Below are 55519 nucleotides of genomic sequence, written 5' to 3' on the forward strand. Positions count from 1 at the left end.
GTCCCTCGCCGACTACCTCACCAAGATCAACCCACCAGACACGGCCCCAGAATAGGCACTTAATTACCCTCGCAATTTGCGGCGCATCACACTAGGGGCTGCTCGGTGGCCGGGGCTTCTCGATTCCTGACCGGTCTTGTCACCTGCTTCGCCACACACGCCGACCCTCCACCGTGATCGCAGAGCCCGCAAGGTGGGTTGCACCATGCGGTGATCAGCGGTGAGTGCGTGCGACCGGCGACCTGAATATCCCGTATACCGTAGATATGCCGTATGTGGCAATATGTCATGTGTGGCTTTTGACGCTGAAGACGGGCGAGAGGAGTGCATCGTGATCGCCAAGCTGCTCAGCAAGCTGTCCTTCACGCGCAACTACGGTGCGTACGGGGCCCACGAATGGAGTGCGTACGCCGGCGACGAATAGGACTGACCGAACTGCTGGCGGGCACCCCCTGGGGGCCCGCCAGTTACCAGCAACGCTGCCGACGACATCGGCCTGGACAGGTACGAGAGCCAGGGACGATCTCATGGGCCGAAGGAATGAGCCGCCGCGGTTGCCCGAAGGCAGCTTCGCGGCCTGGAGCCGTGACCGGCTGGCAATGGCGCGCCGTGGCGCCGAAGAGTGTGGGGACGTCTGGCAGCTGGAGCCGGGCGTCTACGTAGCCGCTGCGGCCGGGCCGTGTGAAGCAGTCCTGCGCCGCGCGCAGGACTTCCCCAAGGCGTCCTCGCCTCTCTTCCCGCCGCTGAAGCGGTCGAGCGGAGCACCGACACCCGAGGAGCGTGCACACGCTCACGCCGCCCGCATGCGCGGACTACGTGCGCAGGCGGTCGCAGCCCGGATCGGTGAGATCGCGTCCCAGACCGCTCGATTCGCCGGCCAGTGGCCCACGGGCCAGGACGTCGAGATTCTGCCCCCGGTCCGGCACGCCCTGGCAGAGGTCGGTGTGAGCTACCTCTTCTCCGAAGACGCTCCCACCCTGCTGCCCTATGCCGCACAGCTCTTCCTGGCCCGGGAGGTGCTCGTACGCCCCTCGCGTTGGGAATGGCCGCGCTGGATCCCCACACCGGCACGGCGGTTCCGCACACGGCAGCAAGTCGCCTTCACCGACGCTTTGCGGCCCATCATCCGCCGGCGTCGTTCATCGGGCCGGCTCGGTGACGACACGCTGGGACAGATGCTCCAGCCCTCCCCCCACTACGGCCTACTGCCGGAAGAGGCCATCCTCGACACGCTCCCCGGAATCACCGTCGCCACCTTCGAGACCCCCACCCGGGCAGCCGGATGGATCCTGCTCCACCTCGCCCGGCATCCCCAGGCAGCGGGCCGCGTCGCGGCCGAAGCCGCCTCGCTGCCGGCGGACCCGGCCGCGACGACCAGCACCCACCTCGGCAGCCTGCAATACACCCAGGCACTGGTAAGTGAGGTGCTCCGGCTGTACCCCCCGAGCTGGCTACTGACCCGGCGCGCCCCGCGACAGACTCAGCTCGCCGACTACACCATCGACGCCGGGTCCACCGTTCTGGTCTGCCCTTACACCGCCCACCGTGACGCACGGGAATATTCCGAGCCGGACCAGTTCCAGCCCGAGCGCTGGCTCGATGATTCGGGCTCGCCGGCGAAACCCGGGGCCTTCCTCTCTTTCGGTACCGGGCCGCACGGCTGCGAGGGAGCCGCTCTGGCCATGGCGATGCTGACGCTCCTGACTGCGCAGATCGCGCGCTGCTACCACTTGAGCGAGCCGCCCGGACCGGAACCCAGCTACCAGGTCACCACCCTCGAAGGTCTCACAACTGTCGGCCTTCGCCTGCGCGCCACCTTGCGCGGCTGAGGGCAGTCCCGGACGGCCACCTCATGGTTCGCTCATCGTGTGCCGCTGGTCGAACTCGTTGGCCAGCATGCCCATCATGACGAGGTCGTGGTGCCGGCCGGCGAAGAAAACGTGTTCCCGCAAGCGCCCCTCCTCGGTGAAGCCGAGCCGACGAAAAAGTGCCAGCGACGCCTCGTTGTGGGCGAAGATCGCTGCTAGGCATTTGTGATAGCGCCGCTCGGCAAACATGAAGCGCAGCAGCAGCACTACGGCCTCTGCCGCGTAGCCCTTGCGCCGGTGGTCAGCGCCGATCGCGACATCCAACTCGAACCAGCCTGAACGGGGGCCGGTGCGATGCGAGCCGACTGTGCCAACCAGCTCTGCCGTGGCCGTCGCTTCGACTGCCAACCGGAAGCGGTCGTCATCGCACTTGGCAACGGCCTGCTCCTTCGCCCAGGCACGGTAGCTCTCGGCGGACCGCGGCAGATCCAGCCGGCTCCCTCGCCGCCCGTCATCGTCGGCGAAGCGCATGAACGCTGTCCAGTCGTCGGGCTCGATAGCGCGTAGGCGTACCCGATTACCAGTCCAGGACGATGCCATACCTTATTTGATCACGCTGCTGTGCGCGCGAGACGGAGAGGCACACCGAGACGAGTGCCCCCGGCAGCCGAAGAAGTGAAGGGCTGGGGGCCTCTGGCCTGCGGCCATCTAGTCGATCAACGCTGCACTCGCCGGTACGGTGCCGCTGTTACGCTGATTCTCTGACGGTATTGCGGCGCACCGTGCCATACGGTTTTCCGTCGAAGCGGAAAACCAAAAGAGCGCCACTTACGTGACCAAAATGCAGCCGCAACCAGGGATACGTCCTATTCGCAGGGGTGGGCAGCGGCCGGGTCCTCCCTCGTTGCGCGCCGGAGTGGCGCCGGCTTGAAGGTCAGCAGCTCCCACTCCCTGTGGAGGTCGGGGTGAAAGTTGTCGTTGATCTCTCCCGATGTGTGGGGTATGCGCAGTGCGCGTTCCTGGCTCCGGAGGCGTTCCGGATGCACGGTGAGGAAGCGCTCATGTACGACCCGAACCCCGACGACACCCAGCGCGACCAGGTGCTACGCGCCGCGGCGGCCTGCCCGGTCCAGGCGATCGTGGTCGACCGGCTGGAGGCGCGTCACGCACCGGCGGAGGCGTCGCCCTCATGACCGGTGCCGACAACGACAACCTGCGTGCGTTCAAGCGTGATGGCCGCATCGTGGTCGTCGGGGCTTCGCTGGCGGGGCTGCGGGCCGCGGAGGCTCTGCGAGACGAGGGTTTCACCGGATCGTTGACCATGATCGGTGACGAGTTGGGTGACCCCTACGACCGGCCTCCCCTGTCCAAGCAAGTACTGACCGGGTGGGTGCCGACCGCGGACACCACTTTGCCCCGCCGTCGTGACATCGACGCGAAGTGGCTGCTGGGCGTGCCCGCCAGCGGGCTGGACCTCGCGACGAACCATGTGTGTCTCGCCGACGGCCGCGAGGTTCCCTTCGACCGGGTGCTGATCTCCACCGGGGTGCGGGCCCGGCCGTGGTTCATCGAGTCCGAGGCGGCCCTGGACGGAGTGTTCGTCGTACGTACGCGCGAGCACGCCGAGAGCCTGCAGCGTGCCCTCGCCGCCGGGCCCTCCCGAGTGCTGGTCATCGGTGCAGGATTCACGGGATCCGAGATCGCCTCCGTCTGCCGTGAGCGGGACATCCCGGTGACCGTCGCCGAACTCGCGCCGGCCCCGCTGGTCGGGGCGCTCGGCGCCATGATCGGCGAGGTGGCGGCCGACATGCAGCGCGCTCATGGTGTCGAGCTGCGGTGCGGTGTCAAGGTCGCCCGGCTGGAGGGCGACGCGCAGGGACGGTTTCGCCGTGCCCACTTCGACGACGGCAGTACGGTCGACGCCGAAGTGGCGGTGGTGGCACTCGGGAGCATCCGCAACACCGAGTGGCTGCGGGAGTCGGGACTGGCGGCGGGTGTGTGGGGAATCACCTGTGACACGGGTTGCCGCGCCCTCGATATCAAGGGCCGCGTCACCGACGACGTCTTCGCCGCGGGAGACGTGGCACGTTGCCCGAACCCCCTCTACGACTACCGGCTCATCGCACTGGAGCACTGGGCCAACGCCGTGGAGCAGGCCGAGGTCGCGGCCCACAACATGGTCAGCGCCGAGGCGGACCGCCGGCCCCACCTGTCCATCCCGCTGTTCTGGTCGATCCAGTTCGGCGTCAACATCAAGTCCGTCGGCGTGCCGACCTTCGCCGACGAGGTGGTCCTCACCCAGGGATCGCTGGACGACCACCGTTTTGTCACCGCATATGGCTATCGGGGCCGCGTCACGGCTGCCGTGAGCTTCAACAACGGCAAGTGGCTGGACCACTACCGACGGTTGATCGAGAGGGCCGCACCTTTCCCGCCCCCCTGCCCCACGCCGGACCAGCCGGCCGACATGAAACCGGTGCCCGTCGACTTCCCCGGCCCCGCCCTGCTCGCGCAGGGCGCCACGGTGGTCGTCACAGGCCATGGCAGGGGTGAGCGCCGCGTCACGGCCGTGCACCAGCCTCGGCAGGAGGAAGGCCGGACGACCACGACCGGGACGCCCGGCACGCTGCAAAGGATCTTCGACTACTCCGCCCGGGCCGACCCCTACCCGCTGTATGCCGAGTTGCGCGAGACGCCGGTGGCTCGGCAGGACGACGGCAGCTACGTCATCAGTACCTATCGCGAGATCACGGACATACTCAATGACCCGCATCTGAGTTCCGACGTGCGCAATCTGTCGGGTCCGATGCCCTCGGCCGAGGGAGGGGCTCCGTCGTCGTTCATCCACATGGACTCGCCCGAGCACGATCGCCTACGGCGTATGGCGACGCGTCACTTCGGACCCCCGCACACCCCTGGGCTGGTGACCGGACTTGAAGGCTTCCTGACCGCCGCCGTCGGCAGCCTGGTCGACGATGTGGCGGGCAGGGAGCAGATCGACGTCGTCGACGATTTCGCCTTGCCGTTCCCGGTAACCGTGATCTGTCACTTGCTCGGCGTGCCACGCGAGGACGAGCCGAGGTTCCACCTCTGGGTGCACGACATCATGAACTCGGTCGACTGCAACCCCGAGACCGACCCGAAGGAGAGACTGGACAAGGGCGTACAGGCCCGCAAGGACTTGCTCCAGTGCCTCGTCGAGCTGGTGGAACAGCGCCACGGCCGGCCGGGAGACGGCCTCCTGGCACGGCTGGCCAACGACGACGGGCCCGACGGTCGGATGGCCGACGCCGAAATCGTCGCCACCGCCAAACTGCTCCTAATCGCCGGCAATGAGACCATCGTCAACCTCATCACCAACGGCATGCTGACGCTCCTGCGCCACCCGCAGGTGCTGCAGCGACTGCGCGACGAACCGGACCTCGTCGTACCGCTGGTCGAGGAACTGCTGCGCTACGAGCCCCCCGTGCAGATCATTCCCTGGCGGGTGGCGTACAGCGACATCACCGTCGCCGACACCGTCATCCCCCGGGGCTCGCAGATCATGCTCATGCTGGCCTCAGGCAGCCGCGATCCGAAGCGCTTCCACGAACCGGACCGCTTCGACCCCGACCGGCGCGACAACCAACACCTCGGCTTCGGCAGCGGCATACACCTGTGCTTCGGCGGCCCGCTGGCCCGGCGGGAAACCCAGATCGCGCTGACCGGGCTGGTACGCCGGCTCGACCGCCCCAGACTGGTCGCCGACCCGCCGCCGTACCGGCCCAGTCCCGTTCTTCGGGGTCCGATCCATCTGGACATCAAGCAGGGTGACGGTTGACGCGGCAGCCGAGGGCAGTTGCAAGGCCGCGCCGCGGACGGCCCGGCGGGCTCTGCGTTCGACAGCAACCCGCTACCCTCCGGCCGTCACGCTGCTGACCACTGTCGGGGACAACCCAGCCGCTGTGCACCTGCGGCTGATGCCGATGGGGGCTCTGCGTGTGGTGGGTGGCGACGGTGTGTCCGTGATCGGCGGGCGTGGTGGCCTCGGCCTTCCGTCGCGCTGCACTGTTTCGACGAGGCGAGAATGCTCGGCTGCTCATGACCCCCGACGTCATGCGGTTGGGCAGCCACCCATTTGGATCAGAGGCAGGCGAAGTGAGACCCGCCTTACCCAGCAGGTACGGCGATCTGGTCCAAGCTGCGCGAGCGGCTGCCCCCGCGTCCGACCAGGCTGTACCCCTGAAAGCCGCTGATCGACGAGATGATCGAACCAAGGCCGCGTTAGGCAACGGCATCCAGGGGTACCGATGACGCGCGGCGCGTCAGACGTCGTGGCGACCTCGATATTGGTCAGGCCATGCGGCTCCGGCTCAGGCGCCCGCGGCTGTGACGACGCCGTCGGTGGCGAAGCCGAGTAGGAGGCCGAGGAGGATGCACCAGGTGGTGAGTATCTTGAGGCCGGTCTTGCGGGCGACGGCCAGCAGTTCGATGACGACGTAGAGGATCGAGCCGGCGGCGAGGCCCAGGAAGGCGATGGACAGGGTGTCGTCGACCAGGTGCTGGCCGACGAGGGTGCCGAGGAAGGTGGGGCCGCCGCCGATCAGGCCGAGCCAGAGCAGGGTGAGCCAGGAGGGACGTTCGCCCTCGGCGGCCAGCGGGGCGACGATGCCGAAGCCCTCGGTGGCGTTGTGCAGGCCGAAGCCGATGATCAGCAGGAGGGCGAGGGAGATCTCGCCCTGGGCGGCGGAGTTGCCGATGGCGAGGCCCTCGGCGAAGTTGTGCAGGCCGATGCCGGTGGCGATCATCAGGGCGAGCGAGCCCGCCTGGGTGTGAGTGCGCGGCGCCGGCTCGGCGGAGACAGCGGCGCCGGGGCCGGCGGGCCGGACAGCGGCAGCCTCGCGACGGCGGGCGGTCCAGCCGTCGTAGTGCACGAGCCCGGCGAGGCCGATGGTCAGGCCCGTGACCAGGGTGGCGCCCCCGGAGGCGACCGTGCCCCACTCGTGCTTGCCCAGCGCCTCGTCGACCGGCTCCCAGGCATGGGCCAGCACATCCCAGACGAGGAAGATCAGGATGCCGATGGCCACAGCGTTCAGGGCCGCCCTGAGCCGGGGCGTGGGCGTGCGGAGGCGGCCGAGGGGGAGGCCGAGGTAGATGGTGAAGCCTGCGATGGCTCCGAGCAGGGCGATGTTGCCGCTGGACATGGGACTCCGGTCTGACGTGCATAGGAAGCGCACAGAACGTAAGGCAGGAAAGCCTTACCTAACAAGTGAAGGTGTCAGGCTCAAGCGAAACTTGGAGAAGTCATTACGCGTGACGCGCCGTCGGATGCAATCCCGGCAAGAGGCATCTGCGTATGAAGTCATAGGAGGCAACACCTCCTGCACACCGCGTATGGCGGACGCGCGCGGAGCAACGCGCAGGCTCCGAGCGCAGGCGGACGGCCCTGTCGAGGCCGGCCGGAAATTTTAATCGCACCCTCGGAGAGGGGCTCATCATGCGCGCGCACACCACCCGTATCAGGAGAGTGGCTATTGCTGTCTGCTCGGCGCCCATCCTCGCCCTCGCGGCCGGAGCGGGTGTCGCCAGCGCTGCCACCAACGCCGCTCCCGCCGAGGTCACCGCCACGCACCAGGACAACGGCGGCTGGGGCTGGGGCGACAACCAAGGCGGCTGGGGCTGGGGTGACAGCCACGGTGGCTGGGGCTGGGGTGACAGCCACGGTGGCTGGGGCGACAACCACGGTGGCTGGGGCTGGGGAGATTGACGGCGGCCGCTGACCACCACCGGTGACGTGAACCCCTGACAACGAAGGATGGGTCCGGGTGCCCGACCAGCGGGCGCCCGGATCCATGTCACGTCGGCTGCGGCTCGACACCCACAACGCCAAGCAGAAGATGACTCTCACCGACGGCACCGAGCTGTCCCCGGCGCTGGGCATCGGCGCCTTCGCCGAGAAGACCCTGGCGGCCGCCGGCCAGTGCACGAAGGTCGACCCTGCCGCGTCCCCGCCTGGGTGAGCGGTTCCCGGGAGCGGTGCGGGAACGCCTGCCCGAGCAGCCGACCCGCCGCAGGAAGGCACTCTCGGGTGCGAAATACTCTCCCGATGAGTTCACGCACTTCTCCGATCAGCCAGCCGATCACGATACGGAGGGCCGTCGCGGGGGATGCCAAACGGCTCACGCGGCTCGTGCGTGGCTCAGGCGCCTACGAGGGTAAGTACGCAGCCGCAGTCGCGGGCTACCGGGTCGGTCCTGATTACATCGAGGTCCACCGCGTCTTCGTAGCCGTCGGCGCCGACGAGCATGGAGGCCGGGTCCTCGGGTTCTACTCACTCGTCCTCGCGCCGCCGGAGCTCGACCTGCTGTTCGTCGCTGACGAAGCGCAAGGGCGTGGTATTGGACGGCTGCTCGTCGCGCACATGCAGTCCGAGGCGCGTGCCGCCGGGCTCGACCGTGTCAAGGTCGTGTCGCATGTTCCCGCCGAGGACTTCTACCACCGCGTCGGTGCGGTGCGGACCGGGACCGCGCTCGCGAACCCGCCCGCCGTGCCGTGGGACCGTCCCGAATTGGAGTTTCGCATTCCTTCGGAATGACGCGGTGTGCCGGTTCGTAGGGCATCGGCTTCGCCTGCATGGTGGCCGGCGTGCAGGAGCCGCTGGAGGCCGCGCGCTCCCTGTGTGCCGTCGTCCACTGCCCTGGCGGGGGATCGCCTGCGCCGGCGGACTCTCCCGGCGACTCCCTCGTCTCCGGCACTCCCGTCAGCGCTGAAGGGGGTGGTGCCTTGCCAGTGCAGCCATCAGCGCAAGTGGAAGTAGTCACAGCCCCTGCCCCGTGGAGGTTGGTCGACCGGCGTCGGTGCGGCCCGCGGCGGGAGGCTCCGGACAGGGGCATCAGAGTCTGACTGCCGTGGGCGTTGGCCAGGTCCGACTCGGCGTTCGGGTCGTCGTAGGCGTCGACGATGGCGAGGGTCCTGCCGGAGTCGCCGGCGGAGGCGGCGGAGTCCAGGCCGTAGGCCGACTGCGGGTCGCTGGGGCCGTAGCCGGTGGGGGAGTCCGCGGCGGCGTTCGGCCGGATGGTCAGGGGTGCGATGCCCTCCTTGGGGCGGCGGCGCACTGCGGCGTCTCCAGGCGGAACCGCCGGCCCGCCCAGCCCTACGGCGTGGGGGGCCGCTGCGGGGAGCGGAGTACGAGCAGGGTGATCTCGCTGGGGGCGAAGACGCGGAAGGGCGGGCCCCAGAAGCCGGTGCCACGGCTGGTGTAGAGGAGGGTGCGGGTGCCGTGGCGGCTGAGGCCGGCGAGGGCGGGCTGGTCGATGCGGACCAAGTGGTGGAAGGGCCAGATCTGGCCGCCGTGGGTGTGGCCGGAGAGCTGGAGGTCGACGCCGCCGGCTGCCGCCCGATCGACGAACTTGGGCTGGTGGGCCAGGAGCAGGACGGGGTGGTCGGGGTCGGCGCCGTGCAGGGCTCCGGCGAGGTGGGCGCCGTGGCCGGCGAGGCCGGAGGACTCGGCCGTGACGTCGTCCACGCCGGCGACCACGAGGGTGTCGCCACCGCGTTCGAGCAGCAGATGGCGGTTGCGCAGCGGCTCCCAGCCCAGCTCGTCCATCAGGTCGACCCAGCCCTGAGCCTCGCTGTAGTACTCGTGGTTGCCGGTGACGTAGACCCGGGCCCGGGTGGCCTGCACGGTGCCGAGTGGGGCGGCCTGGGCGCGGCGGCGTTCGGCCGTGCCGTCCGCGATGTCTCCGGTGTGGCAGACCAGGTCGGCCTTCAGCGTGTTGACCGTCTCGCAGACCCGCGCCGACCAGCGGGCGCGGTCGAGCGGGCCGTAGTGGGTGTCGGTGATGAGGACGACGCGCGTGCCGTCCAACCCGGCCCCCAGGCGCGGAAGTTGCACGTCCAGGCGGCGTACCCGTGGTACCCGGCGGGCCTCGGCGTACCCCCAGGTGAGCAGCACGGCGGCTGCGCCGAGGACCACCCAGGTGACGATCCGGGCCCGGTCCTGGCCGTCGCCGACGCCGGTCACGGTCAGGGCGAGCCGCAGCGGGACGCCGAGCAGGACGGACCAAGTGAACAGTACCCAGCTGGCTCCAAGGAGGGTGTCTCCGACGATTGCCGCCCAGTCCTGCTGGCGTCGGCCGTGGCCGCGCACCATCGCGAGCGGCATACCGATCAGGCCGAGGGCGAACAGGGCGGTGCCAGCGAGCGTGACAGGGAGCGGCCAGTGCTGGCCGGTGTGCAGCAGCAGCCAGCAGGGCACGGTCCACAGAAGGACGGGGGCGATCAGGGGGAGGTAGCGCATCAGGCGGTGCAGTCGGCTCTGCTGAGTCGCGTGCGCTGCACTGTCGGCGGATCGGGTTTCGCTGGTGTCGGTCACGCTTCCCCTCCTTGAGCAAGCAGGCTGCCGTCGCGCGCACTGTATCCGGCCGTCCCGGGCCGGTCGGACGGACGGGGTGCTCATGGTGGGCAGCCCCATGTGGCGAGGTGGCCTCCGAGTTCGCCCCCCGGCTCACGGTGCCTGTAATGCTCAGTATTTCCAGTTGTGGCGCCCTCGCGATTACAACCGGCCCGATGCGGCCTGGTACCGGCAACGTGACCCGCCATGGGTCCGGAAGGGGGACGACATGTCCATTCGACCATGTCCGGTACGCGGCCTACCCCGCAGACTTGTCGTCGACGCTGTCTTCCACCTGGTCGGACAGCTACAGCCAGGACCCCGCTCATAGGGGCTGTGACATCGCCGCCGCCATCGCCATCGCCGTCGCCGTCGCCGTCGCCGTCGCCGTCGCCGAGCTGAGCGAGGCCCTCGTGCTCCACGGTGAGCTCGTCGTACGGCACGAGGGATGGCTGCATTTCGGTGAGCTGCGGCGCCGGGCCCGCCGCCGGGCCACAGCGCCGTCCAGGCCGCGACGGACGGCAGAGCGTCAGGCGGCCAGCTCGCGGAAGAACGTACGGATGTCACCGACGAGGAGTTGGGGTTGTTCCAAGGCGGCGAAGTGGCCGCCGCGGTCGAACTCGGTCCAGCGCACGATGTTGGCGTTGCGTTCGGCCATGGCCCGGACGACGGGCAGGGAGTCGTGGAGGAAGACCGCGACGCCGGTGGGGACGGGGCAGTACTGGACCGGGTCATTTCTGCGAGAGCAGCCTTCACCAACAGTCACCACGGGCGTCTCACGAGACCTTGCTTCCTTTTCGCACCTAGATCAGGAGGGGCGATTGAGGCGAGTGGGTGGTCAGGGCAGGGCGATCTTCGCCGAGTTCCACAGGACACCGCGGTTCACGCGGTCGGGATACAGGCGGACCATCGTCTCGTAGAGGTCGGCGTGGTCGTGAGACTTCTCCGCCGCGGCGGAGAAGTCCTCGATGTAGCGGCGGGTCCGGCCGATGTCGTCGGGGCTGTCCGGGTCGCCGTCGCGCTTGTGGCCGGACACCACGGCGGTCGGCTGCAGCCCTTCGAGGACGTCCAGGGCGCGCAACCACTCCTGAGCGCCGTTTCCCTTCGCCTCGCCGAGGTACAGGTGCACGTCGCCGTAGACGGCGTCGCCGGCGACCACCAGTCCGATGGAGGGTACGTGCAGGGCGCTCGTGCCGTCGGTGTCGGTATGGCCCAGCTCGACCGCGCGCAGTTCCTCGCCCTCCAGTTCGATCCGACCGTCGGGCAGCGGCTCGGGGACCAGGTGCCGGTCGGAGATCTGGTCCGGGAAGCGGGGCTGCCAGAACCCGTCGAACCAGGCGGAGTCCCACTGCGCGCCGGCGTGCGCCGCCACGTCCGCCGCGGCGACCAGCCGGGCCCGCGGGAAGCGGTCGAGCAGCGCGGGCGCTCCGAAGAAGTGGTCGCCGTGCGCGTGGGTGACGAAGACCGTGGTCACGTTCTTGCCCTGCGCGGCCGCCCAATCGGCCAGGCGGCGCGACTCGTCCACGGTCATCAGCGGATCCACCAGGACCGCGTCGCGCTCGCCGTGGATGAGCGTCGAAGCCGTCGGGGACCACATCCGCCGGTCCTCGCCCGGCGGGACATCGTCGGACACCGCCGGCTTGGACGGAGCGACGTACACGGAGTAGGCGAGTCCGGTCATGGAGACTCCCTCGTTCCCGGGGCTGACGGCGGCCCGAGGGACCGCCTGAACGAGGAGTGAGCCGCAGCCGCCGGAGCCGTTCTGAGACCCCACTTCCCGCTCACCTCACACTAACCGGGCCTCAACGGGTGCTCCACTCCACCCGGCGCGGCCGGGTGGTGCCGGTACGCGAAGTCGTCGGGCAGGACGGCCGCCGCGGCTGGGGTGACGGGGAGCGTCACCGCTCGATCCGCCGTCTCGCCTCCTCGTTTTCGTCGGAGCCGGCCGCCGGGGGCAGGCTGTCGAGCTTGGCCAACTGCTCCACGGTCAGCTCGAGGGCGTCGGCGGAGGTGTTCTCCTCGACGCGGGTGACCCGCTTGGTGCCCGGGATCGGGACGATGTGCTCGCCCTTGGCCAGCAGCCAGGCCAGAGCGACCTGGGCAGGTGTGGCGCCGGCCTCGTCGGCAAGGGCCCGGACCTCGTCGGCGAGGGCCAGATTGCGCTGGAAGTTCTCGCCCTGGAAGCGAGGACTGGTGCGGCGCCAGTCGCCGTCGTCGAACTGCTCGGGAGAGCGGAGTGTGCCGGTGAGGAAGCCGTGGCCGAGCGGAGAGTACGGCACGAAGCCGATACCGAGCTCGTACAGCGCGGGTAGCACCCGCGCTTCCACCTCGCGGTTCCACAGCGAGTACGACGACTGGACCGCGGCCACCGGGTGCACGGCGTGGGCCCGGCGGATCGTCTCAGGGCCGGCCTCGGACAGGCCGAAGTACCGGACTTTGCCCTCCTGCACCAGCTCCCCGACCGTGCCCGCCACGTCCTCGACGGGTGTGTTCGGATCGATGCGGTGCTGGTAGTACAGGTCGATGTGGTCGGTCCCGAGCCGCTTGAGCGAACCTTCGACGGCGGCACGGATGTTGGCCGGGCTGCTGTCGAGGACGCCCGTGCGGCCGTCCGCGTTCGTGTGGGAGACCATGCCGAACTTGGTCGCGAGGACGACCTCGTCACGGCGGCCCGTCAGCGCCCTGGCGACGAGTTCCTCGTTGGCATACGGCCCGTAGACCTCGGCTGTGTCGATCAGCGTGACACCGAGGTCGACCGCCCGCTGAATGGTGCGGACGGACTCGGCATCGTCGCTGCCTGCGCCGGTGTAGAAGGAGGACATGCCCATCGTGCCCAGGCCGATGCGGGAGACTTCGAGGTCTCCCAGAGTGGTGTGCTTCATGATCGCCTTTTCGTGGTCGGGGAGTGGTGGCTGTCGCGGCCCGGGGTGGACGATGTCGGCGCCGAAGCGCGGCCCTCTCGTGGTCGTCGCTGCCCAGATGCCTCACCTGGAGCAGGTCGTCCCAGGTGGTGCCGGCCGTTCTGAACGGCGCATCACCCAGCAAACGTCGTTTCGTCGGCCTGTGGCAGTGCCTGGTCTTCCCGGTAATGCCAGTACCTGCCTCGTCTTGCGGCCTGTCGCCTCCCGAGGGGCGCCGGGACCCGCGTCCACCGTGGTGACTACGGAGGACCGTGCCGGCTCGCCCTAACACGCCGCCTGATCGCCTTGGCCGAACGTGACATCCCGGTCTCCGGCCGCTGCCACCGCCTCGCCTGCCAGTCGCAGCAGCTCCGCCTCCGGCAGGGATCCGGCCGGTCGCCGCTCGCGCGCGAACGTGGTGGCGAGTCGTTGCAGCAGCTCGTTGAGCGGGGTCGCAACGCCGTGCAGCCGGCCCAGCAGGACGATCTCGCCGTTGAGATAGTCGGCCTCGATGGTCCCTGTGCCACGCGTGAGGGATTGCCAGGAGGAGCCTGCGCCCCCACCGGCCCAGCGCACCCTGTCGCCGTGCGTCTCCTGCAGTTCTTGTGCGCTCGCGTACGGGATCCCGGCGGCCCTGAGCACCGACTCGCCCTCCGCCCGCACCCGTGCGTACAGCCGTCGCGCCTCCTCCCCGGCGACCGGCCAGCTCAGTGCGTTGATCGCGTTGGCGAGGTTGCCAAGCAGTTTGGCGTACTGCCAGCGCGCCACATCCGCAACGACCGGGGCCGCGAAGCGGGCGGTCTCCAGGTCGGCGGCGATCCGGCGGGCGGTGTCATCGACGCCGTGGGGGTGGCGCCCGAGGTGCAGGATGCCGGTGAGCGGGGCTCCGGGTGCGGAGACCACCCCCGGTTCCACGAAGGTGGCCGGCATCCAGACGGCGACGCCGTAGACGCGTCGGAAGCGGCGCAGGGCGATCCACTTGCTCTCGACGCCGTTCTGTGCACACACCACCGGCAGCCGTTCCGCCGCGGTGCCGCCGCCCGCCACAGGCGCCGCGCCCCAGGTGTCGAGTGCGGCCTCGCAGTCCTGTGTCTTGACGGTCAGCACGAGTACGTCGTCCGGACGCAGGTCACCCAGTGCGTCCGGCCCTTCGACCACGGGAAGTCGGTGGACGTGTTCGCCGTCCGAGACCTGGAAGCGCAGCCCGTCCGCCTTCATCGCGGCGTAGTGCGCACCCCGCGCGACGAGGACCACCTCGCGCCCCGCCTCAGCCAGGCGAGCCCCGATCGTTCCGCCGATCGCGCCCGCTCCGATGATGATGTAGCGCACGCCGACGTGCTGCGACAGGCCCGTCGCGTCGAGGCCGAAGCGGGAGACGCCCGGATCTCCCGGAGTGGTGTGTTTCATGATCGCTCTCTCAGGGTTGGATGTGGGGTGGCCGCCTGAGACCGGTCGCCCCAGATGTCCAGAAACAGCCATCCCCGACCCAGTGAACGTCGTCACGCAGACCGGAGGCAGTGCCTGATCTTCCAGGTAATGCCAGTACCTGCCTCCCCCCGGAACCCTCGCCTACCGTGAAGACCATGGACGACCGCGCCGAGATCAAGGAGTTCCTCGTCTCCCGCCGGGCTCGCATCACCCCCGAGCAGGCCGGACTGCCCGCCTACGGCGGCCGCAGGCGGGTCAAGGGGCTGCGCCGCGAGGAGGTCGCGATGCTGGCCGGGGTCTCGGTCGACTACTACGTGCGAATGGAACGGGGAAATCTCTCAGGGGCCTCGGACCGGGTCCTGGACGGTGTGGCTCGCGCCCTTCACCTCGACGACGCCGAACGCCAGTACCTGTACGACCTCGCCCGCCGCGCCCCCGCCGCTGCAGCGACCCGCCGCCGCGCCCCCGCCAGACGTAGGCGGCCCGACCTGCAGTACATGCTGGACGCCATCAGCGAGGCGCCCGCCTTCATCCACGACGACCGTCACGACCTGCTGGCCACCAACCACCTGGCCCGTGCCCTGTACGCACCCCTGCTTGCCGACCCGCGCCGTCCGGCCAACCTCGCCAGGTTCATCTACCTCGATCCAGCCGCACGCGTGTTCCTCCCCGACTGGGACAAGGCCGCCGACGACGTCGCCGCGATGCTCCGCGGCGAAGCCGCCCGCAATTCCTACGACAAGGACCTCAGCGACCTCATCGGGGAACTGTCCACCCGCAGCGAGATCTTCCGGACGCGCTGGGCCGACCACAACGTCCGCCAACACCGCACCAGTCCCAAGAAGTTCCACCATCCTGCCGTTGGAGACCTGGAACTGAACTGCGAAACCATGTCGCCGGCCTCCGACCCCGCCCTCACGCTCGTGATCTACACAGCCGTTCCCAACACCCCCAGCGCCGACGCTCTGCGCCTCCTGTCCGCCTGGGCCGCCACCCAGGACGAGTTGGAAGCCGACCGCCGCGAGCGCCTCACCTGACCAGGACAGCGCAGACGATCACAGAGTCGACCGTCATCACCGGCACCGCGAGGGTCGGCCAGGCGAGCACTCCGTGCGCAGCGTGCGATACCCGGCATGCCGGCCGTTGTGGATGGGGAGTTGTGGATGGGGAAGGGACCGGCCCGTCCCCGGGCGCCCGGCACGCTCACCGCACCCCCTCGCACTCGTCGCCCACCCCGGCATCGCGGTCCTGCTCGCTGACGAAGCCGCTCACCTCGTCTTCGGTGAGCTCGCGCGTCCCGGCCATGGCTCTCATGATGCTGACCCTTCCGTGGCGGGTCAGGCGGTCTGGCTGAAGCCGGCCGCGGCCAGGTCCTGCTCGCGCAGCGGGGTGAAATCCACGTCCAGCTTCGGGTTGTACGCCTCGGGCTGGATGCCGAGCTCGTGGGTGGAGTACTCGCCGAACCGTTTGATGTGCTCGGTCAGGTACGGCGAGATGTGGGCCAGGTCCTCGGGGTCGATCTCCCGCCACAGGGCGTGTCCCAATAGGGGCCTTGCCGACGATCAGGCGCCATCACGGTTCAGACCGCCCGAGCAGGCCGGTGCCATCCACCCAGCACGTCACCACGCGGGAGGCGAACCACCATGACGACCAGACAGCGCAGCACCTCCTCCTCCAGCGCGGATCCTCCTGTTCCGGGCGAGGTCGTCCTGGGCGTGGACACGCACGGCGAGGTTCATGTTTCCGGCCACGGCGGCCGGCTGCCGTCGGCTGCTCGGGGGGATGGCGCCAGCGCGCACCTCAAGGGGCTTTTGAGGACCCTGCGGGGTTCGAGTGGCTCCACAGAGCGATCTTCAGAAAAAGAAGGTTTGCTGAAGGAGCGCGCAGCCTCCGGCGGACCGGCTCCGCGGTCCGGTGCGTGGTCGGGCATGACGCCTGCCCAGGCCCCTCCTGTGCGGTGCTACACCGCCGACCCGAAAGGAAGTCGCCATGTCCTACCCCGAACCCCGCTATTTCGGCGAAAAGGGCCAGGTCAGCGCACTGTTCCTACCTGCATCCCCGCAGCCCGACACCGGTTCCAGCGGCAACGAGGTCAGCTACGTGGCCAAGCAGGAGAACACCAACGGCGAGTTCGGCCTGTACAAGATCGACATGGGGCCGAAGGCCATGGGCGCCACGGAACACTTTCACCGTACGATCTCCGAGTCCTTCTACGTCCTGTCTGGCGAGGTCCGGCTCTACAACGGCGAAAGCTGGGTCACAGGAGGCGAGGGAGACTTCCTCTACGTACCGGCCGGCGGTCTCCACGCCTTCCAGAACGACAGTGACGACCCGGTGTCGTTTCTGCTGCTCTTCACACCGGGAGCGCCCAGGGAGGAGTACTTCGAGAAGTTGGCGGAGTACTCACAGCGCAGCCCCGAAGAGTTGAAAGCCTTCCGGATCAGGCACGACCAGTACAACACCACCGACATGCTCGACGACTAGGATGCACTGATAATCAACTTGACTGTGAGGGTGGTGGGGTGCCGTTACGAGACAGGCGACCGTGCCCGGCATCACGCAATCCGCTGCCCCGTGACCACGTCCAGGCCGATGCCGTGGAGCTTCGTCGAAAGCTCCCGTAGATCTTGTGGTGCGGGAAAGGGAGCCGTCACATGGAAATGAGGGTGCGGCTCTGGCCACCCGCCGCCGAGGTCTTGGCGCCGGGGGCCAGTGCGAGCGGTTGCCCTATTTCCACATGTAGTCCTCTGCGGCGTCGACGATCAGATTTTTGACCGCCTGCGGGTGGGAGACAAGGGACACGTGCGAGGATTCGATCTCCACTGTTTTGCGGGCATTCGCCCGCTTCGCTTCGAATCGCTCCAGGCTCGGGTTGATCGCCCGGTCCTGCTTGCCGACAAGGACGTAAACCGGCTTGTTTCGCCATGCGGCGCCGGTGAGCTTGTCCGTGAACGCCGACAGCGCGATCGGTCGCTGTGTGGCTGCCAGAATGTCGGTCTGACTCGTGGGCAGGTCCTCGGCGAAGACCCGGTGCAGTCTGTCCGGCTGTACATACACGTCCGTGCCGGTGGTGCCGTCACCGTTGCGGAAGGGTACCTGCTTCAAAGCCTTGGTGAGTTCGGGGGGAGCGAACTTCGCCGAGAGGCTGGAGAACGACTCTCCCACGTCGGGCATGATCGCGTTGATGTACACGAGAGCTTTGACGTTGTCGTTTCCGACGGCGGCCTGCGAGATCACCTCTCCGGCATAGGAATGACCAGCCAGGACGATCGGTCCCTTGACGGACTTCAGGAAACTCGCGAGGTAGGTCGAGTCCTGGGGAATGCCGCGGAGGGGGTTTGCCGGTGCGGCCACCGTGTAGCCGTTCTTCTGGAGCCGTTCCACGACGCCGTTCCAGCTCGACGCGTCAGCGAAGGCGCCGTGTACGAGCACGATGGTGGGCTTCTCTTTGCCGGGATCACCGCTCGGACCACCGGCCTGCGCCGTTACGGCTGCCAGGACAGACGCCGTTGCCGATACCGCCAAAAATGCCGCACCCCAACGGACGATGTTCAAGTTGCGGCGCGCCTCGCAGGATATTCGCATGCCATTCCTTCGGTGCGAGGGCGTCAGGCGACGCCCGGGATCCCAGAGTCGCGGACACCTGTCGGCTCGTCTCGGCGCACGGGCCATCCGAGTGATCGCACCTCAGAGGTCTGGAGTCCGCTGCCCTCCAGAGCGCCCTCGCCCAGGACCGACTCGCACCCGTTCAGCACCACGACATCCCCCACACCCACCTGGAGTGAGTCCGCCGCCTCGTTCACCCACCACAGGGGGTCTGGTCCGAAAATGAAGGATGTGCCCTGGTAGCGGCTGGGGTGTTCAGGCGGCCTCGATGGGATCGAAGCGGACGGTGAAGGAGGGCGTTGCCGGGCGAGACGGTCGCATGGCCCATTCCGGATCGTGCCTGGCGTAGTAGTCACCGCCGAGGTCGGCGTACTCGGCGTTGTGGATGAGCATGTGCCAGACCGTGGTTAGGAGGGAGTGTTCAAGGGCGGCCAGGGCTTTCTTCTTGCGACCGGGCAATGTCGCTGAAGTACCTTGGCGACCGGGACGACACGGCCACGATGGCGCTCGCGGCGTTTCTGGCCGTGCGTCCGCGTCACGCAGGACATCGTCTTCGAAGACATCCCACAGCTCTCGTACAGCGCGCTCGTGGTGGTGGTGCGTGCAGGGATCGCCTCGTACAGGTCCAGGGCGCGGCGGCGGACCAAGCCGGTGTCGGCGGTCGGAGCTCGTCTGCGACGGGCTCAGCGGGCGGTCGGCGACGGCGAGGATCCGGTAGGGAGGCGCTTGCCGAGCATGGCGCAGACGGCGGCGTTCACCAGGGTCTGATGGGCTGCGGCCGCCCGGGGACGGGCGAGGTCGAAGACGGTGCTGGTGAGGACGGCGACCGTGCGCTTGCCCGTGGGGTCGGTGTAGGTCTCACTCGAGTAACCGGCCGCCTGGCCGTCGTGGCCCCAGACCGTGCCGCACGGGAAGACGACCTTGCGCAGACCCAGGCCGTAGCCGTCGCCGTTCGGGGCGGTCGGGTCCTCCGGGACGGTGGTACGCATCTGGGCAAGCTGGGCAGCGGGCAGCAGCTTGCCCGAGAGCAGTGCGGTGTCGAACCTGGCCCAGTCCGCTGCGGTGGAGACCACGCCGCCGGCCGCCCACAGAGTGCTCTGGTTGACCGCGGTGGTGTCGACGTCGGCGGTGCCCCGGTGCGGGCCGGCGAACGAGGTTTTCGGCGGGGTGCCCGGCGGGAGCAGGGGGGCCAAGTGGGCCGCGTCTGGTTCGTACCCGTGGGCGAGCCGGCGGCCGACGGCGGGGCTGCTGGGCAGGTAGGTGTGGCGCAGGTGCAGCGGCCGGGCGATGCGCTGCTGGATCAGGTCGGCGAGGCTCTGGCCGGTGGCTCGTTGGAGGATCAGGCCGAGTGCGATGTAGTTGGTGTTGCTGTAGGAGAAGCGGTTGCCGGGGGCGAACAGCGGCGGGTGGGCGGTGCCCGCGGCGAGAAGTTCCTCCGGCGTCCACCGGCGGGTGTCCCGGCCGGTGTAGGCGGCCAGGACGGCGGGGTCGTAGAGGTAGTTGAACAGGCCGCTGGTGTGGTTGAGCAGCATGCGCACGGTGATCGCCCGCCCGTTCGGGACGAGGCCGGGCAGCCACTGCTCGACCGGGTCGGTCAGGGCGAGACGGTGTTCGGCCACCAGCTGCAGGACCAGCGTGGCGACCATGGTCTTGGTGTTGGAGCCCATCCGGAACTCGTCGTTCGCCGCCAGCCGGTGACCGGCGATGGTCCAGCGGGCCTGGTCGGCGATCGTGATGGCCGGGTGGCGGCCGTCGTCGACCCGTACGATCACTCCCGGTGCGCCGGCGTCGACGGTCTTCTGCGCGGAGGCGGCCAGGGTTCCGCGGGCGGAGGTGGGGGCAGCGGACGCGGCCCCGCAGGCGGTGAGCACAGCGGTCAGGGCCACGGCCAGGGCCGGCACCCGATACCGGTGCGGTGCGCTCGTGTGGGTCGTCATGGCAGGAAACTCCTCGGATCATCGGCTGACATCTGTTCGGGACGGCACCAGCCTCCCTTCGGCGAGCTGCGCGGACACTGGAGCTGGGGAGCCGTTCGGAGGTGGGGAAAAGCCCACCGGGGGTGGAGAAAACTCCACTGTGCGGGGCTGGGATGATCGGCCACGCTGGAGGCGAGAGAGGGAGGTGGGTGGGGATGGCCGCAACGGGCGAGTGCCACGCGGCTGCGGGCTCGGGACCGGTGACTCCTGGCACGCCCGTCGCGCGCTCCGGGCCGGCGGCCCGCTTCACGTTGCTGGGTCACTCGCTGCTGCTGTCGCTCGCCTCGATGCTCGGCGCCGTCCTGTGCTGCCTGTGGATCGCCTCGGTGGCGCTGGTCCCGTTCGGGCTGGGGCTGCCGATGACCCTGCTCTGCGCGGTCGCGGTGCGCTGGTTCGCTGATCCGCATCGCCGATGGGCCGGACAGCGGCTCGGGGCGCCCATTGCCCGTCCCTACCTGCCGACGCCGCCGGGAAACCGGCTGACCCAACTGCAGGCGGTGCTGCGCGATCCGGCGAGCTGGCGCGACTGCGCGTGGCTGCTCGCCAACTCGGTGGCCGGCTGGCTCACTTCCGGCATGTCTCTGGTGCTGTTCCTGGCCGGAGTGTTCTACAGCGGCTACCCGCTGCTGGTCGCGGTGACCCCGCCGGAGGTGTTCCGCGAACCGTTCGGTTTCTTCCCCATGCACGGCCTCGGGCAGACGCTCCTGGTCGCCCTCGCGGGACCGGTCATCCTCGCGGCCTGGTACCTCTCCACCGAGCCGCTGGCGCGGCTCAACGCCCGGCTGATGCGCTCACTGCTCGCCCCGACCGGCAAAGCTCAACTGCTGGCTAGAGTCGGGCAGTTGGCGCAGTCGCGTGCCGAAGCGGTGGACGCCGGTGCCAGCGAACTGCGGCGGATCGAGCGGGACCTGCACGACGGCGCGCAGGCCCGGCTCGTCTCGCTCGGGATGAACCTGGGCCTCGCCGAGCGCGTCGCGGACGATCCCGAGGCAGTCCGCCGGCTGCTCGCCGAGGCCCGCGCTTCCACCGCCGGCGCGCTGGCGGAATTGCGCGACCTCGTACGCGGCATCCACCCGCCGGTACTGGCCGACCGCGGCCTGGACGGCGCGGTCCAGGCCCTCGCGCTGGCCAACCCCGTGCCCACCGCGGTGGAGGTACGACTGCCGGGAAGGCTGCCCGCGCCGGTGGAGTCGGCGGCCTACTTCGCGATCGCCGAGACGCTGGCCAACGCGATCAAGCACGCCGGGGCCCGGCAGATCCGGATTTCCGTCGAGTTCACCCGCGGTCCCGGCCGGGCCTCCGGCGAACTGAAGATGACGGTGGCGGACGACGGCCGCGGAGGTGCCACAATCGACGACGGCGGCGGACTGCACGGCATTGCCAGGCGCCTCGCGGCCTTCGACGGCGCCCTGGCCGTCGACAGCCCCAGCGGCGGCCCGACCGAGGTGAGGATGTCGTTGCCATGCGCGTTGTCATAGCCGAGGACCTCGCCCTGCTCAGGGACGGCCTGGTGCGGATCTTCCAGGCGTACGGCGACGAGGTGCTCGACGCGGTCCGCGACGCGCCCTCGCTCGCCCGCGCCCTGGACGCACACCGCCCGGACATCGCCGTGGTCGACGTACGGCTGCCGCCCACCTTCACCGACGAGGGCCTGCGCACCGCGATCGAGGCCCGCGAGCGCGTCCCCGGCCTCCCGGTGCTCGTGCTGTCCCAGTACGTCGAGCAGCTCTACGCCCGCGAGCTCCTCTCCGACCAGGCCGGCGCCGTCGGCTACCTGCTCAAGGACCGGGTGATGGACGTCGATCACTTCATCGGCGCGGTGCGCCAGGTCGCCGCCGGTGGCACGGTGATGGACCCGGACGTGGTCACCGCACTGCTCGGCCGGCGTTCTGCCGACCCGCCCCTGCAGACGCTGACCCCTCGCGAGCGCGAGGTGCTCACCCTGATGTCCGAGGGCCGGTCCAACGCGGCCATCGCCGGCCGGATGTTCATCTCCGAAAAGGCAGTCAGCAAGCACAGCAACAACATCTTCACCAAACTCGGCCTGGAGCAGTCCGAGAAGGACAACCGCAGGGTGCTCGCCGTGCTCGCCTACCTCCAGGGCTGAGCGTGAGGACGCAGGCGCCGGGTCGGTGACCACATCCGGCGTGACGACGGCCGGGGGCCTGCTCGACGGGCGGTGGGGCACTGGCCAGCCGGTTGGGTTGGTTCGTCGTGGAGGGCACCGGCTCCCGGCCGTGGCGATGGGGCCGTTGACCGTCGTCGGCATCAGGATGGCTGCGGTCGCCGTAGTCCCTGGAGCAGCAGGTCGATCAAGCGGCGGGGATCGTAGCGGGGATCGCCGTCACGCCCGACGCAGAGATTGCCGATGCCGCGCATCAGCTCATAGGGCTGCGTACCCGGCCTGATTTCCCCGGCGTCGGCTGCGGCGTCGAGCAACTGCGCACAGACGGGCTCCAGGCGGTCGACGAAGTAGGTGTGCAGCGCGGTGAAGCCGCTGTTGTCCGACTGCAGCGTGTTGGCGAGTCCGTGCTTGGTGACCAGGAAGTCGACGAAGAGGTCGATCCACTGGCGCAGTGCCGCGAGCGGGGAGTCGGCACCGGCCAGCAGGCTCGGGCCGGCCTCGGCGCAGGCCTCGACCTGGTGGCGGTAGACGGCGACGACGAGATCCGCCCGCGTCGGGAAGTGGCGGTAGATCGTGCCCAATCCGACGCCCGCCCTGGCCGCGATCTCACGGATCGGCGCATCGACGCCCGAGGTCACGAACACCTCGGCGGCGGCGGCAAGCAGCGTCTGCTGGTTGCGCACGGCGTCGGCCCGCTTGCTTCGGGCCGACGCCTGGCCGGGCTGGCCTGCAGTGGGCACCACGCTCTCCTTCCGATGACCATTGACGAAGCGGAACAGCGTTCCGTATGTTTAAGTGGAACGACGATCCGCTTCTCACCATAGCTGAAGCCGGACGCTTTTGCGCGCCTCCCTGTCCCTGGCCGACAGCAGGCGCCATCGAAGGGACATAAGCATTCATGAGTGGATCAACCTCCGCGTCCGACGTCTTCGGATCGCCCGCTCCCGTCCTCTCGTTCAGCCCGCTGGTGCTGTCCGTGCCCGGACGCCCCGTGGACCTTCAGGCGCGCGTCTCCGCGCCGGTGACGGGATCCGACCTGCCCGTCATCCTCCTCTCCCACGGGCAAGGCCCCTCGAACAACCTCTCCTCACTGAACGGCTACGCACCGCTCGCCGACTTCTGGGCGGCACACGGCTTCGTCGTCATCCAGCCCACCCACCTCAGCTCCAGGACGCTGAGCCACCTGCACACCGCCACCGCCCCCGGAGCGTCCCTGTTCTGGCGCTCACGGGCCGAGGACATGACGCACATCCTCGACCGGCTCGACGTCATCGAGGCGGCCGTGCCGCAACTCGCCGGGCGCATCGACCACGGCAAGGTCGCCGTTGCCGGACACTCGATGGGCGGCCACACCGCCTGCCTCCTGCTGGGCGCCCGGCTCACCGACCCCGACGGCGGACAGGAGGTGAACCTCCTCGAGCCCCGGATCAAGGCGGGTGTGCTGCTGGCCGCACCCGGCAGGGGCGGCGATGTCCTGAACGGACCATGGGCGGCGAACGTGCCGTTCTTCCGGACCACGGACTTCTCGACGATGACCACACCCGCGCTGGTCGTCGCCGGAGACAAGGACGACTCCCGGCACTTCACGGACATGGGCCCGGACTGGCACGCCGATCCCTACACTCTCGCCCCCGGACCCAAGACCCTGCTCACCGTGCTCGGCGCCGGGCACGGACTGGGCGGGATCTCCGGATACGACGTCGCCGAGACCACGGACGAGAACCCCGAGCGGGTGGCTGCGGTAGCGCGGCTCACCTGGGCCTACCTCCGCACCCAGCTCTGCCCCGCAGCCTCCGCCTGGCAGGAGGCGTGTGACGCGGTGATGGCCGGTCCCGACCTGCTCGTGCGAGTCGAATCCAAGTAAGCCAGGCAGGAACCGTCTCCACGGCGGATCACCCACACGAATGGGCCGGGCAGTGAGGGTTTTCAGAGTAGCCCCCGGACGGGTGACGGGGGGCCGTAGGCAACGGACAGGGCTCCCGTGCCGTGAGAGAGGTGTCTAGGTCTCAACTCTCCGGCTCAGGAGCCCTGTTGGTTCCGTACCCTGCCGCACTCGACGTCCCGCACGCACTCGTGGAGTGGGTGACGATGCTGATCATCACTCGTGAGGGTGACCGACGCTGCAAACTCCGGCCGTCCGAGTGCGCGGTGATCGCTCTGGCATACCTGCGTCGCGACGACCCCCTGGGTCAGCTCGCCGCGGGTTTCCGTATTTCCGTCGGCACCGCCCACGCGTACGTCACCACCGTCGTCGAGCACCTGGCCGCCAAGGCGCCGGGCCTGCTGAAGGTCCTACGCGAGACAAACCCCGACTACGTTCTAACGGACGGCACGCTCGCCGAGTGCGACCGGGTCGGCGACGGGCGCGCGGGCTACTCGACGAAGCACGAGCGACACGGTGTGAATGTGCAGGTCATCGCGGATCCGGGCGGCCGCACGCTGTGGCTCTCACCCGCCCTGGCCGGCCGAACGCACGACCGCCGACATGGCCTACAGCGGCGCGGGCGAGTGGGTCACCAACCCCAAACGCCGGCCGCCCCAGGGCGAACTCACCCCGACCGAGCAGACGCCCAACCGAGCCTTGTCCGCCGCCCGTGTACCCGGCGAACGAGGAATCGCCCGCCTGAAATCCTGGCGAATCTTCCGCAGAGCCCGATGCAGCCCCAACCGCATGACGTCAATCACCAAGGCCGTTCTCACCCTGGAGCGGCACGGCTGAAAAGCCTCAGTGACCGCTCGCGAGTACCTGTCCCAGGCCATGACCCCGGACGGTCAGTCCTACGACCTGTTCGCCGAGGTCCTCGGTGCCCTGGCCGAGGGTGGCATGCACGTCACCCTGGAGTGAGGCGTTGCTGATCACGCGGCGCACCTCAGGGGAGGGTGGCCACAGCTCCGTGCCGCCCGGAAGGCAGAAGGTCGATGGCGAGGTGGAAGCACACCTCGGCGCTCAGCGCGAACAGGGCCATCAGCAGTGAGTTGAGGGTCTTGCCGTTGGCGAGAAAGCTCCCACCGAATACAGCGGCACCGATGACCAGGAGCGCCCCGAGCACGGTCCAGAACGCGACCGCGCGCTGACGGAGCAGCACGGCACGCGTTGCCGCGACGATCGACATCAGGAGGAGCGTGAGGCCGAGCGCGATGTGCACGGCGAGGGCGAAGGTGCCGTGCCCGACCGCCCAGGTGAAGCTCTCGTAGGCCCTGATGCGATGGACCCCCGCCCGAGAGCCCCGATGGTGAGTCGGATAGAGGCCGTAGAGATTGATGACCAAACCGATCCCCGCCTGCACAAGCACCAGAAAGCCGGTGGCGAGCAGGAGGCGGCGGACGGCACTGGGGGCGGCCATGAGGAGACCATACACAGAGTAGCCATCGAATGCAGAAAGTGACGACGTCGCTTGAATGCGGTACTCAATGAGCCCCGTCGGGAACCATCCCGACGGGGCTTCTGGACGGAGCAGGCTATGACGCGGGGCGGCGTCCGGCACGGCAGCGACGTACTCGGGCTCCCCGCTCCGGAGCACCGGGAACAATTACTCTCCGGCGGCTGCCGAAGGCTAGGACCCGCCGTCGTCGTCGGTGCCGGTGCGGCCTGTTGTCCTGAGTGGAGGGCCGGTCAGGCCGGTGGGGGGAAGCGGACGGCGAGCAGGGCCCGGTCGTCGGGGAATGCCGCCTCGGGCTGGTGGTGCAGGAACCGGTCGCACAGCTCGGCGATGTCCAGGCCACTGGTGGTGCGGGCGCAGACGGTCAGCCGTTGCATTCCTACGGCGAGGTCTTCGCGACGGCGCTCGATCAGCCCGTCGGTGTACAGCAGCAGGGTGTCGTTCTCGGCCACGATGGTGTCGGCCTGTCGGTAGCCGATGTTCCGGACGGGTCCGAGAGGTGGTGAGACGGCGCGGTCGAGGTAGGCGCTGGTGCCGTCGGCGTGAATGAGCAGTGGCGGCGGATGGCCGGCCCTGGCGTAGGTCAGGGCGCGGGTGCGGCGGTCGAAGACCAGGTAGCAGGCGGTGGCCATGCGCTCCGGGTGGTAGCGGCCCAGGAAGGTGTTGAGTTCGTCCAGGACAGCGGCGGGGTCGGTACCGCAGCGCGGCACGATGTTGCGCAGCGCGGCGGTGATCTGTGCCATGACGGTCGCTTCGTGCAGTCCGTGGCCGGCGACGTCGCCGATGCTCAGGCCGATGTGATCGGCGTCCACGTCGTAGACGTCGTACCAGTCGCCGCCGACCGAGAGCAGGTCGCTCCCCGGGGCGTAGCAGGTGGCCGTCTCCAGACCGGGCAGGTGTGGCAGCTGGGGCAGCAGGCTGAGCTGCAGGCGTTCGGCGACCCGGTGCTCGTGCTCGTGCAGCCCGGCCCGGCGCAGGGCCTGGGCGATCTGCTGGGCCACAGCAGTCACATGCTCGGGAGCCGTAGAGCTGTGTACGCCGTAGACGATCAGCATGCCCAGCTGGACACCGTCCGCCTCCAACGACAGCGCGAGCGGAACCGCATCCGCGGCTTCACACGGAAGCGAGCCGTCTGCGGAAGACGGCCGGTCCAGGTCGGTCCAGCCCCCCGCGTCAGCCGGAAGACCGTTGTCCTCCGGCTGCAAGGGCGGCACCAGCCGCGCCGAATGCAGATAGAGCTCCGCCGAGGTGGCCCCCAGGGCGGCCGGCGCCACCTCGCTGACGACACGGGAAACCTGCGCGAGGGTGATCGCACCGGCCAGGGCGGCGGTCAGGTCGTACAGGTGCTGCAACTGCGCACGGGTGGCCCGTTCAGCGGCCAGCAACCGCGCCCGGTCCACTTCGGTGGCTCGGCGGAAGGCAACCTCCCGGTTCAGCGCCTCCACCTGCTGGCTGAGCACGACGAACTGGTCGGACGTCCCCGCCTCGACGAGATGCAGCTGTATGGCCGGCTGCGGGCCGTCCCACCATGTCGCCCGCGCCCCGTGACAGCGAAACCGCCGCATGCGGCCGTCAGCGTCCTTGATGACCATCGCGCCCGGCACGGGGCTGCCGCTGCGCAGCCATACAGCCAGCTGCTGACGCAGCCACGGTGTGTCGTCGGGCCGTAGATCGAACACGCTGGCGCCCGGGCGCAGCCGGTCGTCACAGCGGCAGGCCGCCGGGTTGGCGGCCAGCACACGGCCGTCGGCCCCGCACAGCAGCACCGGATGGGGCAGCGGTCTGGTGATGGCCCGGAAGAGGCCAAGGGTCATGGAGCCACAGCCGGGTCGCCGAAGTACTCACGGCCGCTCACCGTCTCGACATCCACGTCGGGGACCAGGTGCACCACCACGCGGCAGCCCGCGTCACCGCGCGCGATGGTCTCCTCCAGCTCCACCCGCGCGTAGCCCAGGTTGCGGGCGGCGATGGTGCCGAAGACGTTGGACGTCATCATGCACATCGACTCCCGGCCCACCACCTTCTCCGCGAACGGGCACACCCGGTTGCCCAGCACGATCTTCGTCTCGTCGTGCTCGATGACGTAGAAGTCACCGTTGATGCGGCGCTTGAGATCCACGAGTGCCTCGGCGACCTGCTCACCCGTGAGCCGGTCGGCTCCCACCGCCTTGAGGTACATCTCGTCGATCTGCGTGCCGACGGCCTGCCCCACCAGGCTGACGTAGCCGGACGCCTCCTCCAGACCGATCACCGACTCCAGCGACGTCGCCAACTCACGCACCAACGTCCGCAGGAACACATCACGGTCCAGTGGAATCTCCACATCCGAAACCTGTCCCATGCCGGCTCCCTCGCCCTCAGGCCACGGCGGTAGCGCGACCGGCGTGGCCTCATTTCCCATGACGGGACCTGATTCTGCCAGCGTCCCCCAGCCCGCCACCACCAACCCTGTCCCTATGCCGACGGATGACCCTTCACAGAATCTGACGGCCCCCCGGCCGACACAGATGGTTCACCAGGTAGCCAGGGGTAACCCGACAGATGGCTGCCATCGGCTGCGCACCGCCTGTCGGCGGCGGCGTTGGGCCACCCCGCTGGAGGAAGCTCGTGAGAGGCGAACCAATCATCTCATCCTGTGAATCGCGTTTCCCTGCGGTCACGGCGAGCATCGCAGCCGGCCGGCACTGGGTCGGCGACTGTGTGGAAGGTTTCGGCGGGCCGCTGCGTCGGCACCCGGTGATCCAGACCGCCGAACTGCTCGTCTCGGAACTGATCACCAACGCCATCCGCCACGGCGCCGGTCCACCCCTGATCCGAGTCACCTGGAACGGCCGGCTGCTGCGCATCGCGGTCAGCGATCACGGCGACCGCCAGCCCCGCATACGCGCCACCCCGAACACCGAGCCCGGCGGCTTCGGCATGCAGCTCCTCGAACGACTCGCCCTACGCTGGGGCGTCATCCCACGCCACCCCGGCAAAACGGTCTGGGCGGAACTCAGCATCGAGTCCTGAGCCCGCCCCTTCCAGGCGCGGACGCCACTACCGGAGGACTCCGACGGAGCGGGTCCCCTGACCCGCCACAGCTCGCCTCACCGGTAGCCATGCTGACCCCGCCGGGCCCTGTGGCCTGGTTTTCCAGGTCGAAGGTCAAGATGCGATCAGGAACCCTCTCAGGGATAAGAGGCGCGGACCACAGTTCGCGCCGGACGTGAGAGGACTGCAGAGAGGACTGCAGGCGGCATTCCGTCTCTTGGCCAGGCTGGGCGTCCTCGGTGCCTGGCCGGGTATCCTGTCAACTGATCGATAGGGGGCCGCCGTGCGGCCCAGCCCGGGGAACTGGGGGAAGAGCGTGGATGTCCCACCTGGCGTGGGCGGGTCCCCCGACGCGCCGCCACGTGGCGCGGTACTGCAGATCAATCCGTTGCCTGACAGTTCCGGGCTGGGGGCGATTGGGGAGATCAGCATGAACACACGGACCGTTTGGCAGCAGGCGCTGAAGCAATTGGTCGAGCGGCCCACGGGCGTGCTGCATGTGGATCTGTCCCGGGTGAGGTTCGTCGATGTGGCCGGTGTGACAGACCTGGCGGTCACCGCCCAGTGTCTCCCCGAAGGGCAGCGGATCGTGCTTCACCGGCCTCCGGCGCAGCTGCCCCACATCCTTGAGCTTTTCTGGCCCGGGCTCGCCGCGATCGAGGTGGCTGCGTGATGAGCACAGCCACCTCGCACGAGCCGTTCGTTCACCCGGCGCTCTTCTACCGCGGCACGGACCAGTACATCGCGGGGACGGTTCCCTTCCTGAGAGAAGGGCTGGACGCCGGTGAGCCCGCAGCCGTCGCCGCCCCGCCGGATCGCCTGGAGCTGATCCGCGTGGGGCTGGGTGAGCGAGCGGCGGAGGTGCGCTTCATCGACATGACCCAGGCCGGCCGCAACCCCGGCCGTATCATCCCCAGCGTGCTGCGCAAGTTCGCCGACGCCCACACGGGAGCCCGCCGGGTGCGCATCATCGGCGAGCCGATCTGGCAGGGTCGTTCCGCCGTCGAGTACCCGGCGTGCGTCCAGCACGAGGCGCTGATCAACGCCGCTTTCACCGGGCGCGGGGTGACCATCCTGTGCCCCTACGACGCCGACCGGCTGGAGAAGCAGGCCCTCAGTGACGCCCTGGCGACCCACCCGGTCGTCATCGACGCCGGTGGCGAAACGCGATCCACCGCCTACAGCCCCGAGCAGATCATCGCCCGCTACAACGAGCCCCTGCTCGCCCCACTCGGCGCCGCGGCCTGCCCTTTCGCCGCGCAGACACTGCCCGACGCTCGCGACTTCGCAGTGTCCCAGGCGCGGTCTCTGGGCGTGTCCGGCGTGAGCCTGGGAGATCTGGAACTCGTGGTGGCGGAGCTGACCACCAACAGCGTCGTCCACGGCGCCGGCTCGGGGACACTGCGGATCTGGCCCGAGAGCGGCCGGATCGTCTGCGAGGTCCACGACGGCGGACAACTGACCGATCCCCTGGCCGGCCGCCGCCCGCCGAATCCCAGGCAGCCCGGTGGCCGTGGACTCCTACTCGTCCACCAACTCGCCGACCTCGTCCGTGTCCACACCGGCCCTGACGGCACCACCATTCGCTGCTACCTCCCTGCCTGACCAGGGCAACGGGACGGCCCCGCTCACTCTCATGGGGGCCGCCCTCATTTCCGTCCCCGGACGGTGGGGTCGCTGAGGAACGGGGCGGGCGAGGTGTCGGTCGGGCGAGAGTGGGTGGACGAGGCTATGGCCGCTACCGAGCGTCTGGTCTTGGGACGACTCGTCGGCTGCGCGCTCCCCGGTGGACGGCAGAAGAGGCGCGTGGGCTCGGGCTAAGCCTCGGCTCAGGAGACGGGCGGGACGTTGATCTCGATGGACTCTTCCGCCTGCGACAGATCGAATCCCGTCCGGTGGCGGGAGACGGCACGATCCGGTCCGCTGACGGGCATGGGTCGCTTGTGATCACTCCCGGGTACCGACGATTAGGCGGCGTATGCGTTCTCAAGCAACCCGGTCGGCTGCGCTCCGGTAGCCGGCCGACCGATGTCCCATGTGCCGCTGCCCTACTCAGCTTCGCTCGAGCCCAGCCGCCCCTTTGCCCAGCCCGCCTCTCACGCGAACACCGGGGCCGATTCGTACGCAGGACGGGTGTAATTGCAGGATGAAGGGGTAAACGCTGCGGCGTCGGCCGTTTGTGCAGGCGGTAGCGGTTGGCTCGACCTTTGAGAGGGAACGATATGGCGCTCATGAGCATTCCGGCAGCGGACACGCAGACGGGCGAGCTGCCGGAGGTCGCCCACCCCTCCCGGGTGGCGCCCAAGGACGCCCGCGAACTCTCGAGGCTGTTCTTCGACCAGCTGGCGGTCCTGGAGGAGGGCACGCCCGAGTACAGCTACGCCCGCAGCACGCTGATCGAGATGAACATGTCCCTGGTGCGCTATGCGGCCGGCCGTTTTCGCAGCCGGGGTGCGGAGGAGATGGAGGACATCGTTCAGGTCGGCATGATCGGCCTGATCAAGGCGATCGACCGGTTTGAACTGACGCGCGAGGTGGAGTTCACCTCCTTCGCGATCCCCTACATCGTGGGTGAGATCAAGCGGTTCTTCCGCGACACCACTTGGGCTGTGCACGTGCCGCGCCGGTTGCAGGAGGCCCGCGTCCAGCTCGCCCGCGCCACCGAGGAGCTGCGCAGCCGGCTCGGCCGCACGCCCACGGTCAAAGAACTGTCGGAGCTGATGAGCCTGCCCGAGGAAGAGGTGAGGGAGGCCCGACTGGCCGCCAATGGCTACAACTCCTCCTCCCTGGACGCCGCGATCGGCGGCAGCGAAGACGGCGAAGCCGCCCTGCAGGACTTCATCGGTGCCGAAGACCAGGCGCTGGAACTGGTCGAGGACTTCCACACCCTGGCCCCGCTGATCGCCGAACTCGACGAGCGGGACCGCCAGATCATCCACATGAGGTTCGTCGAGGAACTCACCCAGGCCCAGATCGGCGAGCACCTCGGCGTCTCCCAGATGCACGTCTCCCGGCTCCTGTCACGCACCCTTGCCCGCCTGCGCGAAGGCATGCTCACCCACCGCTGAGCGCACATGCAGTCCGAGGCCCGTGCCGCCGGGCTCGACCGTGTCAAGGTCGTGTCGCATCTTCCAGCCGAGGACTTCTACCAAAGCGTCGGTGCGGTGCGGATCGGGACCTCGTTCGCGAACCCGCCCGCCGTGCCGTGGGACCGTCCCGAATTGGAGTTTCGCATTCCCTTCGGAATGACGCGGTGTGCCGGTTCGCTGGGCACCGGCTTCTCCTGCATGGTGGCCGTCATGCAGGAGCCGCTGGACGCCGTCCGCTCCGTGTGTGCCGTCGTCTCTGCCCTGGCGTGGTGATCGCCTGCGCCAGCGGCCTCTCCGGGCGACTCCCTCACCCCCGGCACTCCCAGGGCCATCGAAATCGCGTACCCCTCAGCTCGCATTTGTCTTCGAATGTCCCGCCCGCATGAGGAGCGAGGCGGGGGTGCTGCTGGCGGTCAGGGTTGCACTTTGTGAGACCGCTCTTCCTGAAACGCAGCACTCCAAGTGGATCAATATCTGTGCTCGCGAAGTGAGGCTTTGGCGGACCGTGTAGTGAGAGATTTTGCCGCACTGAGTAGAGCGGAATTGCGTAATGTGCACGGGCCGTTCCAGTGTGCTACTGTCGATCTCAGTTGCAGTTGTGGTTCCCGAGACTTCAAGTGCCCCATCCGGTTCTGTCGGTTGGGAGCGCTCTTGTATTTCCGGTCATTTCCGGGCGGGGTAATCATCGCGGCGACACGGCCTCCGCGCAGTGCGGATTCCGATGTACTGCCCCAAAGGAGATATGACATGGCTGCTGGTACCGTGAAGTGGTTCAACGCGGAAAAGGGCTTCGGCTTCATCGAGCAGGACGGTGGCGGCGCTGACGTGTTCGCCCACTACTCCAACATTGCCGCGCAGGGCTTCCGTGAGCTGCTCGAAGGTCAGAAGGTAACCTTCGACATCGCGCAGGGCCAGAAGGGCCCGACGGCCGAGAACATCGTTCCGGCCTGACGCTGACGCATATTTTGTAGCTGGGGCCCGCATCCTTCGGGGTGCGGGCCCCAGCTGCACGCATCTCCCGCAGCGGTTTCACCCGCGGGACGACGAATCCGCAGTCTCACCCCGCGCCGCTCCTCCGTGAGTGATGCAGGAGCGTCCTGAAGAGCTGCGCCGCAGCCGATGCCCGGATCTTACGTCCCCATCGCGTCCCCCCATTTCAGCACCTGTGCTCCCGGATATTTCCGCCGGCCCAAATCTTTTCTTTTGCCACCGGTCCATACTTGTAATTCTCCATGCCGCTCATTGCTGCGGGAATTCCTTGATATGCGCCACATCGAGGAAGGTTCCGCATGAACCGCACACGCACGAACGACCGCTTCGACCGCTCCCGTCACGGCAGTGCCGGCGCCGGAAAGGGCGGCAGTCGCATGGGCTTGCAGGCACCGCGCCGTTCCGGCGGCCCTGCCCGTTCCGGCGGTTACGGCCGCCGGCCAGCCGCAGTGCAAGGTGAGTTCGCGCTGCCCAGGACGATCACCCCCGCGCTGCCCCCCGTTGAGGGCTTCGCCGATCTCGACATGCCCGAGCACCTGCTGACCGAACTCGGCAAGCAGGGTGTGACCGCACCGTTCCCGATCCAGGGAGCGACGCTGCCGAATTCCCTGGCGGGCCGTGACGTACTGGGCCGCGGGCGCACCGGTTCCGGCAAGACCCTCGCCTTCGGCCTCGCCCTGCTCGCCCGTACCGCTGGACAGCGTGCTGAGCCCCGCCAGCCGCTGGGATTGATCCTCGTACCGACGCGTGAGTTGGCGCAGCAGGTGACCGACGCGCTCACGCCGTACGCTCGTTCCGTCAGGCTGCGGCTGGCCACGGTGGTGGGCGGGATGTCGATCGGCCGGCAGGCCGGCGCGCTGCGCGGCGGGGCCGAGGTCGTCGTCGCGACGCCCGGACGGCTCAAGGACCTCATCGACCGTGGTGACTGCAGGCTGAACCACGTGGGCATCACGGTGCTGGACGAGGCCGACCAGATGGCCGACATGGGCTTCATGCCGCAGGTCACCGCGTTGCTCGACCAGGTGCGTCCGGAGGGGCAGCGGATGCTGTTCTCCGCCACCTTGGACCGCAACGTCGACCTGCTGGTTCGCCGCTATCTGACCGACCCCGTCGTGCATTCGGTCGACCCGTCGGCAGGTGCGGTCACGACGATGGAGCACCACGTCCTGCACGTCCACGGCGCCGACAAGCACGCCGCCACGACCGAGATCGCCGCCCGCGACGGCCGCGTGATCATGTTCCTGGACACCAAGCACGCCGTCGACCGGCTGACCCAGGACCTGCTCAACAGCGGGGTACGGGCCGCCGCTCTGCACGGTGGCAAGTCGCAGCCGCAGCGCACCCGCACGCTGGCGCAGTTCAAGACGGGGCACGTCACCGTACTGGTGGCGACCAATGTCGCGGCGCGCGGCATCCACGTCGACAACCTCGACCTCGTCGTCAACGTCGATCCGCCGACCGACCACAAGGACTACCTCCACCGCGGCGGCCGTACCGCCCGCGCCGGCGAATCCGGCAGCGTCGTCACCCTCGTCACACCCAGCCAGCGCCGCGGCATGGTCCGCCTCATGTCGGACGCGGGGATCCGGCCGCAGACCACCGAGATCCGCTCGGGCGACGAGGCCCTGAGCCGGATCACCGGAGCCCAGGCCCCGTCCGGCATCCCGGTCGTCATCACCGCACCGGTGACCGAACGCCCCAAGCGCAGCGCCTCCTCCCGAGGCCGCCGCCCTTCCCGGGCGACCCGGCGCACCCCGGTACGCCAGCCCGTCCTCGAAGCGGTGGCCTAGAACCTTCGTGATCGGGAAGCCGACCCATCTCTGCAGGAGGCACCTTTTGACGCTGATTCAGATGCAGCCCCGCTCGGCGGACGCCAACCCCGTGCTCAGGACGGCGGTGGAGGTCATGGACGCGGCCGGACCGCAGGTCTGTGACGACATGAGCGTCGAGGTGGCGCTGGCCGTCATGGCCGCCGCACGCACGGGCCGACTGGTCGTCTGCGACCAGGACGACCAGCGCATCGGCCTGGTGACCCGAACCGACCTCACCGCCGTCCGCGACAGCGGCGCTCACACGGACCGCGTCCGCCTGCGCGACATCCTCGGCGACCACGGATCGTCCACCTCACCCGTGACCACGAAGGCGAAGCCGAGCACGCGATGCGCTCCCGTCGGCTCGGTGCTCTGCGAGTCGTAGACGAGCAAGGCAGCGCCACGGGCATCCTCGCCCTCTCCCGCTGAAACGCCTCGCCCCTGGTCGGACCGTTCTTCCCTTCTCCCCTGTGAGGCCACATGCGCTGCGTCATCGCCCGCTTCCCCTTCGAGCTCACCAAGGGCGGAGTACTGGAATCGATGAAGGGCATCAAGCCCGAACCGGTCACCGGAGAATCGGTGATCATCGGCCGCCGCCAGTACCCCGTCAAGCAAGTCGGCCAGGTCATCACCCGCCAGGACCGCCGTGACTTCAGCGCCGCCGAAGTCCTCCGGGCCATGACTCAGCTCGGCTTCACCTGCCGCGCCCTCCCCAAGGCCGCGCCTCTGGGCATCCCCGGCTCGCTGCAGCACGCCTCCGCGATGCTCGGCACCCCCGTGACGGTCTGACCGGGTAAGCAGGTACGAGCCGACATCTGACCAGCAGTGTGGGCCCGACCGGTACGCCGGTCGGGCCCACACTGCGTGCAGCGGGTTCCCGTCGCCGTCGCTCAGTGGTCGGAACAGCTGAAGTCGCCCCCGGTCCAGGCGCTGACGTCCTCGATCGCAACCCGGTACATCCCACCGTCTCCGGGATCCCCAGTGTGCCCTGCAGGATCCGGGCGACATGGAAGTGCAGATGCGTGGGCGGCCCCGTCCTTCTCCGCGGGGAGTCGAAGACGGCGGCGAACTCGCCCAAGCGGGCGGAATCCCTCAGCACATCCGACACCCTCTGCCTCCGCGTGGCTGCTCTCGGCGACGGGTGAAAACTGACCGCTGAACGGCGGATCAACGGTGACCCACCTCGCGATCGTCTGATCATCCTGATCTTCATTGAGGGGTCAGGAGGAGAGGGTGATTTCCGTGGAGGACTGGGCTGAGATCCGTCGGCTGCACCGGGCCGAGCAGATGCCGATCCGGGCGATCGCCCGTCACCTGGGGATCTCGAAGAACACGGTGAAACGCGCTCTGGCCACCGACCGGCCGCCGGTCTACCAGCGTCCGCTGAAGGGCTCGGCGGTGGACGCCGTCGAACCCGCCATCCGCGAGCTGCTCAAGCAGACCCCGACGATGCCCGCCACTGTGATCGCCGAGCGGATCGGCTGGGAACGTGGGCTGACTATCCTCAAAGAACGCGTACGCGAACTGCGCCCGGCCTACCTTCCCGTGGACCCGGTCTCCCGGACCGTCTACCAGCCCGGTGAGCTCGCCCAGTGTGATCTGTGGTTCCCTCCGGCCGACATCCCGCTCGGCTACGGCCAGTCGGGCAGGCCGCCGGTCCTGGTCATCGTCTCCGGCTACTCGCGTGTGATCACCGCCCGGATGCTGCCCTCCCGGCAGACCGGCGACCTGATCGACGGCCACTGGCGCCTGCTGACCGCCTGGGGGGCCGTCCCGAAGATGCTGGTCTGGGACAACGAGGCAGGTGTCGGGAAAGGCAGACTGACCAGCGAGTTCGCCGCGTTCGCTGGTCTGCTCGCCGTCAAGGTGCATCTCTGCCGCCCCCGCGACCCGGAAGCCAAGGGCCTGGTCGAGCGCGCGAACGGATACCTGGAGACCAGCTTCCTTCCCGGCCGCACGTTCACCGGCCCCGACGACTTCAACGCCCAGCTCGCGGCCTGGCTGAAGATCGCCAACAGGCGACAGCACCGGATCATCGGCACCCGGCCGGTGGACCGTTGGGAGGCCGACCGCGCCGAGATGCTGCCGATCCCGCCGGTTGCCCCGCCCAACTGGTGGCCCTCTCGCACCCGTCTCGGACGCGACCACTACGTCCGCGTCGACACCAACGACTACTCCGTCCACCCCCGCGCGATCGGCAGGACGGTGACGGTCCGTGGCGACACCGAGGAGATCACCGTGACCTGCGGCGACGATATGGTGGCCCGCCATGCCCGCTGCTGGGCCAGACATCAGTCGATCACCGACCCCGAGCACGCGGCTGCGGCCCGAACCCTGCGCGGCGAGGTGATCCACCAGCAGGCCGCCCGAGCCGCCACCGCCAGATCAGCAGTCCTGGCCCCCGACAGCCTGGGCATCGAGGTCGAGCAACGCGAGCTGGGCGCCTACGACCGCATGTTCACCCTCATCGAGGGCGGCGGCGGGAAGGAGGACACCTGATGGCCCGCCCCACTCCCGCGGCCTTGGGCGCCACGTCGGCCGGCACGGCCAAGACGAACGGCCCCGCGGCCCGCACGGGCCGGCAGACCGCCGCCGACCTGGCCTTTCTCGCCCGCGCCCTGAAGGCACCCGCCCTGCTGGACGCCGCCGAGCGCCTTGCCGAACGGGCCCGGGCCGAGTCCTGGACCCACACCGAGTACTTGGTCGCCTGCCTGCAGCGCGAGGTCTCCGCCCGTGACAGCCACGGCGGCGAGGGCCGTATCCGCGCCGCCCGCTTCCCCGCGATCAAGACCGTCGAGGAACTCGACGTCGCCCATCTGCGCGGCCTGACGCGCCAACAACTCGCCCATCTGGGAACATTGGACTTCATAGCGGCCAAGGAGAACGCCGTCTTCCTCGGCCCCCCAGGCACCGGCAAGACGCACCTGGCCACCGGACTCGCCGTGAGGGCCTGCCAGGCCGGCCACCGGGTCGCGTTCGCCACCGCCGCCCAGTGGGTCGACCGCCTGGCCGCCGCCCATCACGCCGGGCGTCTCCAGGACGAACTGGTCAAGCTCGGCCGCTACCCGCTGATCGTGATCGACGAGGTCGGCTACATCCCGTTCGAGGCCGAGGCCGCGAACCTGTTCTTCCAGCTCATCTCGAACAGATACGAAAGGGCCAGCGTGATCGTCACCTCGAACAAGCCCTTCGGACGCTGGGGAGAGACCTTCGGCGACGAGACCGTCGCAGCCGCCATGATCGACCGGCTCGTCCACCACGCCGAGGTCCACTCCCTCAAAGGCGAGTCCTACCGCATGAAAGGACGCGAACTCGGCCGCGTCCCCACCGCCACCGGCAACGACTGAGCAAGACCACCGACGACGCGAGGGTCAGAACTCAACCGCTCAAACCGGGTCACGGTTCAACCGCCGCCGACAGCTGCGAGAGCCAGTCGACCGGTGATGACAGCGCCAGCGGTGACCACGGTCAGGGACATCTGATTGCAGACGTCGACGCATGACGGCACCCGCTGCCGTGAGCCCGTGCCTTGGCGGCCCACGGTCTGCTCGAGTCGGGGGCCGTGCCGGTTCGAGCAAGCCGCCCATTCGCGGCGATGCCACCGGCTGGGGGAGCACGAGAGAGTGACCGCGGAACGAGGAAGCAGATCCTCGTCAAGGCACTGAGGTGGCAGCAGGAGCGTCGACCCGCGGATCGCGGCACCCGCGTGCACACTTCCACGAGCCGCTCCGATCATCCCGGGATCGTCGAGGGCGGCGCAGACCCTCGTGCCACGCCCGTCAACGGCCGACCTGCGGGGCGTCACGGCTGGAAACGTCCGTCCCGGTCGGTGGTGCTCTTCGCGAGACGCAGTGTTGGCCGGTGCCCGCCGACGGTAGCCGCGGCGCAGCCGGCGACGTCACGTTCAGCCCGACGTGCTGTGCGGCGGTGGGTCACTGTGAGCGCCGGACCCAGCCTCGGAGCTGCTTGAACCATCCACAGACCGGTCGAGGCGGACTACCTCGTCTTCGAGCGCGCGGAAATCTATGCCAGCCGGAGTAGACATTGGGCGGCGGCGTGGTTATGGTTTCTCTCGTAGCCGAGATCGAGCGAGGCCCGGCAGAGATGAACTGCCGGGCAGCAGTACCGCGGTTGCAATTCGCAGGACGGTGCGGTGGTGGAGTTCCGAAGTCAGAGCGGTTGCAGGACGGCGACGGGACTGACGACCGGACCGGGTGGCCCGCAGTGATCAGGGGCCGCCATGAGCAGTACCGCAGTGGCAGTGCCCGTAAGTGAAAGTTCGCAGTACCCAGCAGTGAAGTCAGTGAGCAGTACCTCGGTGAAGGCGTCGGCTGCGGGCGCGCGCACCGGGAGGTTCGGCAGTGTGGTTCTGAGCCAGAGCAGACGCAGGACGGGCGACGGGGCCGACTGCCGAAGAGTGGCGCTGTTCAAGGCCACCAGCAGTTTGCGGTACCAGCAATTCGCAGTTTCCGTCAGTGAGTAGTTGATCAAGAGGGAAGAACGGAGGAGCCGAGCGCCATCAGGATCGCCCGGGTGGAAGTCTTGGACCCGGGTACCGCAGGACATCGATAGTGAGGTGGTCTCCGGTCAAGCAACCGCGATCCCCGCGCCCCCGACAGCGTCTCGGTCGGGTCTGCGGAAACAGAGGGCCGGTGCAGTATCAGGGCCGGCAGATGGTGTAGTAGTTCCTTCGGGGCCCTGGTGCCAGTACGGCGCCAGGGCCCCTCCGCGCGTTCCACAGAGAGGTGCAATGACAGCAGACGACACGTTCGGCCGTCTCGACGACGACGATTACCCCGCCTACACCATGGGCCGGGCCGCCGAGATGCTCGGCACCACACAGGGCTTCCTCCGCGCCATCGGCGAAGCCCGCCTCATCACCCCACTCCGCTCCGCAGGCGGCCACCGCCGCTACTCCCGCTACCAACTGCGCATCGCCGCCCGCGCCCGGGAACTCGTCGATCGGGGCACCCCCATCGAGGCCGCCTGCCGGATCGTCATCCTCGAAGACCAGCTCGAGGAAGCCCAGCGCCTCAACGCCGAATACCGCCGCGCCGCCGAATCAGCGAACCCGACGGCAGCAGCATGAGATGAGCGTGCCCGTCAGCGTCGGCGGGCACCGCACGCACGGTCTCGGTGTGCGGCGTGATCTTTCCTATGGTGACGCGGCGTGTGGGCGTGTAGCGTCTGTGTCAGCTGTCGTGGTTCGGAATTCCCTCTTGCCCACGCCTCTGGTGTGGGCGTTTTGCTGTGCTGTGCCGCAGGGACCAGGGCGATCACCTCCGCCTGCCACATGGAGTGGTAGGCGTTCATCGACTGGAAGGCATGAGACATGGCAACGGGAACTGTGAAGTGGTTCAACGCGGAGAAGGGCTTCGGCTTCATCGCCCAGGACGGCGGCGGCCCGGATGTCTTCGCGCACTACTCCGCGATCAACTCCACAGGCTTTCGTGAGCTCCAGGAGGGCCAGGCCGTGACGTTCGACGTCACCCAGGGCCAGAAGGGTCCGCAGGCCGAGAACATCAACCTGGCCTGACCTCGCAGACCTGCCCGAGGGATCGCGCACGCCGCGTCAGGCGGCCGCCGCCCGTGCAGGCCCTGCCGCCCACCTGGACGAAGGCGCCTGCTCTCGGGCCGGGCCGGCTCAGGATCAGGGGCCGCGCAGCCATTGCTGCGCGGCCCCTGATCTGTGGAGGCCCGGGGCCGCTGCGACTTCGGCTTGGAACTTCTTGACCTCGGTCGCGGCAAGCGTCGTCGGGCACGGGAGCCGCATGTCCTGCGCGGCTACCGTGCAGCTTGGAGGAGCCGACGTTCAGACGCTCGTCCAGGCGTCGAGGAAGGCTTTCCGTCCAGCCGGATCGTCCGACCTGCGGTCTGCGTGCAGGACGCGCCAGGCGGTGAGCTCGAGAGCTCGGAGCCACAGTTCTCCGAGGACCTGTGTCTTGAGGTCGCGCAGATGGTCGGACTCGACGAGGGCCTGACCGATCACCTCCCCGGCCGCCAAGCGCTGGGGCGGGGTCATCTCATCGACGGCCGAGAGGACCTGCCGGGCCAGGGCGGTTCCCTCTCCTGCCAGCGAACGCAGCACCAGAGCCTTGATGTTGACGGGCAGCAGGTACGCGGTGCCCGAAGACCTCCACAGGTCCGACCAGAAGCGTTCTCCTGCTGCGGTGGGGGCAGGCAGCGCGGTCAGCAGCCCGAGGAGATGGCCGGTGGCCGCATAGCCATCGGAGTGGGCGGCTGGGACGACTGCGACGCCGGCGACCCCCTCCACATCGAGATGGGCGGCTTCGAATGGGCGGGCGCATTGGCCGGCATCGCGTTCCGGGTTCCGTGGGTCGGAGCTCCGCGCTGGCCGTACACCCCGTGTTACGTGGCCTTGGGGTGGGCGCCGGTGCGCTATCTGCTGGACTTCCTGCACACCGCGGAGCAGCCGTAGTCGTCCTGATCGTTGTCGGCGGTCTCCTCTACAGCGCGGGCGCGGTCGTCCATGCCCTGCGGCGGCCCGACCCCTCACCCCGCTGGTTCGGCTACCACGAGGTCTGCCACGGCCTGACCGTGGCAGCCTTCACCGCGCATTACATCGCCATCTCCCTGGCCACCTACTGACCGCGACAGCGTTCGGGCTCGCGCCGCTCGGCACACACGTTGCCGCGTGCTGGTCCGCGACGGGCCGGGGAGACAGCGGTCTTCAGCTGACCTCGCGGTCGGCCTGCGGCCCCGGCACCGGCTGGTGTTCGTCTCCCTGGGCGGCGCGACGGTCGCCTCGACGCTCGCGGGGCCGCGGCCGGAACCGGGACCGTGCTGCCGGGCTGTGGCTCAGGCGTCGATGATGACGGGGATGATGAGGGGCTGGCGGCGGTGGGTGCGGAACGCCCAGTTCGCCACGGCGCGGGCGACGAGTTGTTCGAGTTGGCGGGCGTCCCCGACGCCTTCCTCGGCCGCTGTGGCCAGGGTCTTCTCGATGACGGGGATGACCGGCTCGAAGGTGGTCTCGTCGTGGACGAACCCACGGGCCAGGAAGTCGGGGGCCTCGGCGAGGGCACCGGTGTCTGCGTCGACGATCGCCACCACCGTGACCACGCCTTCGGCGGCGAGGGTGAGGCGGTCCTTGAGGGACGCTTCGGTGGCGCCGCCGACTTCCATGCCGTCCACGTAGACGTTGCCGGCGGGGACCTTGCCGGTGATGGACGCGCGCCTGTCGACCAGGTCGACGACGACGCCGTCCTCGGCGATGACGACCCGCTCGGGGTCGACACCGGTACGGATGGCGAGGTCGCCGTTGGCCCGCAGGTGGCGCCATTCGCCGTGCACGGGCATGACGTTGCGGGGCTTGACGATGTTGTAGCAGTAGACGAGTTCGCCGGCGCTGGCATGCCCGGAGACGTGCACCTTGGCGTTGCCCTTGTGGACCACGTGGGCGCCCCACCGGGTGAGTCCGTTGATCACCCGGTAGATGGCGTTCTCGTTGCCGGGGATGAGGGAGCTGGCGAGCAGGACCGTGTCGCCCTTGCCGATGCGGATCATGTGGTCGCGGTTGGCCATCCGTGACAGCGCGGCCATCGGTTCGCCCTGGGAGCCGGTGCACACCAGAGTGATCTTGTGGTCCGGGAGCTTCTCCAGCTCCTTCGTGCTCACGACCAGACCGGAGGGGACCTTCAGATAGCCCAGGTCACGGGCGATGCCCATGTTGCGGACCATCGACCGGCCGACGAAGGCGACCTTGCGGCCGTGCTGGTGGGCGGCATCCAGGACCTGCTGGATGCGGTGCACGTGGCTGGCGAAGCTGGAGACGATGACCCGGCGCGGCGCGGTGCGCATCACCTGCTCGATCGCCGGGTTCAGCTCACGCTCGGAGGTGGTGAAGCCGGGTACTTCGGCGTTGGTGGAGTCGGTGAGAAACAGGTCCACGCCTTCCTCGCCGAGGCGGGCGAAGGCGCGCAGATCGGTGATGCGGTCGTCGAGGGGGAACTGGTCCATCTTGAAGTCGCCGGTGTGCAGCACCATCCCGGCCCTGGTGCGGATCGCGACCGCGAGGCTGTCGGGGATGGAGTGGTTGACCGCCACGAACTCGCAGTCGAAGGGCCCGAAGCCGCGCCGGTCACCCTCCCGCACCCGCACCGTGCGCGGCCGGATGCCGTGTTCCTTGAGCTTGGCCTCCAGGAACGCCAGCGTCAGCTTGGAGCCGACGACGGGAATGTCGGACCGCTCGCGCAGCAGGTACGGCACGCCGCCGATGTGGTCCTCGTGGCCGTGGGTGAGGACCACGGCCACGATGTCGTCCAGTCGGTCCCGGATCGAGGTGAAGTCCGGCAGGATCACGTCCACGCCGGGCTGGGTCTCCTCGGGGAAGAGCACGCCGCAGTCGACGATGAGCAGCTTGCCCGCGTGCTCGAAGACGGTCATGTTGCGGCCGATCTCACCTAGGCCGCCCAGGGCGATGACCCGCAGCCCTCCTTCGGGAAGGGGTGGGGCGGCTTTCAGGTCGGGGTGCGGATGACTCATACCCTGACGGTACCCGGAGAGCGGGATGGGGTGATCCATTGCCTGTGTGATCTCTTTTTCCCGACGGAGTGGACAGCCGCGGTGGGTGCCTTGGCACGATCGGATCACGCAGACGGCCGGAACAGGGAGTGGTGAAAAGCGGTACCACTTCCGGAACGCCTGGGCAGTGAGACGTCCTTCGCCGCGCTGTGCGGGGTCAGCCCCTTCGAACGTTCCTCGGGCAGTCGGCAGTACCGTCGCCTCGATCGTGGCGGCGACCGGCAGACCAATGCCGTCCCGCACCGGATCGTGCAGACCCGTCTGCGGGTCGACCCGCGCACCCAGGACTACTACGAACGCCGCAGCAAGGAGGGCAAGACCCGGCGCGAAATCGTCCGATGCCTCAAACGCTACGCTGCCCGGGAGGCCTTCCACCTATGGTCAGGCCCGCACAGCCGCACCCCCCGTCATAGGGGCAGTGACACGTGAGGACCCCCGCCGGCTTGCTCCGGCGGGGGTCCTGCGTAGACGGGGACCGCGTCGGCACGCGATGGCAGGCGAGCCACGGGCATGCGCGCATGGTCTCGTCCTGCGGGTTCCAGGAAGGCATCGGTACCCCGAGACGAGGGTGCTCTTTCGGAGGGGGAACGCGGCTCGCACCTTCGGGTCCTGCGACTGCAGGGCACAATGGTTCGCACGTCGTTGCTGGGGAGGGGCGTCGTGAAGTTCAGGAAGAGAACGCTGGAACTGCTGGGCGATCTCATTTGCGGGAACCTCGGTGCGGACGTCCCTCAGGGTGATGCCGAGCCTGCGTACTTCCCGTACCGGTCAAGCATGTACATCACCGAGTTCTTCGGGGAACTCGATATGGACTGGGAGCATGACGGTTCGACGCGGCACCGTTGGGTCGCGGGTGTGCTTGAGCAGTTGCTAGCGGAACCGCACGAGGGACCTACGCACCCGCCGGAGTCCTTCTCCAGGGTGATCGACCACCTGATGAATCCGGCGGACGCTCTCAACGAGGGGCTCGACCGGCCCAATGCCTTGCGGCTGCTGAACAATGCACTTGCCCGTGAGGGGTTCGAAGCCTTCTACAGGGAGGACAAGCACGGCTACCTGCGGCACGTCGGAACGAACACCGTCTCGGTGCTGGCCAGGAACCCACATCGTCCCCTGAGTGCCGCCGAGATGCAGCGACGTGCGGCTCTTGCTGCGTTTTTGGACACGCGCAGTGAGGATGCGCTCATCGAGCAGGTGCTGCTGCCTCTTTTCCGGCAGGTGGGGTTTCAACGGATCACAGCTGCCGGGCACCGGGACAAAGCGTTGGAGTACGGCAAGGACATCTGGATGCGTTACACCTTGCCGACTCAGCACTTCCTGTACTTCGGTATCCAGGTGAAGCGCGGGAAGCTGGATGCTATGGGGAAGTCCAGGGCGGGCAATGCCAACGTTGCTGAGATTCATAACCAGGCTCTGATGATGCTGGCACACGAGATCTTCGACCCTGAGACCAACCGGCGCGTTCTCGTCGACCATGCGTTCATCGTGGCTGGCGGCGAGATCACCAAGGCTGCACGCAACTGGCTGGGCAATGCTTTGGACGCGGCGAAGCGGAGCCAGATCATGTTCATGGATCGCGACGACATCCTGAACCAGTTCGTTGTGACCAACTTGCCGCTTCCCGAGGGTGTACTGCCCGGCGCGATGCCATCCGGTGGTACCGCGGAAGCCGCCGCAGGCCAACACCTGGTCGCAGCGTGGGCGGACCCTGTGGTGCGGGTGCGGGGCCGTTCCCGCATACGGATCTCCATCGCGGCGCTGACCTGCTACAAACCCGGCCACCGGTCCCGGCTGATCTACCGGCCGCGCCGGGACGACGACCGGCGCGACGGGCGTAAGAGCTTCTCCTGGCGCGACTACCGGGACCTGCTGATCGCAGCCCACCAGCAACTCGGCGGCCGATCGTGCTCGTCTGGGACATCCTCAACGTCCACAGGGCCGCCGGGCTGCGGGAGTTCGCCACCTCGCGCGACTGGCTGACCCCGCCTTACGCGCCCGACCTCAACCCCGTCGAAGGCATCTGGTCCCTGCTGCGGCGGGGCTGGCTCTCCAACGTCGCTTTCAGCACGCCAGAACACCTCATCCAGCGCATCCGACGCGGCCTGCGCCACATCCAGTACCGCGGCGACCTCATAGACGGCTGCCTCGCCGAAACGGGCCTGATCATCAACACATGACCACCACGACACCAGGTTCAACCGCGTAGGCCCAACGATTTGGGATGGGGCGACACGCCTGGCCATCAGGCAAAAATCGGCACTGAAGGTGCAATGTGGTGCAATATTGCATATTTGATCTCTCCGTAGGAGGAAACGCCATGGCGGGCAAGCCCAGCATTGTCTTCGCCCACGGACTCTGGGCGGATGGGTCGTGCTTCAACAAGCTCATCCCCACGCTCCAGGCTGAAGGGCACGAGGTTTTCGCCTCACAGCACGGCCTGGACTCGCTCGAAAGCGACGTCGCGTGCGTCAACTTCACGCTCAACCACGTCCCCGGCCCGATCGTGCTAGTCGGTCACTCCTACGGTGGGACCCTGATCACCAAAGCGGGCACCCACGACCGCGTCGGCGCTCTCGTGTACATCGCCGCGCTCGCCCCAGACGAGGACGAGACGTCGCAGGAACAGCAGGACAAATTCCCCCGCACGCCCATCTTCGAGCACGTGGACGTCGCTGACGGCCGCGTGTGGCTCAAGCCCTCGGGCGTCCCGCACTTCTGCGGCGACCTCCCGGAAGCGGAGCAGAAGCTCGTCCTGGCGACAGGCGCTGTGCCAGTGGCGGACCTGTTCAACCAGCAGGTTCCCGGCACCGCCTGGCGGACAAAGCCAAGCTGGTACATCGTCGCCAACAACGACCACACCGTGCACCCCGACCTGGAGCGGTCCGCCGCCGAGCGCATGGGCGCCAATATCCGTCCCGTGGACAGCAGCCACGTTCCCATGCTCTCGCATCCTGACTTCGTCCTCGATGTGATCCGTGAGGCCGCGGAGTCCCTCGACGCCTAGGCCAAGCCGACGACGACCGGCCGCAGCGCAACACGCAAGGAGGCGGCCCCGGACCAACCGGGCCGCCTCCTTGCAGCGACATCACGCTTTCAAGCTCAGTAGCTCGCTAACCGGCGGCCGCCGAAACTCGGGGGTGAAGTCGGCGTCGTCATCGGTGGACGATCGCTTGATGCCGTAGATCAATCAGAGAAGTAGACCCGGCCGTTCTTCCCTCGCCGCGCTGTGACCGGCGTACTTGATCTCCCACTTCTTCGGGATCGGGCGGGATGTTCCATGGGTCGGGAAAAGCTGGTAACGCAGCCCCCGGCCTGCCACCCGGAACCGGTTACGTCCGGCCGCCGCGAGTGGGTTTGGTAGTTCGAGCACGCGCCAATGCGGCCCGTACCGCATCGTGTTCACCCGGCTGCGCTTCGATCCCCGCACTCAGGCGTACTACGAACGCCGCACCCAGGAGGGGAAGACCCGACGTGAGATCATCCGATGCCTCAAGCGATATGCCGCCCGAGAGGTCTTCAAGCTGGTCCGGCCGGTATCCCGAACCCCCCATAGGGGCGTCCGTGAACCTGCTGGGAGCCGCTTGATCGGGGGAAGCCCCACGAAGTCGGGGCGGCGGAGGGTTTCCGGGCCATCGCGCGGGTCGCCCATTGTCAGCCCTCGGGGGCCTCCGCCTCCAGGGCGCCGAGCAGCTCGGCGAGTACCGGCAGTGCCCGCTCCAACACCTCGCGATTCTGTGGGGCGAGGCCGTCCAGCGCGCGGCGCAGGGCGGCGGTGCTGGTGCGGTCGTAGCGGTCGAGCATGCCCAGGGCCTTGGGGGAGGCCGCGAGGTGGACGGTGCGCAGGTCGGTGGCGGACGGGGTGCGCTCCACCAGGCCGGCCGCGGTCATCGTCCGGACCAGGTTGCTGACCGTGGACGGCGCGATCCGAAGTCGTACCGCGACCTCGCGGGGGGTCGCGGTTCCGGTCTCGGCGAGTGCGCGAAGCAGCTCGATCTGGGCCTCGGGGAGGTCGGGCAGAGCTTCGGCGCGGCGGGTACGCAGTACGGCCCGGCGCAGGGGGCCAAGGAGTCGGCCGAACTCGGTCGCGGTGTCCATGAGCCCATTGTGCCCACGGTTATATTTTGCTGCAAAGTAGTTTTGTGGCAAAATGAAGTTGTCGCGAGCGAACGTACCGCAGCGCGCACCGCAAGGAGACAGCACCATGAACAACGCAACCCACGAGACCACCGTCGCCAACCCCGTACCCCCGCAGGACCTGTCCGGCATCGTCGGCCACCGCTTCATCTACACCTACGCCAACGGCTGGCAGTACGAGATGTACGTCAAGAACGACCGCACCATCGACTACCGGATCCACTCCGGCATGGTCGGCGGCCGCTGGGTCAAGGACCAGCAGGTCGACCTGGTCCAGCTCGACGACGACAGCTACAAGGTCTCCTGGAACGAACCCACCGGCACCTCCGTCGCGGTCAACATCATGCCCGGCAAGCGCCGCCTGCACGGCGTGATCTTCTTCCCGCACTGGGTGGAGGAGCACGGCGAGCGCACCGTCTGCTTCCAGAACGAGCACCTCGACGAGATGCACGCGTACCGTGACAAGGGCCCGACCTACCCGATCTACGTGGTCCCGGAGTTCGCGAAGATCACCCTCTTCGAGTACGTCGGCGCCGACGACGAATCCGTCATCTCCGTCGCCCCCGGCGACCTCCCCGCCGGCTGGTCCACCCGTACCAACTGACCCACCCAGCCGCCCAGGAGACGACATGCTCTTCGCCCTGCTCGTGGAGTACACCGCGGAGACCTTCCCCGACGAGCTCATGCAAGCCCACCGGGACTGGCTCTTCCCCCGCTTCGAGGAAGGCTCCTTCCTCATCTCAGGCAGCCTCGACGCGGTGGATGAAAACCCCCCGTCGGCTCTTGCGATCTTCACCGCGGACAGCCTCGAAGAAGCACGCACCCTCGTCGACAGCGAACCCTTCTTCCGCGCCGGCGCCTGCCGGCACCGGGTCGTACCGTTCCACGTCCGGGTGCGCGCCGCCGAACTCGACACCGCATTCCCGGACGACACCAAGGTCCTCTCGGCGCGTCCCGGCCGTGGAGATGAAACGCCATGACGCGCTTTCCGTAAGGGCCGCGCCGCGGCCGGCCGGCTTCGAGCCATGTGGTCGAAGAGTTCGCCCCCTCCTTCGCAGGGGCGCCGGTCGCGGGCTGCCAGCTCCTCCACGTGGCGCCGCAGGCGTCCTCGGTTCGAATGGGACCGGCGTCACCAAAATCACGAGGCCCGAGAGCTGACAGGAGACCCCATTGGCCGCCGACGCCACTCCCGCAGACGCATCTGAGCAGGATCTCTCGCCGTTCGTCGGCAACCACTTCATCTACACCTACGCCAACGGCTGGCGGTACGAGTGGTACGCCTGCAACGAGACCGGGACCCCGATTCCTCTCCTGGAGGAGAGAAACGGCCGGGACGGTGTGCAGGCCGTCAGGGGGATGAGGGCGCCGCGGCCGCCCAGGGTGACGACCACCAGCCGCGCTCCGGCGGCGTGCCACTGGTCGCAGGCGTGCGCGGCCGGAACGCCAGGGCACAGCAGATCCAGGTCGTCCTTGCTCAGGCGCAGGATGTCCGCTAGGGCGCATCGGCGTGCCAGTCCGGCGCGGTAGCGCGCAGGCGGGACGATCAACGGGCGCACGTTGGGTCGGTGGAGAGGGTGGTGTCCTCACACGCTCGCTCCAGGAAGTCTGCGATGGTCGGCCCGTCTGGGCGCCGGACGGACCAGCGCCAGGGGGTCGGTGTGCAGGCAGGCGGTGCCCGCCATCGGTACGGTGTCCAATTCGGCTGCGCTCTACCGCAAGTCGGCGGTGCCTTCGCCGTGGAAGGACCAGGTGGCTTGCCTATGCTCGTCCAGGTCGGCCACTGCGAGCGTGGTGGACTCGGCGGCCCTCGGGCAATGGCTCAGGTCGACGCCGGAGGTGGCATGAGCGTCTCGCTGTGATGGAACTCCAGGTCGGCCACCGAACGCGCCGGAGTACGGATGCTCTCTCGGTTCATTCGGACCACGAAGCTGATCAACATTCGGACACCCGGCAGCGCGGCGTCCAGGTCCGCTCGTTGGTCGGCGATTTCCGGCCGGTCGATCTCGACGAAACCAACATCGTCCGCACCCGCGTCGAGACATAGCTGCCGCAGCCATGCCGCATCCAGCGGCTCGGCGGGGCGGGCGGAGCCGCGCTCGCGTCGCTGGCGGACTTTGACGACGGTGGGATGGTCGTCGAGCTTGTTCTTGCTGGCCCTCGGGCATCCTTTCTGATTTCTAACGTGGTGTCAGGTGCGTAGTGACTGCTCGTGCGACCGTGTCGCGCACCTCGGTGTGGGTTGGGGTCGGCAGGCCGCGTTCGGCGGCGAGTTCGGCCAGGGAGGTCATCCGGACGCCGGGCAGGGCACAGGCGGTGAAGGTGGTGTAGACGCTCAGGTCGGGATCGATGTTGAGGGCGAAGCCGTGGCTGGAGACGCTCCCGCTGATGCGCATGCCGATCGAGGCGAGTTTGCGGTGATCGGGGGTCCACACGCCCACCAGGCTCTCCGACCCCGGCGGCGTCTCGCGGCGGACCGCTGGGAAGCCCAGGCTGTCCGCTGCGTCGATCAGTGCCTGCTCGACACGGCGGATCAGGCCACGGGGACCGAGTTCGCGTACGTTGAGCACGAGGTAGCCGATGAGCTGGCCGGGACCGTGGTAGGTGGCATGTCCGCCGCGGTCTGTCTGCACCAGGACGATGGCTGAGTCCGCGTCGGGTAGTTGGTCGTTCGGTGTCCGGGCGGTGTAGGTGATCACCGCAGCGTGCGTGAGCAGGAAGAGCCGGTTGGCGGCGAGGCCCTGTTTGCGCTCCTCAACCCAGCGGGCCATGTCCGCCTGCGCCGCCGCGTAGGGCACTTCTCCCAGGTCGACGCGCTCCAACCACCAGTGTGAAGGTTGTTCCTCCGCAGATTCCGGCAGCCTCACCGTTCGTCTCCTCGCTCATGACCGCAGTTCACTACAGCTCGTGCAGCGCCGTGTTCCAGCCGTGGCACCAGCACGTGATCAGCCGGCCACAGTCACTTGCACGAGCACCTTGCCCACGGCGTTGCCCTGCACTGCGCAGTGCGCACTCGCCGTCTTCTCCAGCGGGAAGCGGTGGAACGGAAGACCGGCTTCCACCCTGGACCGCTCGTCGACTCAGCCAGTCGCCAGCTTCTGGATGCGCGGATGGTTCTCCAACGCCCACCGCACGGTCTTCGGCGGGCGCCCGAGCAGGGGTTCCAGCTGGTCGGTGATGCTGCCGTACCCGCCGCTGCCTATCAGCCGGGTCAGGGTCTTCAGGTGCTCAGCGATGTGCGGATAGGCGGACATGGCGGTGTCCACGTAGGTCTCGTTCCAGGTTTCGATGTCTTCGGGAACGTACGTGACGGGGCGTCCCAGGACGGCCGCGAAGTCCTCCGCGAACCCGTGCATGTCCTTCAGTTCCGGACCGGTGAGGGCGTAGGACTTCGAGAGGTGCGGGGCCGGGTCGGCAAGGATCTTCACGCACACCTCCGCCACGTCGTATCCGGCGATGGGCGCGATCTGGTGGGGGCCGAAGGGTAGGCGCAGTTCACCCCTGCTCAGCGACTCCAGTGCCAGCCAGGTCATGATGGGGTTCTCGACGAAGAAGGCCGCCTGGATGTTGACGGTCGGGACGCCGGACCACTCCAGCACCCGCTCGGCGACCCAGTGGGCCCGCTGCTGCGGCGACCACTGCTCGACGAGTCCACCGAGCCACGCATGCCGTTCCTCCTCCGGTGCGGTCATCTTGTCGAACGTCATGAACGACTGCTCGTACTCGGAGATGTTGACCAAGACCTCGATGTCGCCCTGGGCCCGCGCCGCCGCGGCCATCAGGCTGACGGCGTCGGTGTAGTACGGCGACAGGCTCATGCTGAAGTAGATGCGTCGGACGCCCTTCAGCGCGGCGGTCACGTCGGCGATGTTGAGCAGGTCACCGACGAAGACCTCGGCCCCGGCCTGGCGGAGCGAGTGTGCGCGTTGGTCGTCCTGGCGCACGAACGCGCGCACCGGGTGCCCTTGTTCAAGCAGCATGTCGACCATCGTTCGGCTCACGCCACCGATTTCGCCGGCGGCTCCGGTGATCAGGATGGGATTGCGCTCTGACATCAAGATTCCTCTGTCTGGTTGGGGTGGGTCAGCTGTACGGAAAGCCAGGGGATGTGGCCGGCGATCGTCTTGGGCTGCTTGGGTCGCCTGGGGCGTCTATGCCGTCGCTCGGCGCGGTGGCAGGCCATGGTCTCGGTCGGACTCGTGGAGGTGACCGTGCCCGCCGGAGGCGGTCGATGATGGCGAAGCCGTTGAGCTCGATGGCCGCCTCCGCGCGGGCCTTGGGCCCTGCTCCTGCCGAACCGTGCCGGCCAGGCGGATTCTGCGCAGTGTCATCGGGGCGAAGCGCCGTCGACGTGGGCGAGGAAGTCCAGGAGCGCGGCGTTGGTCTCCGCGGGACGCTCCTGCTGCGTCCAATGCCCACAGCCCGGAAGCACCACCACGTCATGCAGTTGAGGCGCGACAGCGGTCAGCGGGTTGCCCGACCCGCCCTCGCCCCGAAGCATTTCGCTCAGCGAGCTGCCCCCGTCCGGGCCGCGCAATGAGGTGACCATGTCGCGGTCTCCCACAACGTACAGCGCCGGGACGTCGATCCCGCGCCCCCGGAAAGCAGCGAGCAGTTCGTTGTTGCGCTCGATGTTCCGGTACCAGTTGAAGGCTCCGGTGAACGCCTGCTCGCCGTGGAGGGCGAAGTCCTCGGCGTACGCCTGGATGTCCTCCTCGGTCAGCCAGGCCGGGAGGTCGGGCGAGGCCGGCATGGTGTCCAGCAGGCCCAGACCTTCGGGTATGGCCAACGGGCGGGGCTCCCTGCCGAGCGGGTTGTCGCCCGAGGCACCGACCAGGAGGCGGCGGAAGGATTCCGGGATGTCCTTGGCGAACTCGGCGTCGGCGACTCCCGGCTGCTGGAAGTAGACCTGGTAGAAGCCCTCGCCGTACTCGGTGCGGGTGATGGAGGGCGGGACCATGCCGCCGGGCAGGATCGGCGGAATGCTGAGCCCGGCCACCGCACGGACCTTGTCGGGGCGCAGCATCGCCGCGGTCCAGGCGACGGGTGCGCCCCAGTCGTGCCCTACGACGACCGCCTGCACCTCGCCGAGTTCCTCGATCAGGGCGATCACGTCGCCGACGAGGTGGAGCAGGGTGTACGAGGTGACGTCCGGCGGCTGCTCGCTGCGGGCATAGCCGCGCTGGTCCGGGGCGACGACCCGGTACCCGGCCGCTGCCAGCGCCCCGAACTGGTGACGCCAGGAGTACCAGCTCTCCGGCCAGCCGTGCAGCAGCAGGACCAGCGGCCCCTGCCCCTGCTCGGCGATGTGCAGTCTGACTCCGTTCACGTCGACGAAGCGGTGGGTGAGCGAACTTTCCATGAGAATTACCTTGAAATCGGTGAGCGCGTGCTACTTGTTCAACTGCGGGTACAGGGCTTCCAGATCGGCGGACAGCTGCGACTTGACCCAGCGGGTGGTGTCGTCGGCCAGCACCTCATGCGCCCCCGCCTCGATGCCGGCGAGGGCGGCCACGGCGACATCGCGGGGGTCGGCCTTGGGTGCGTCGAGGCCCGACGTCATGTCGGTGTCCACGTAGGCCACGTGGAGCCCGGTCACCGCGATGCCTCGCGGCTGCAACTCCAGACGCAGAGAGTTGGTCTGCGACCACAGGGCGGCCTTGGAGGCGCTGTAGGGCGTGCCGTCGGCCAGCCAGGACAGGGCGGAGTGGACGTTGAGGATGTGGCCCCCGCCGTTGCGCTCGATGATCGGCACGAAGGCCCGGGTGACCAGCAGCGGCCCGTAGAAGTTGGTCTCCAGGTCCCGGCGGACTTCCTCCGTCGGGGAGTCGAGGTACGAGGCGCGGACCGAGGCGCCGGCGTTGTTGATCAGGATGGTGACGTCCTGGGCCTGCTCGGCGGCGGCCGTCACGGATGCGGGGTCGGTGACCTCAAGAGGCAGCGGAACGGCACGGGGGTGCGTCACCGTGCGCGGGTCACGGGCCGTGGCGTAGACCTTGCCGGCTCCGCGCCCGTAGAGCTCCTCGACGAGCATCTTGCCGATACCCCGGCCGCCTCCGGTGACGAGAACGGTGGCGCCTTCGATTGCTGTCACGACTACCTCCAAGAGCTGGGAAACCGATCGGTTTCACCTATCGTAAACCGATCGGTTTTTTCGTGCAAGTCGGGTCATGGTTGTTTGAAACGCGTCAGCGGCCATGTGGGAGCGATGACCTCACCCGGAGTCCGGCGGAGAGACTGAGGGGTGCTCTGTCGTACGGCTCGGCGTCGCCGGGATGCCCCGCCAGCGGCTTTACGGGCCCACCCGGGGGCGGCGACCGGGGGCGACCACCTTCCGGCGGCGCAGGGGAGTCAGGGGCGACAGCCACTCGGACGGCCGTGACGTCGGCAGCGACGGGGATCAGGACGCGAGGGCACCGCTGCAGGGATCGGATCACCGGTTGGTCCACCGCCAGGGGTAACTGATCAGTGAAGTAGCCGTGTGTCCCAGGCCGTCGTCCAGTCCGCAGGGGGCCAACGGGCAGGACATGTGCGGACAGGCCGCACCCTCCGTCTGTCGGAGCCCGCGCCCGGGGAGCTGCCGGGAGACGATCAGCCCACATGCGGCGGCTCGACGGACGTAGCACTCGCCCGTGTCGAGGTCCCCGTGTCGGCTCCGTCCACGAAAGGGGCGCGGCTTGGGGAAGGCCGGTCTGGGCGAGATGACGTCGGCCATGTCGCCCATGGGCCCTTACCGAGGCGATCGCCAAGCGCGTCGGTGTCACCCAGCCGTACCTCTTCCGGCTCTTTCCGGGCAAGCAGGCGATCTTCGTCGCCGCCTTGACGCGGAGCACGGAAGACACCCGGCTGGCTTTCGAGCAGGCAGTCGAAGGGGCGGAGGGCAGCGAGCAGGCCCTCCATGCCATAGCAAACGCTTACGCGCGACTTATCTCGGCGCACCCCGAAACGCTGCTGATGTAGATGCAGGGATACGCCCTCGTGGCAGCCGCCGAGGCGCAGGGTGATGACCAGATCGGCGAGCTTGTCCGGGCCGGCTGGTGAGGCTCTGGGAAACCGTGCGCCTGCCGCTGGGCGCAGACGTCGACGAGGCCACGACCTTCCTCGCGCACGGCATGCTGATCAACACCCTTACGGCCATCGGGCTTTCCCTCCGACTGCCGGGAAGCAAAGCCGTGATCGGTCGGAGCTGCTCCGGGCTGCCGCAGGCGGGCGTCAGCCCCGAGAGCGCATCGGTCACCGGGCCTCCTCGAAAAGGTGGTGCGTCAGCGCACGCCTGCCGCGTCGAGAAGGGTGGCCACCGTGGGGGCGATGAGCCCGGTGAGGTTGTCGGCTCCGATCCCCGCGCGGGCGCTGGCGCCGTCGAAGACCAGGCTGAGCTGTCGGGCCAGCAGGTCGGGATCGCTCGCTCCGCCCTGTTCGGCCTCGGCCCGGAAGAAGGCCGTCAGGTTTCCCTTGACGCGGTGGGCCACCCGGCTCGCGGGGTGGCTCTGGTCCTTGAGTTCGATCTGGACGGCCAGGTACTGGCAGCCTCGGAACTCGGGCGCACCCGCCTGTAGTTCCACCTGTTCGAAGACGTGCAGGATCCGCTCGCGGGGTGAGCGACCATCGTCCGCCGCGGGCAGGAGTGTCGTCACGAAGGCGGAAGCGCGTTGCTCCAGGCTCGCCGCCAGCAGTTCGTCCTTGCTCTCGAACAGCTGGTACATGGAGCGCTTCGACACCCCCGCCGCCTTGCACAGCGCCTCGATGCCGATGCCGACGCCGTCTCGGTAGGTGAGTGTGGCCGCCGCTTCCAGGAGCCGCTCTCGGGGACTTGCCTTCACTTCGGTGCTCATACTGTGAGGTTAACTCGATTCCGGCGAAATATAAACCGATCGGTTTTCGCGGTCGGCCGGGACGGCTGGTACTGCCCACGCGACGGAGAGGACACCCGAAGGCCGGACAGGCGCTCGGCGTCGGCCCCCGGGGAAAGGTACCGTCGCCGAGCCCTGATGGTGTGCGCGCCTGCTGTCCCGCAGGGCGACGCACACCGGGGCCACTCCGCACCATGGCCCCGTCCTGGGTGAGTCGCAGGTCCGCTACGCCAGGGCGGCGGTCTTCTCGGGCTTCGTCGCGGCGGGGATGCGGTGCAGCCCCCTGCGGTCGTACCAGCCCGTCACGCCGAAGCCGAACAGCGCGGCCGCCAGGAGACCGGCGGCCATCATCACCCAGCCCCGGGTCAGACCGGCGTCGGCCTGGGCGTCGTAGTAGAGGATCGAGCGGACACCGCCGGTGATCTGCCGCAGCGGCTCGAACTCCGCGAGGAACCAGTCGATCTTGTCTCCGCCCGC

General features: G+C 68.6%; 48 protein-coding genes and 12 pseudogenes (1 of these 60 cut by a window edge). 35 read left to right on the forward strand and 25 right to left on the reverse strand.

Going from position 1 to position 55519, the window contains the following annotated elements; genetic code table 11:
• Positions 1-554: 554 nt before the first annotated feature.
• The gene (locus ABTY98_RS35600; RefSeq protein ID WP_352225250.1) at positions 555-1829 is read left to right on the forward strand and encodes a cytochrome P450; all 1275 of its coding nucleotides are present in this window, start codon (positions 555-557) and stop codon (positions 1827-1829) included.
• A 21-nt stretch (positions 1830-1850) separates the two neighbouring features.
• On the opposite strand, the gene ABTY98_RS35605 is transcribed toward ABTY98_RS35600, so the two are convergent.
• On the reverse strand, positions 1851-2408 hold the full coding sequence (locus ABTY98_RS35605) for a GNAT family N-acetyltransferase (RefSeq protein WP_352225251.1): 558 nt from the start codon (positions 2406-2408) through the stop codon (positions 1851-1853).
• Positions 2409-2773: 365 nt separating this feature from the next.
• Between ABTY98_RS35605 and ABTY98_RS35610 the strand changes: the two genes are divergently transcribed.
• From ABTY98_RS35610 to ABTY98_RS35620, 3 genes and pseudogenes are all read left to right on the forward strand, one after another.
• Positions 2774-3001 carry a ferredoxin gene (locus tag ABTY98_RS35610; protein WP_352225252.1) on the forward strand — a complete coding sequence of 76 codons (228 nt, stop codon included), beginning with the start codon at positions 2774-2776 and terminating at the stop codon, positions 2999-3001.
• Positions 2998-4374, forward strand: a pseudogene (locus tag ABTY98_RS35615) (NAD(P)/FAD-dependent oxidoreductase); the annotation flags it as partial. The gene ABTY98_RS35610 and the pseudogene ABTY98_RS35615, both read left to right, overlap by 4 nt.
• A 132-nt stretch (positions 4375-4506) precedes the next feature.
• Complete coding sequence (locus ABTY98_RS35620) at positions 4507-5628, forward strand: cytochrome P450 (protein WP_352225309.1); 1122 nt, start codon at positions 4507-4509, stop codon at positions 5626-5628.
• Between the two features lie 532 nt (positions 5629-6160).
• Here the strand turns inward: ABTY98_RS35620 and ABTY98_RS35625 are convergent.
• Positions 6161-6991 (reverse strand): ZIP family metal transporter, encoded by an 831-nt coding sequence (locus ABTY98_RS35625; RefSeq protein WP_352225253.1) that lies wholly within the window; start codon positions 6989-6991, stop codon positions 6161-6163.
• Positions 6992-7284: 293 nt separating this feature from the next.
• Between ABTY98_RS35625 and ABTY98_RS35630 the strand changes: the two genes are divergently transcribed.
• The 3 genes and pseudogenes from ABTY98_RS35630 to ABTY98_RS35640 all read left to right on the forward strand — a co-directional run bounded on the left by ABTY98_RS35630 (position 7285) and on the right by ABTY98_RS35640 (position 8382).
• Positions 7285-7554, forward strand: a complete 270-nt coding sequence (locus tag ABTY98_RS35630) for a hypothetical protein (RefSeq protein ID WP_352225254.1) — start codon at positions 7285-7287, stop codon at positions 7552-7554.
• A gap of 106 nt (positions 7555-7660) precedes the next feature.
• Positions 7661-7798: pseudogene (locus ABTY98_RS35635) on the forward strand (S-(hydroxymethyl)mycothiol dehydrogenase); the annotation flags it as partial.
• Between the two features lie 95 nt (positions 7799-7893).
• Entirely contained in the window at positions 7894-8382 is a 489-nt protein-coding gene (locus tag ABTY98_RS35640; RefSeq protein WP_352225255.1) for a GNAT family N-acetyltransferase, read from the forward strand.
• 558 nt (positions 8383-8940) lie between these two features.
• Here the strand turns inward: ABTY98_RS35640 and ABTY98_RS35645 are convergent.
• From ABTY98_RS35645 to ABTY98_RS35665, 5 genes and pseudogenes are all read right to left on the reverse strand, one after another.
• The gene (locus ABTY98_RS35645) at positions 8941-10161 is read right to left on the reverse strand and encodes a metallophosphoesterase (protein WP_352225256.1); all 1221 of its coding nucleotides are present in this window, start codon (positions 10159-10161) and stop codon (positions 8941-8943) included.
• 547 nt (positions 10162-10708) lie between these two features.
• Positions 10709-10843: pseudogene (locus ABTY98_RS35650) on the reverse strand (alpha/beta fold hydrolase); the annotation flags it as partial.
• Positions 10844-11017: 174 nt separating this feature from the next.
• A complete protein-coding gene (locus ABTY98_RS35655; RefSeq protein ID WP_352225258.1) occupies positions 11018-11860 on the reverse strand; it encodes an MBL fold metallo-hydrolase in 843 nt (280 codons plus the stop codon).
• 217 nt (positions 11861-12077) lie between these two features.
• Positions 12078-13061, reverse strand: coding sequence for an aldo/keto reductase (locus ABTY98_RS35660; protein ID WP_352225260.1), 984 nt, complete (start codon positions 13059-13061; stop codon positions 12078-12080).
• A gap of 303 nt (positions 13062-13364) precedes the next feature.
• Complete coding sequence (locus tag ABTY98_RS35665) at positions 13365-14408, reverse strand: ketopantoate reductase family protein (protein ID WP_352225310.1); 1044 nt, start codon at positions 14406-14408, stop codon at positions 13365-13367.
• A gap of 254 nt (positions 14409-14662) precedes the next feature.
• On the opposite strand from ABTY98_RS35665, the gene ABTY98_RS35670 reads away from it, so the two are divergent.
• Positions 14663-15544 (forward strand): helix-turn-helix domain-containing protein, encoded by an 882-nt coding sequence (locus ABTY98_RS35670; protein WP_352225261.1) that lies wholly within the window; start codon positions 14663-14665, stop codon positions 15542-15544.
• A 300-nt stretch (positions 15545-15844) separates the two neighbouring features.
• On the opposite strand, the gene ABTY98_RS35675 is transcribed toward ABTY98_RS35670, so the two are convergent.
• Positions 15845-16051 carry a hypothetical protein gene (locus tag ABTY98_RS35675; RefSeq protein ID WP_352225263.1) on the reverse strand — a complete coding sequence of 69 codons (207 nt, stop codon included), beginning with the start codon at positions 16049-16051 and terminating at the stop codon, positions 15845-15847.
• Between the two features lie 445 nt (positions 16052-16496).
• Between ABTY98_RS35675 and ABTY98_RS35680 the strand changes: the two genes are divergently transcribed.
• Positions 16497-16991, forward strand: a complete 495-nt coding sequence (locus tag ABTY98_RS35680; protein ID WP_352225264.1) for a cupin domain-containing protein — start codon at positions 16497-16499, stop codon at positions 16989-16991.
• Between the two features lie 243 nt (positions 16992-17234).
• Here the strand turns inward: ABTY98_RS35680 and ABTY98_RS35685 are convergent, their stop codons facing one another.
• The 3 genes from ABTY98_RS35685 to ABTY98_RS35695 form a co-directional block, all read right to left on the reverse strand.
• Positions 17235-18092, reverse strand: a complete 858-nt coding sequence (locus tag ABTY98_RS35685) for an alpha/beta fold hydrolase (protein ID WP_352225265.1) — start codon at positions 18090-18092, stop codon at positions 17235-17237.
• Between the two features lie 276 nt (positions 18093-18368).
• A complete protein-coding gene (locus ABTY98_RS35690; protein WP_352225266.1) occupies positions 18369-18506 on the reverse strand; it encodes a hypothetical protein in 138 nt (45 codons plus the stop codon).
• 290 nt (positions 18507-18796) lie between these two features.
• A complete protein-coding gene (locus ABTY98_RS35695; RefSeq protein ID WP_352225268.1) occupies positions 18797-20050 on the reverse strand; it encodes a serine hydrolase domain-containing protein in 1254 nt (417 codons plus the stop codon).
• A gap of 194 nt (positions 20051-20244) precedes the next feature.
• On the opposite strand from ABTY98_RS35695, the gene ABTY98_RS35700 reads away from it, so the two are divergent.
• Positions 20245-21567 (forward strand): sensor histidine kinase, encoded by a 1323-nt coding sequence (locus tag ABTY98_RS35700; protein ID WP_352225269.1) that lies wholly within the window; start codon positions 20245-20247, stop codon positions 21565-21567.
• The gene (locus ABTY98_RS35705; RefSeq protein WP_352225270.1) at positions 21552-22196 is read left to right on the forward strand and encodes a LuxR C-terminal-related transcriptional regulator; all 645 of its coding nucleotides are present in this window, start codon (positions 21552-21554) and stop codon (positions 22194-22196) included. Before ABTY98_RS35700 ends, ABTY98_RS35705 begins: the two co-directional genes overlap by 16 nt.
• A 161-nt stretch (positions 22197-22357) precedes the next feature.
• Here the strand turns inward: ABTY98_RS35705 and ABTY98_RS35710 are convergent, their stop codons facing one another.
• Positions 22358-22954, reverse strand: coding sequence for a TetR/AcrR family transcriptional regulator (locus tag ABTY98_RS35710; RefSeq protein WP_352225271.1), 597 nt, complete (start codon positions 22952-22954; stop codon positions 22358-22360).
• A 158-nt stretch (positions 22955-23112) separates the two neighbouring features.
• Between ABTY98_RS35710 and ABTY98_RS35715 the strand changes: the two genes are divergently transcribed.
• Positions 23113-24078, forward strand: coding sequence for an alpha/beta hydrolase family protein (locus ABTY98_RS35715; RefSeq protein WP_352225272.1), 966 nt, complete (start codon positions 23113-23115; stop codon positions 24076-24078).
• A gap of 224 nt (positions 24079-24302) precedes the next feature.
• Positions 24303-24933: pseudogene (locus ABTY98_RS35720) on the forward strand (transposase).
• 151 nt (positions 24934-25084) lie between these two features.
• On the opposite strand, the gene ABTY98_RS35725 reads toward ABTY98_RS35720, so the two are convergent.
• From ABTY98_RS35725 to ABTY98_RS35735, 3 genes are all read right to left on the reverse strand, one after another.
• Positions 25085-25558 carry a hypothetical protein gene (locus ABTY98_RS35725; RefSeq protein ID WP_352225273.1) on the reverse strand — a complete coding sequence of 158 codons (474 nt, stop codon included), beginning with the start codon at positions 25556-25558 and terminating at the stop codon, positions 25085-25087.
• A 269-nt stretch (positions 25559-25827) separates the two neighbouring features.
• A complete protein-coding gene (locus ABTY98_RS35730) occupies positions 25828-27408 on the reverse strand; it encodes a SpoIIE family protein phosphatase (RefSeq protein ID WP_352225274.1) in 1581 nt (526 codons plus the stop codon).
• Positions 27405-27935, reverse strand: a complete 531-nt coding sequence (locus tag ABTY98_RS35735) for a methanogen output domain 1-containing protein (protein WP_352225275.1) — start codon at positions 27933-27935, stop codon at positions 27405-27407. Before ABTY98_RS35735 ends, ABTY98_RS35730 begins: the two co-directional genes overlap by 4 nt.
• 359 nt (positions 27936-28294) lie before the next feature.
• On the opposite strand from ABTY98_RS35735, the gene ABTY98_RS35740 reads away from it, so the two are divergent.
• The 9 genes and pseudogenes from ABTY98_RS35740 (at position 28295) to ABTY98_RS35780 (ending at position 35306) form a co-directional block, all read left to right on the forward strand.
• Positions 28295-28606: an ATP-binding protein gene (locus ABTY98_RS35740; protein ID WP_352225276.1), complete on the forward strand. Its 312-nt coding sequence runs from the start codon at positions 28295-28297 to the stop codon at positions 28604-28606.
• Positions 28607-28961: 355 nt separating this feature from the next.
• Positions 28962-29300 carry an STAS domain-containing protein gene (locus ABTY98_RS35745; protein WP_502994435.1) on the forward strand — a complete coding sequence of 113 codons (339 nt, stop codon included), beginning with the start codon at positions 28962-28964 and terminating at the stop codon, positions 29298-29300.
• Positions 29300-30232: an anti-sigma factor RsbA family regulatory protein gene (locus ABTY98_RS35750; RefSeq protein WP_352225278.1), complete on the forward strand. Its 933-nt coding sequence runs from the start codon at positions 29300-29302 to the stop codon at positions 30230-30232. The genes ABTY98_RS35745 and ABTY98_RS35750 overlap by 1 nt, the downstream gene beginning before the upstream one ends.
• A 617-nt stretch (positions 30233-30849) precedes the next feature.
• Positions 30850-31695: an RNA polymerase sigma factor SigF gene (locus ABTY98_RS35755; RefSeq protein WP_352225279.1), complete on the forward strand. Its 846-nt coding sequence runs from the start codon at positions 30850-30852 to the stop codon at positions 31693-31695.
• A pseudogene (locus tag ABTY98_RS35760) lies at positions 31696-31866 on the forward strand (GNAT family N-acetyltransferase); the annotation flags it as partial.
• A 597-nt stretch (positions 31867-32463) separates the two neighbouring features.
• Positions 32464-32667 (forward strand): cold-shock protein, encoded by a 204-nt coding sequence (locus ABTY98_RS35765; RefSeq protein ID WP_023586116.1) that lies wholly within the window; start codon positions 32464-32466, stop codon positions 32665-32667.
• Positions 32668-33005: 338 nt separating this feature from the next.
• Positions 33006-34496: a DEAD/DEAH box helicase gene (locus ABTY98_RS35770; protein ID WP_352225280.1), complete on the forward strand. Its 1491-nt coding sequence runs from the start codon at positions 33006-33008 to the stop codon at positions 34494-34496.
• 46 nt (positions 34497-34542) lie between these two features.
• A pseudogene (locus ABTY98_RS35775) lies at positions 34543-34946 on the forward strand (CBS domain-containing protein).
• 51 nt (positions 34947-34997) lie between these two features.
• Positions 34998-35306 carry an SCO5918 family protein gene (locus ABTY98_RS35780; protein ID WP_352225281.1) on the forward strand — a complete coding sequence of 103 codons (309 nt, stop codon included), beginning with the start codon at positions 34998-35000 and terminating at the stop codon, positions 35304-35306.
• A gap of 101 nt (positions 35307-35407) precedes the next feature.
• On the opposite strand, the pseudogene ABTY98_RS35785 reads toward ABTY98_RS35780, so the two are convergent.
• Positions 35408-35688 (reverse strand): annotated as a pseudogene (locus ABTY98_RS35785) (hypothetical protein).
• 62 nt (positions 35689-35750) lie between these two features.
• Between ABTY98_RS35785 and istA the strand changes: the two are divergent.
• From istA to ABTY98_RS35805, 4 genes are all read left to right on the forward strand, one after another.
• A complete protein-coding gene (gene istA / locus ABTY98_RS35790; RefSeq protein ID WP_352225282.1) occupies positions 35751-37016 on the forward strand; it encodes an IS21 family transposase in 1266 nt (421 codons plus the stop codon).
• Positions 37016-37864, forward strand: coding sequence for an IS21-like element helper ATPase IstB (istB, locus tag ABTY98_RS35795; RefSeq protein WP_352225283.1), 849 nt, complete (start codon positions 37016-37018; stop codon positions 37862-37864). The genes istA and istB overlap by 1 nt, the downstream gene beginning before the upstream one ends.
• A gap of 1403 nt (positions 37865-39267) precedes the next feature.
• Positions 39268-39606 (forward strand): MerR family transcriptional regulator, encoded by a 339-nt coding sequence (locus tag ABTY98_RS35800; RefSeq protein WP_352225284.1) that lies wholly within the window; start codon positions 39268-39270, stop codon positions 39604-39606.
• A 243-nt stretch (positions 39607-39849) separates the two neighbouring features.
• Positions 39850-40053, forward strand: coding sequence for a cold-shock protein (locus ABTY98_RS35805; protein WP_030052720.1), 204 nt, complete (start codon positions 39850-39852; stop codon positions 40051-40053).
• 276 nt (positions 40054-40329) lie between these two features.
• On the opposite strand, the gene ABTY98_RS35810 is transcribed toward ABTY98_RS35805, so the two are convergent.
• Positions 40330-40791, reverse strand: a complete 462-nt coding sequence (locus tag ABTY98_RS35810) for a hypothetical protein (protein WP_352225285.1) — start codon at positions 40789-40791, stop codon at positions 40330-40332.
• A gap of 21 nt (positions 40792-40812) precedes the next feature.
• Between ABTY98_RS35810 and ABTY98_RS35815 the strand changes: the two are divergent.
• Positions 40813-41126, forward strand: a pseudogene (locus ABTY98_RS35815) (hemolysin III family protein); the annotation flags it as partial.
• 210 nt (positions 41127-41336) lie between these two features.
• Here the strand turns inward: ABTY98_RS35815 and ABTY98_RS35820 are convergent.
• Positions 41337-43022: a ribonuclease J gene (locus ABTY98_RS35820; RefSeq protein ID WP_352225286.1), complete on the reverse strand. Its 1686-nt coding sequence runs from the start codon at positions 43020-43022 to the stop codon at positions 41337-41339.
• A 150-nt stretch (positions 43023-43172) separates the two neighbouring features.
• On the opposite strand from ABTY98_RS35820, the pseudogene ABTY98_RS35825 reads away from it, so the two are divergent.
• The 4 genes and pseudogenes from ABTY98_RS35825 to ABTY98_RS35840 all read left to right on the forward strand — a co-directional run.
• Positions 43173-43474 (forward strand): annotated as a pseudogene (locus tag ABTY98_RS35825) (transposase); the annotation flags it as partial.
• Between the two features lie 1256 nt (positions 43475-44730).
• A pseudogene (locus tag ABTY98_RS35830) lies at positions 44731-45238 on the forward strand (transposase); the annotation flags it as partial.
• Between the two features lie 140 nt (positions 45239-45378).
• A complete protein-coding gene (locus ABTY98_RS35835) occupies positions 45379-46065 on the forward strand; it encodes an alpha/beta hydrolase (protein WP_352225287.1) in 687 nt (228 codons plus the stop codon).
• A gap of 388 nt (positions 46066-46453) precedes the next feature.
• Positions 46454-46588: pseudogene (locus ABTY98_RS35840) on the forward strand (IS110 family transposase); the annotation flags it as partial.
• A gap of 124 nt (positions 46589-46712) precedes the next feature.
• Here the strand turns inward: ABTY98_RS35840 and ABTY98_RS35845 are convergent.
• Complete coding sequence (locus ABTY98_RS35845; RefSeq protein ID WP_352225288.1) at positions 46713-47156, reverse strand: MarR family winged helix-turn-helix transcriptional regulator; 444 nt, start codon at positions 47154-47156, stop codon at positions 46713-46715.
• A 106-nt stretch (positions 47157-47262) separates the two neighbouring features.
• Here ABTY98_RS35845 and ABTY98_RS35850 point away from each other — a divergent pair, with 106 nt between their 5' ends.
• The 3 genes from ABTY98_RS35850 to ABTY98_RS35860 all read left to right on the forward strand — a co-directional run bounded on the left by ABTY98_RS35850 (position 47263) and on the right by ABTY98_RS35860 (position 48722).
• Positions 47263-47799, forward strand: a complete 537-nt coding sequence (locus ABTY98_RS35850; RefSeq protein WP_352225289.1) for a phenolic acid decarboxylase — start codon at positions 47263-47265, stop codon at positions 47797-47799.
• A gap of 25 nt (positions 47800-47824) precedes the next feature.
• A complete protein-coding gene (locus ABTY98_RS35855) occupies positions 47825-48175 on the forward strand; it encodes a YciI family protein (RefSeq protein ID WP_352225290.1) in 351 nt (116 codons plus the stop codon).
• 190 nt (positions 48176-48365) lie between these two features.
• On the forward strand, positions 48366-48722 hold the full coding sequence (locus ABTY98_RS35860; protein WP_352225291.1) for a phenolic acid decarboxylase: 357 nt from the start codon (positions 48366-48368) through the stop codon (positions 48720-48722).
• 650 nt (positions 48723-49372) lie between these two features.
• Here the strand turns inward: ABTY98_RS35860 and lipB are convergent.
• The 4 genes from lipB to ABTY98_RS35880 form a co-directional block, all read right to left on the reverse strand.
• Positions 49373-50059, reverse strand: coding sequence for a lipoyl(octanoyl) transferase LipB (lipB, locus tag ABTY98_RS35865; RefSeq protein ID WP_352225292.1), 687 nt, complete (start codon positions 50057-50059; stop codon positions 49373-49375).
• Positions 50060-50272: 213 nt separating this feature from the next.
• On the reverse strand, positions 50273-51247 hold the full coding sequence (locus tag ABTY98_RS35870) for an NmrA family NAD(P)-binding protein (protein WP_352225293.1): 975 nt from the start codon (positions 51245-51247) through the stop codon (positions 50273-50275).
• 272 nt (positions 51248-51519) lie between these two features.
• Positions 51520-52554: an alpha/beta fold hydrolase gene (locus tag ABTY98_RS35875; RefSeq protein ID WP_352225294.1), complete on the reverse strand. Its 1035-nt coding sequence runs from the start codon at positions 52552-52554 to the stop codon at positions 51520-51522.
• A gap of 30 nt (positions 52555-52584) precedes the next feature.
• Entirely contained in the window at positions 52585-53286 is a 702-nt protein-coding gene (locus tag ABTY98_RS35880) for an SDR family oxidoreductase (RefSeq protein WP_352225295.1), read from the reverse strand.
• Between the two features lie 638 nt (positions 53287-53924).
• On the opposite strand from ABTY98_RS35880, the pseudogene ABTY98_RS35885 reads away from it, so the two are divergent.
• Positions 53925-54334: pseudogene (locus tag ABTY98_RS35885) on the forward strand (TetR/AcrR family transcriptional regulator); the annotation flags it as partial.
• A gap of 120 nt (positions 54335-54454) precedes the next feature.
• Here the strand turns inward: ABTY98_RS35885 and ABTY98_RS35890 are convergent.
• Both ABTY98_RS35890 and ABTY98_RS35895 read right to left on the reverse strand, forming a co-directional pair.
• Positions 54455-55024, reverse strand: coding sequence for a TetR/AcrR family transcriptional regulator (locus ABTY98_RS35890; RefSeq protein ID WP_352225296.1), 570 nt, complete (start codon positions 55022-55024; stop codon positions 54455-54457).
• A gap of 243 nt (positions 55025-55267) precedes the next feature.
• Positions 55268-55519, reverse strand: partial view of a YhgE/Pip domain-containing protein gene (locus tag ABTY98_RS35895; protein ID WP_352225312.1) — the 3' portion only. 192 nt of this gene lie beyond the right edge of the window; 252 of the gene's 444 nt are visible here — the last part of the coding sequence; its start codon lies off the right edge, out of view — the gene reads right to left on this strand; its stop codon occupies positions 55268-55270.

Source organism: Streptomyces sp. NPDC096040 (assembly GCF_040303265.1).
Lineage (GTDB): Bacteria > Actinomycetota > Actinomycetes > Streptomycetales > Streptomycetaceae > Streptomyces.

Excerpts from the sequence above, each read along its gene's own strand:
- ABTY98_RS35605 (WP_352225251.1), bottom strand. The coding sequence starts at position 2,408 with ATGGCATCGTCCTGGACTGGTAATCGGGTACGCCTACGCGCTATCGAG.
- ABTY98_RS35625 (WP_352225253.1), bottom strand. The coding sequence starts at position 6,991 with ATGTCCAGCGGCAACATCGCCCTGCTCGGAGCCATCGCAGGCTTCACC.
- ABTY98_RS35630 (WP_352225254.1), top strand. The coding sequence starts at position 7,285 with ATGCGCGCGCACACCACCCGTATCAGGAGAGTGGCTATTGCTGTCTGC.
- ABTY98_RS35640 (WP_352225255.1), top strand. The coding sequence starts at position 7,894 with ATGAGTTCACGCACTTCTCCGATCAGCCAGCCGATCACGATACGGAGG.
- ABTY98_RS35655 (WP_352225258.1), bottom strand. The coding sequence starts at position 11,860 with ATGACCGGACTCGCCTACTCCGTGTACGTCGCTCCGTCCAAGCCGGCG.
- ABTY98_RS35660 (WP_352225260.1), bottom strand. The coding sequence starts at position 13,061 with ATGAAGCACACCACTCTGGGAGACCTCGAAGTCTCCCGCATCGGCCTG.
- ABTY98_RS35670 (WP_352225261.1), top strand. The coding sequence starts at position 14,663 with ATGGACGACCGCGCCGAGATCAAGGAGTTCCTCGTCTCCCGCCGGGCT.
- ABTY98_RS35680 (WP_352225264.1), top strand. The coding sequence starts at position 16,497 with ATGTCCTACCCCGAACCCCGCTATTTCGGCGAAAAGGGCCAGGTCAGC.
- ABTY98_RS35685 (WP_352225265.1), bottom strand. The coding sequence starts at position 18,092 with ATGCGAATATCCTGCGAGGCGCGCCGCAACTTGAACATCGTCCGTTGG.
- ABTY98_RS35690 (WP_352225266.1), bottom strand. The coding sequence starts at position 18,506 with ATGCTCATCCACAACGCCGAGTACGCCGACCTCGGCGGTGACTACTAC.
- ABTY98_RS35695 (WP_352225268.1), bottom strand. The coding sequence starts at position 20,050 with ATGACGACCCACACGAGCGCACCGCACCGGTATCGGGTGCCGGCCCTG.
- ABTY98_RS35700 (WP_352225269.1), top strand. The coding sequence starts at position 20,245 with ATGGCCGCAACGGGCGAGTGCCACGCGGCTGCGGGCTCGGGACCGGTG.
- ABTY98_RS35705 (WP_352225270.1), top strand. The coding sequence starts at position 21,552 with ATGCGCGTTGTCATAGCCGAGGACCTCGCCCTGCTCAGGGACGGCCTG.
- ABTY98_RS35715 (WP_352225272.1), top strand. The coding sequence starts at position 23,113 with ATGAGTGGATCAACCTCCGCGTCCGACGTCTTCGGATCGCCCGCTCCC.
- ABTY98_RS35725 (WP_352225273.1), bottom strand. The coding sequence starts at position 25,558 with ATGGCCGCCCCCAGTGCCGTCCGCCGCCTCCTGCTCGCCACCGGCTTT.
- ABTY98_RS35730 (WP_352225274.1), bottom strand. The coding sequence starts at position 27,408 with ATGACCCTTGGCCTCTTCCGGGCCATCACCAGACCGCTGCCCCATCCG.
- ABTY98_RS35735 (WP_352225275.1), bottom strand. The coding sequence starts at position 27,935 with ATGGGACAGGTTTCGGATGTGGAGATTCCACTGGACCGTGATGTGTTC.
- ABTY98_RS35750 (WP_352225278.1), top strand. The coding sequence starts at position 29,300 with ATGAGCACAGCCACCTCGCACGAGCCGTTCGTTCACCCGGCGCTCTTC.
- ABTY98_RS35755 (WP_352225279.1), top strand. The coding sequence starts at position 30,850 with ATGGCGCTCATGAGCATTCCGGCAGCGGACACGCAGACGGGCGAGCTG.
- ABTY98_RS35765 (WP_023586116.1), top strand. The coding sequence starts at position 32,464 with ATGGCTGCTGGTACCGTGAAGTGGTTCAACGCGGAAAAGGGCTTCGGC.
- ABTY98_RS35770 (WP_352225280.1), top strand. The coding sequence starts at position 33,006 with ATGAACCGCACACGCACGAACGACCGCTTCGACCGCTCCCGTCACGGC.
- ABTY98_RS35780 (WP_352225281.1), top strand. The coding sequence starts at position 34,998 with ATGCGCTGCGTCATCGCCCGCTTCCCCTTCGAGCTCACCAAGGGCGGA.
- istB (WP_352225283.1), top strand. The coding sequence starts at position 37,016 with ATGGCCCGCCCCACTCCCGCGGCCTTGGGCGCCACGTCGGCCGGCACG.
- ABTY98_RS35800 (WP_352225284.1), top strand. The coding sequence starts at position 39,268 with ATGACAGCAGACGACACGTTCGGCCGTCTCGACGACGACGATTACCCC.
- ABTY98_RS35805 (WP_030052720.1), top strand. The coding sequence starts at position 39,850 with ATGGCAACGGGAACTGTGAAGTGGTTCAACGCGGAGAAGGGCTTCGGC.
- ABTY98_RS35820 (WP_352225286.1), bottom strand. The coding sequence starts at position 43,022 with ATGAGTCATCCGCACCCCGACCTGAAAGCCGCCCCACCCCTTCCCGAA.
- ABTY98_RS35835 (WP_352225287.1), top strand. The coding sequence starts at position 45,379 with ATGGCGGGCAAGCCCAGCATTGTCTTCGCCCACGGACTCTGGGCGGAT.
- ABTY98_RS35845 (WP_352225288.1), bottom strand. The coding sequence starts at position 47,156 with ATGGACACCGCGACCGAGTTCGGCCGACTCCTTGGCCCCCTGCGCCGG.
- ABTY98_RS35850 (WP_352225289.1), top strand. The coding sequence starts at position 47,263 with ATGAACAACGCAACCCACGAGACCACCGTCGCCAACCCCGTACCCCCG.
- ABTY98_RS35855 (WP_352225290.1), top strand. The coding sequence starts at position 47,825 with ATGCTCTTCGCCCTGCTCGTGGAGTACACCGCGGAGACCTTCCCCGAC.
- ABTY98_RS35870 (WP_352225293.1), bottom strand. The coding sequence starts at position 51,247 with ATGTCAGAGCGCAATCCCATCCTGATCACCGGAGCCGCCGGCGAAATC.
- ABTY98_RS35875 (WP_352225294.1), bottom strand. The coding sequence starts at position 52,554 with ATGGAAAGTTCGCTCACCCACCGCTTCGTCGACGTGAACGGAGTCAGA.
- ABTY98_RS35890 (WP_352225296.1), bottom strand. The coding sequence starts at position 55,024 with ATGAGCACCGAAGTGAAGGCAAGTCCCCGAGAGCGGCTCCTGGAAGCG.